This is a genomic window from Paenibacillus senegalimassiliensis, from assembly GCF_001486585.1.
In the GTDB taxonomy this organism is placed as follows: Bacteria; Bacillota; Bacilli; order Paenibacillales; family Paenibacillaceae; genus Fontibacillus; species Fontibacillus senegalimassiliensis.
The window spans coordinates 1,730,144-1,787,814 of record NZ_LN909046.1 but is presented as its reverse complement, the minus strand read 5'-3'; the positions used below and the strand labels follow the sequence as shown (position 1 = coordinate 1,787,814).

Here is a 57,671-nt window from a genome sequence, read left to right as displayed (position 1 = left end):
GACCCTTGCCCAGAACAAGAAATCCGTGAGCATCCATTGCTTGCGGATTTCTTTTGTTTGCCTATTCCTAATTGCAGAAAGGTGAATGTGGAAAAGGATATACCATGATATGTTGCAATGATGATGTAGAAAATGGCGGATCATAGTCTCATTTACAGATAAATATTATATTAATATACTATGTTTATTGGAAGCGCTTCATTTTTTTATTTTACCTTCTGGGGGCGATCGCATGATGAACGTATTGGTAGTTGATGATGAAAGCACGGAGCGAGAAGGAATCAAAAACTTGATTATTCAACACAAATTTCCTTGCCGCATTCTGGAAGCCGAGAACGGACACGCAGCCGAAAAAATACTGAAGCGCAGCAGTATCGATATCCTCATTACCGATGTGAAGATGCCCTTGATGAACGGGATTGAGTTATGCCAGGCCGCGCGGAAGGTGCAGGAGAATTTGAAGATTGTCATTTGCAGTGGTTACGGAGAATTTGAATATGCCAGAAGCGCGATTAAGCTTGGCGTAGTTAACTACTTGCTGAAGCCCTTGATTCATGAAGAATTTGTAGAGGTGATGGAGGAGATTACGGAAGAACAAGCCTTTGTGGAGCCAAACAGGACAACAGAGGAATCCAAGGTGATCCAGCAAGTGAAGGATTTTGTGAAGAATCACTTTCAGCGGGACATATCCTTATCGGATGCGGCCAATGAGGTATACCTTTCGCCAGGCTATTTAAGTATTTTGTTCAAGAAAGAGGCCGGGGTTAATTTCTCGAAGTATTTAACGGATTACCGCTTGCGGAAGGCCAACTATTTGCTCAGTAAGTCCAATATGAAGATCAACGATATTGCGGAATTTGTAGGCATTGATAATCCGTCCTACTTCTGCAAGCTGTTCAAGACGAAGTATGGTGTCAGCCCCGCTCAGTACAGAAAGGGCTAAATCATGATGATTCGGTTGATCAAAAGCAAATTTAATGACCTTAAGTTCCGCGATAAGTTGCTACTCTCTCATCTTATCATCGCCTTGATTCCCATCCTGCTGCTGGGGCTGTTATCTTTCTCGCAATCTTACAATATTCAGATGAACGAAATGAACAGTGAAGCCCAGTCCAGTCTGGAGCAGACGGTGAATATTCTCGATTACAAGATCAATCGTTACAACATGCTCAGTGAATTTATTGTGCTGAATCGGGAGTTCTCCCGGATATTTCTGAAAAATTACGAGGACAGTTACTTCAATATCTATCTGGACTTTCGCGATATCATGGACCCTCTGATCTCACAGACCAAGTTCATGGACGCCGATATTGAGGAGGTCGAATTCTATACCTCAGGGGATTTGCTGGGTATCCGGGACAATATTCACCCCTTAAGCGAACTCAAGAATAAGCCGTGGTTTGACGGGAACGACAGTAAGCGGTGGATTGTACATGACAAGCAGGTATATCTACTACAACAATTAATCGGCAACGGAAAGACAAGCAGCTATATGGTCATTTCCATTCGCTATGACAGTATCTTCTCAAGTCTCGAGGGTCTATCCGAGCATATTTCCGTTTCTATTGAAAATGAACAGCAGCAGATCATTTATCCGGCAGCCAAGCAGCAAATGGTGCATTCCGAGCGGACTACCGAACTGCGGAAGGCGTTGAACAACAATGATTGGACGTTGCACTTCTCGGTATCCCACGCCAATGCCTATAAGAATGCGCTGACGATTTTTCAGATTACTTTCTTTGTTATTGTGCTAAGCCTGCTCATTACGTTCAGTCTGATTTATATCTTCTCCAGCAGTTTTACCCGCCGAATTGTGCATCTCAAGAACAAGGTCGACAAGGTGGAGCAGAACAACCTGGGGATTATCATTCAGAGCCATTCCCGAGATGAGTTCGGGGAACTGACCAACGGAATCGGGAAGATGCTGCGGCGAATTAATCAGTTAATCAGCCAGGTGTACCAGGCGGAGATTGCCAAGAAGGAAAGTGAGTATAACCAGTTGATTGCCCAGATCAATCCGCATTTCCTATACAATACCTTATCGTTTATTAATTGGAGGGCCGTCAAGAAGCAGGATATTGAAACCGGTTATATGGTGAACGCTTTGGCCAAATTTTACCGAACAGCCCTGAACAAAGGGAAAAACCAGGTGACGATCCAGGATGAACTGGAGAACATCAAGGCTTACCTTGATTTGCAATTCATTTTGCATGACGGGAATTTTGAGGTGGATTATCAGGTGGACCCGGAGCTGCTCAACTACCGCATTATTCATTTTATCCTGCAACCGATTGTGGAGAATGCCATCAAGCATGGCTTTGCGGAGCCTGGTGAAGGCGAGCATCAGCTAGCGATCTCGGTTTATGCCGAGCGCGGAATACTGGAAATGAGGGTGGAGGATAACGGAATTGGCATGTCGCCTACACAGCAACAAATGCTATTAATTGCAGAGAGTAGTGGGTATGGCATCCGTAACGTCAATGACCGAATCAAGCTGTATTATGGCACCACGTATGGTTTGGAACTGATTAGTGAAGCCAAGGTGGGCACTACGGTGATCATCAGACTTCCTTACCAGCCCTTATAGATGAAGGAAGGACTTTATTCGAAAACTAATATAAATCGTGCTACGAATCCAAAAAACGTTGCATAGAGACCTCATTTGCAAGCGGTTACAATTAGGGCATAAACCAATAAAGGGGTTAGTGCGATGCAGAAAAGGTGGAAATGGGCTTTGATTATGGCAGTGTGCCTGAGCATGCTGACAGTCACGGGTTGCGGAGGAGGAAGTAGCAATGGGAGCGGTAATGCTGCCGATACCATGGCTCCCGGGGAGAATGGAATCAATTACGAGCCCTACGGAAAATATGAGAAGCCCGTAGAATTTACGATTGGCCGTCACACGAATCATATTAACAATCTGCCGGAAGGTGACACGATCGAGAACAACCTGGCAACCCGGTATGTAGAGAGCAAGGTCAATGTAAAAGCGAAGGTAGCCTGGGAGACCGACGATATGAAGCAGAAGCTATCTTTATCCATGACAACTGGAGATTTGCCGGATGTCATGCTGGTTGACCGCGAGTTGTTCAATCAGTTGGTTGATAATGATCTGATCGCTGACTTAACGGAAATTTATGAAAAGACGGCTTCTGAGGGAGTGAAGGAATTTTACGGCTCCTATGGAGACTTGTTGCTCGATCAGGTGAAGGTCGATGGTAAGATTATGGGCTTGCCGATGACCAACATAGGCAACCAGCATCAATTGTTGTGGGTGAGAAAGGACTGGGTCGATAAGGTGGGCGCAGAGCTTCCCAAAACATTAGATGATGTCTGGAATCTGGCACGAACCTTTATGGAGAAGGATGCCTCGGGGACGGGAAAGACGGGCGGCTTTGTGATGGACCAGAACGCTATGAACTTCTCGCCGGTATTTGCCGCCTATGATGCTTTCCCGACGCAATGGATTAAGAATGCAGAGGGCCAGGTTGTATATGGCTCGGTACAGCCGGAAATGAAGGAAGCTCTGCAGGATTTGAGCGACCGCTACAAGGAGGGCCTGATTGACAAGCAATTTGTCATTCGTTCCAATGAGGAGAAGGAAGCGCTGGTAATTAACGGCCAGGTGGGTATGCTGTTCAATCCTTGGTGGATCGGCTACACCAACTATAAGGATTCCATCAAGCAAACGCCGGAGGCAAAGTGGGTAGCTGTATCGGCCCCTGTGGATGACAACGGCAAGTTCAAGACCATCCGTCAAGACCCGGTGGGTGGCGGAATCGTGGTTGTGAAGAAAAGCTATCCTCATCCGGAAGCGATTATGAAGTCCGTTAATGTGACAACCGATTTCTTATATTCCTTGACAGAGGATGCAGTGCAATACAAGCTGGACCATCCTGACGAGCTCTTGACCGATAACAGCCGCTGGAATAATGACCCGACACAAATTCCTATGCAGGTTGACTATGATGATGTGCTGAAAAGGTATTACGAGGATATTATCAAGGCCGACGAAGCGGGTGACGAGTCTATCATTCAGGAGGACCGTATCGTATCGCTTCGGGCTTATCAGGAATTCAAGGAAAAAGGCAATGAGGTAGATGTGAATACGTATGGTGAATACCTCTCGCGTATTGAAGGACAACGGGAAGCCAATAACCCGAATCTGGAGGTCATCCTGGCAGGCTTCTATGGCACAACGGAAACGATGAAGCTGAAATGGACCAACTTGAAGAAGATGGAGGAAGAAACCATCCTGAAGATTATTATGGGCGAAGCGCCGATCAGCGAGTTCGACAAGTTCGTTGAGACCTGGCACCGCACGGGCGGAGACGAAATTTTGGCCGAGATTAATGCGTAATGACTTTGGGTGCAGGATGTGATAAAACATGGCTCAGACCGAAACTGAATTAAGCCGCAGACCGCATATACCGCTGCGCAACAGCCGTATCCGGCAGCGGATGAACGGACTTACCTACCATGCGATGCTGCTGCCTGGCATGATCATGCTGTTCATCTTCTCCATTGTACCGATGTTTGGCGCGGTCATGGCGTTCCAGCGATTCATTCCTGCCAAGGGGATCAGCAGATCCCCCTGGGTAGGGCTGGATAATTTCACTTATATGTTCCAGCTTCCCGATAGCCAGCAGATTTTCATCAATACCATGGTAATCGCGGTTGGGAAAATTGTACTGGGATTGATCGTCCCGATTGTTTTCGCGCTGCTGCTGCATGAGGTTCGGCTTAAGATGTTCAAGAGCACGGTTCAGACCATCGTTTATTTGCCTCACTTCATGTCCTGGGTTGTCTTGGGGACGATGCTGACCATGATCTTCTCCTACGATGGGATGGTGAACAATCTGCTGGAGCTGCTGGGGCTGGAAAGGATTATGTTCCTGGCGAGTAATACCTGGTTCCGCCCGTTGCTGATCCTGACCGATACCTGGAAGGAGTTTGGTTACGGGACGATCATTTATTTGGCCGCTTTAACGGCCATCAATCCGGCCTTATACGAGTCGGCGGCTCTGGATGGCGCGAATAGATGGAAGCAAATGCTGCATATCACCTTGCCGGGCATATTCCCGACCATTGTACTGCTGGGTACGCTTAGCTTGGGCAATGTGCTTAATGCGGGCTTTGATCAGGTGTTCAACATGTATAACCCGCTGGTATACGAGACAGGGGATATCATTGATACGTTTGTTTATCGAATGGGTCTGATCAATATGCAGTATTCCTTTGCTACAGCCATCGGCCTGATGAAATCGGTCATCAGCTTCGTGCTCATCATCATCTCCTACAAGCTGGCATCCAAATACGCCGGATACAGGATTTTTTAGGAGGACTATGACTATATGGTACAGTCGCAGACGTTAACATCCAGACTCGTTAATATCTTGATTACGGCCTTGCTTATTATTATCGCCTTCATGTCGCTGGCCCCTATGCTGAATACAATCAGCATCTCCATTAGCAGCAGCACGGCTGTAAATGCCGGAAGAGTCAACTTTCTGCCTATCGATATCAACTTCTCTTCCTATGAAAAGATTTTGAATGATACGAAATTTTGGAATTCCTTTGTAATCTCGGTGGAACGGGTTGTCTTAGGGGGCGCCATCAACATGCTGCTGACCATCCTGATGGCCTACCCGCTGTCCAGGAGCGTCGGTCAGTTTAAGTCAAGAAATATTTATATGTGGGTGATCATATTTACCATGCTGTTCAGCGGAGGGATCGTCCCCTGGTATATGGTCATCAGTGAGCTGAAGCTGATCAACACGATCTGGGCGCTAGTGCTGCCGGGCGCAGTCCCTGTATTTAACGTCATTCTGCTGATGAACTTCTTCAAGGGCATTCCCAAGGAACTGGAGGAGGCGGCCTTCATGGATGGAGCGGGTCCGCTGACCATATTGGTCCGAATCTTCCTGCCAGTATCCCTGCCCAGCTTGGCCACGATTACTTTGTTTGTCATCGTCGGGCACTGGAACAATTTCTTCGACGGCATTGTGCTCATTAACGACAATAACAAGATTCCGCTGCAGACCTATTTGCAGCAGCTCAGCCTTACCCGGGATCAGATGCAAAATCTGACGGTAGAGCAGTTGCAGCAATACAATAAAATTTCCAATACAACACTGAATTCGGCAAAAATTCTGGTATCCATGATTCCGATTATGTTGATCTATCCCTTCCTTCAGCGTTATTTAATCCATGGCATCGTGCTTGGTTCGGTGAAGGAGTAGCAGAGAATGAAGGCTGATGCAGGAGAATAGTTATGAATCATAATCTGAGCTCTTGGGAGGTTGGAAATGAAATTGAAGAATGGTAAAAAGCTAGTTGCCCAAATGTCCAGTTGTCTTCTAGCGTTCGTGCTTGTCTTCACGGTATGGTTCAGCGGAGGAGCGACTTCGGCCAGCGCGTACGAGAGTACAGACGCCGATGTGGCGATGAAGGCGTTCAATGAGCAGTTCTGGGACCCGCAAGCCAAATACTTCTGGGAGAATACGAATCACGGGGATGCCTATCAAGGCTTCTGGGTTGAGGCGGAGTTATGGGAGCTGGTGATGGATGCCTATCTCCACACCTCAGACCCGCAATTGAAGACACAGCTTCGGGCTCAGATTGATGATATCTTCGATGGTACGGTGGCGAAGTATGGACCGGATTGGACCAACAACCCCTTCAACGACGATATTATGTGGTGGGCCATGGGCAGTGCAAGAGCCTATGAAATCACCAATGATGCCAGGTATTTGGACAAAGCGAAATATTACTTCGACTTCGTGTACGACACGCAGTGGGACGATACGTTCGGCGGGGGAATCTGGTGGCTGAATAGCGAGCATGTGACCAAAAATGCTTGTATCAATTTCCCGGCCGCTCAAGCTGCCATATTCTTATATGAGATCACCGGAGATGCTCATTATCTGGATGCAGCGACCCAAATTTTCACCTGGGGGAAGACGGTCCTGACCGATGGCAACGGCAAGGTATTTGACCGGATTGAGCCGGTGGCCGGCCCGATTCCTCATGCAACGCACTACAATCAAGGGTCCTTTATCGGGGCGGCAGTAGGATTATATCAAGCGACTGGGGATTCGGTCTATCTGGAGGATGCCATAAAGGCAGCCAATTTTGCCAAAGAGCATCAGGTGGATGAGAATAATATCCTGAACTATGAAGGTCCGAACGGAGATTTGAAGGGTGGAAAAACTATTCTTCTCCGCAACTTCGCTTATCTATTAACTGCATTGAAGGGGAATGAAATTCCCGCAGCACAACGTCAGTTTGGCGAAGAACTGGGAGATTGGCTGGCCTTCAATACGGAAATGGCCTGGAGTCACCGCAATGCAGATCACCTTGTGGATGGGAACTGGGTTGGCCAGAAGGTATCCGGCATTTATGATTCCTGGACCGCTTCTAGTGCAGTGCAGGCCTTAACGGTATTCGAGCCTGCGGACGTACCCTTAAGCTATGCGGTCAAAGATGCGTATGAGAAGATTGAGGTAAGAAAATACAACATTGGTAAGGGCTTTGTGCTGGAGGGAAGTCCGGAAGGTTCCTTGCAGCTTGGGGGCATTCAGAATGGGCATTATGCGGCTTACAAAAATGTGGATTTCGGTAATGAGGGCGCTGTCGGAGTTATTGCCCGCGCCTCCAGCGCCACCGGGGGCGGCAAGATTGAGGTCCGCCTGGATGGCCTGGATGGTCCTGTAGTGGGTACGATTCAGGTGGAAGGTACGGGTGATTGGAGCCAATTCATGGATGCCGTGGCCTTGTTGAAGGATGAACAGGGCAATCCGGTTCAGATCACTGGCATGCACGATGTATATTTCTTGTTCCAGAAGACGCAGGACGACTACCTGTTCAACTTGAACTGGTTCCGGTTTACGAAGAGTGACCCAACGAGGACCAATGCTTTTGCCAAATTGCAGGCCGAGAACTTTGATGTTAGCCAAGGTCTGGGCGTTCATACCGGGGACGGGTATCTGGATCATATTACGAACGGAGCCTATGCCTTATATCGCGATCTGGACTTTGGCAGCGGTGCAGCGGGTGTTACGTTATATGCTTCCAGTGGACATGAGGGCGGAACAGTTGAGATTCGGCTGGATAGCCTGACAGGGCCCATGATCAGCGAGGTTCCTGTCCCGGCAATGGGAGATTGGAACAACTGGGTCAGTCTTATGGGAATTGTGGATGAGGGAACGGCAACCGGAGTGCATGATGTTTACTTGGTGTTCAAGGGCAAGAACGGGTCTGATTTCCCTTGTAATCTCGACTGGTTCAACTTCACCACGGTCAAGGGGAAGGCCCGAGATGCCTATGGCAAAATAGAAGCAGAGGATTATACTAATGCAGCTAGCCTAGGAACGGAAACGGGCGGAGGACAGACATATTTGGCCGGCTTGTTTGGTCCCAATGAACCGTATGCGATGTACAACTATATGGATTTTGGCCATATCAGCCCTCAGAAGCTATACATTCAAGCCGCAAGTGATACAGCCGGGGGAACAGTAGAAGTAAGAATGGATAGCATGCACGGCCCTGTTATTGCAAATGTGCCTGTTACCGGAACGGGAGGTTGGCAGAATTTCCAGGTCTTCTCGGCAAATGTTACGGCTCAGGTAACAGGTAAGCATGTGGTATTCTTCCTGTTCAAAGGCTCGGATTGGCTATTCAATGTGGATAAATATACGTTTGGCGATCCAGCCGTATTTACCACGCTAGCGGAGTGAGAGAGGACCGATGCGGATATGATTCCTGCATCGGTCCTATTTTTCTGTCATAATCAGGTACAATATGTGTACAATGGTATACATAAAATCGGTGTGCGGATTTATATATTAGCGGTGAAGAGGGATGGATATGAAGAAAGCCAACGCCAATCTCATGAAGGAGATTAATCTGAACATTGTCCGTCAGACGATGAAGGGAGTCGAGATCGCAACCAAGCCGCAATTGGCTTCTTGGACCAAGCTGAGTGTGGTCACGATTAACTCCCTGGTGAGGGAACTGTGCGAGCTGGGAGAGATTCTTGAGGATCAAACTGCGCCCTCTAGTGGTGGTCGGCCGGCGCTTACCTATCGATATAACTTTGACTTTAGCCATGCCCTGGTTATTTATATGAGGGAGAAGCAAGGTCAGGAGTTGATTTCCTTTGTGGTCGTGAATCTGGACAATCAAATCTTATTTAAAGAAGAATTATTAATGTCTGTATTTGACCGGGAGCAGTTCTATGAGTCGATCGGTGGAATTGTCGCAGATGATCCAGCGATAAAGGTAATTGGCATCGGTATTCCTGGACAGGTCGTAGGCGGGGAAATTACAGTAAGTGGACATTTGGAGCTAAGAGGTTTTCCGCTTATTCACGAGATTGAATCCCATTTCGGACTTCCGGTGATGGTGGAGAATGATATTAACGCTGCATTAAGGGGCTATTGTGCGAAGAATGGCCTTGATCTGGAGGATGAGGTATGTGTGGGGGGCATGTACTTTCCAGAGACCTACCCGCCAGGAATGGCTATCTATATGGATGGTAAAATCTTCAAAGGGAAAAACGGAATGGCCGGTGAAATTTCCTTTCTCCCTGCCTTGGGGCTGGACTGGCATGGTCAAATTGAGGAATTGAAGTTCATGGAGACGTTGTGTGGCATCATTCAAGCTGTTAGCGTCATTCTTGCACCGGATCGAATCGTGGTATATCAGGATAGGATGGCGGAGGAAGCTCAGTGGTATCCTTTGTGGGAGACGTATCAGCTTCAATATCCGGTGCCTTCCTATCCCGAGATTATTTTCCAAGAGACATTCCAGCAAGACTTCGAAGCAGGTATGCGCTGGTTAACCTTGAAGGAACTGGAGCCTGCGAGGCAAATACATCAATGATCATGACAACTTTACGACGGTTTGGATATAGCATATTGACACTTAAATAGGGTCTGTTATATTTAATAAATATACTTTATAAAGTTATTTTATTATCTTGTAATTGGGAGAAGACATATCTATGGCCACGTGGTTTTTAATTCTGATTTATCTTGCTTTTATTAGTCTGGGGCTTCCTGATTCACTGCTGGGTTCAGCCTGGCCTGTCATGTGGCCTGAGCTTGACGCCTCCTTGGGATCGGCTGGAATTGTCGCTATGGTCATTGCTGGAGGAACTATTGTATCCAGTCTGGCCAGTGGATATTTGGTGGAACGACTGGGTACAGGGAAGGTAACGATGCTTAGCTGCGCCCTGACCGCCGGAGCGCTACTGGGCTTCTCGATGTCTCCTTCCCTGGGGTGGCTTATTTTGCTAGCTGTTCCACTTGGGCTGGGTGGAGGCTCCGTAGATGCGGCGCTCAATCATTACGTAGCCGAGCATTACAAAGCTCATCATATGAACTGGCTGCATTGCTTTTGGGGAGTGGGAGCTACGGCGGGTCCGTTCATCATGTCGGCCTATCTGGCCGATAGCGGCTCTTGGCGAGGGGGATACTTTGCCGTATCTATGATTCAGTTCGTGCTGGTCGCCATTCTGCTTGTGACGCTTCCGTTGTGGAAGCGCGTGGCTGCAAGCCGCGAATCCGAGCAGCGGGAAGCGCAGGCTGTTGAGCCTTTGCCTGCGCCTCTTCCCGCCAAGGACGCTAACACAAATGTCCTACGCTTAAGAGGAGTTAAGCCTTCTTTGCTCGTCTTTTTCTTCTTCTGCGGTGCTGAATCGACAGTGGGACTGTGGGGGGCCAGCTATTTGGTGGGAGTTCAGCAAGTTACGGCGGAGACCGCTGCGGGCTGGATATCCCTGTACTATGGCGGAATCACTGTGGGGCGGTTCATTACCGGCTTCATCTCGCTCAAGGTTCAGAATCGTGTCCTGATTCGCGGAGGACAACTTGTGGCCCTGAGCGGTGGAATCATGTTGTTTCTGCCGCTGCTTGAAGTGTTCTCGCTTGTTGCCATCATTCTGATTGGCCTGGGTCTGGCTCCTATCTACCCAGCACTGCTTCATGAGACACCAACCCGGTTTGGCCGCGAGAATTCAGCCAAGCTCATGGGTTATCAAATGGCGGTAGCCTATACCGGTACAACCTTGCTACCACCGTTCTTCGGATTAATGGCGACTCAAATTCATATTGGCCTGTTCCCGTATGCTGTTATTTTGCTTCTGGCCCTGATGCTGCTTAGCGCAGAGCGAGTGAACATGATTCTACGACAACGGGTCAAACCCAGTGATTACTAGTTGAACATGGAGAGGAAGAATGAAATGAATCAAAAGGAAAGAATGCTGGCCGGATTGCCGTATAAAGCCTGGCTGGATGGATTAAGTGAAGCACGTATGGAGAACAAACTGAAGGTCTGGGAGTACAATTCCCTGCGGCCAGACGAGAACGGCAAAAAGGATGAATTAATCCGCAGCATCTTGGGTGAGGCGGGCGAACAGGTGCATATCGAAGCCCCCTTCCACTGTGATTATGGTAAGAATATTACGGTAGGTAACAACTTCTATGCCAATTTCAATTGTATTATCCTTGATGTGGGCAAGGTGGTTATCGGCAATAACGTCATGTTTGCTCCTAATGTAGCAATCTATACGGCGGGGCATCCGATTCATCCGGATTCCAGAAATTCCGGTTACGAATACGGAATCGGGATTACGATTGGCGACAATGTGTGGATTGGCGGCAATGTGGTCGTGAATCCCGGTGTGACGATTGGCAACAACGTCGTGATCGGCTCAGGCAGTGTAGTTACGAAGGATCTCCCTGACAATGTCATTGCTGTCGGAAATCCATGCCGCATTATACGCGAAGTTACGGAAGAGGACCGAAAGTACTATTTTCGAGATCGAGTATTTGATGTAGAGGACTATATTTGAACAGGGATAGGAGAGGAACGCGGTTATGCTGACAGAGAAACAAAAAATGCTGGCCGGAATGTTGTACAAGACTTCGGATGAAGAATTGGTCAAGCAGCGGGATATCGCCAGAAATGCCTCAACTCGTTATAACCATACAACGGAGGAGCAAAAGGAGGAGAGACGAGAGATTCTGGAGGGACTGCTAGGTTCGTTGGGGAAAGACATTGAACTTGCTCCCATTGTTCAATTCGATTATGGCTGCAACACTTATATAGGCGACAACTGCTACATTAATTTTAATTGTACCTTCCTGGATTGTGCAGAGATTCGAATTGGTAACAATGTCTTTCTCGGCCCAAATGTTTCATTGCTTACGCCGGTGCATCCGTTGCTGGCCAGCGAGCGGAATTTTCGGTTCGATGACCAGGGAGAGCGTTATCTCATTGAGTCCTGCAAGCCGATTACCATTGGCGATAATGTATGGTTTGGAGGCAATGTCACGGTCACTCCCGGTGTGACCATCGGTCATGATTCCGTTATTGGTGCTGGGAGTGTGGTCACCAAGGATATCCCGCCGGGCGTCGTGGCTGCGGGTGTTCCGTGCCGGGTAATTCGGGAAATTACGGAGGCTGACAGCGTGTTTGGATGACCTTCTCATGCCCTATCCTACCAACGACCTAATCCCTTCAGTGAATTTGAATTCGGGTTCGTTTCTGGTAAAATCTTTACATGTCGTTGGTTGCTGGGTACAGCCAAACGAACAGGGAAGAGTCCAAGGGGGAGGGACACCATGAGAAAACTAGGTGGTTTGATCTTTTTATTTCCTGTGATTTTGTTGAGTATTTTTTTATGGAGAGATTATACAAAAGAAATTGAGGACCTCAACGATAATCCACCGGAAATAGCAGAAATTTATTATTTTGATGAAGGACATAAGGCAGTTGCCGTCAGCTTCAAGGAATACAGGGAGAATATGCAACTGCAAATGTTCGACGCGGCAACCGGACAATTGCTGAAGGAAGGGGAAATCCTTTCTGATATTCATGGACAACTGGTAGCTTCATACCAGAAGGGTTCACTTGTCATCAATTCCCATGTTCAAAGCAGAGGCTTGCAAGTCAATGTGCTGGATTCTTCAGGAAATCTGCAGGAACTCGCTCAAAGCAGACTGGATATTCCCACCTTCCTGAGCTCGGATATGAAGTTGTGGCGAGGTCGCCTGATTGTTGCGGGGAATATGATGGGAACGGCGTTGTATGTGGCACAAATCGAGGATGGCAAGCTTGAGATGGTGAACCTGAATGCAGAGGGATTATTCCTGGCCAGACCAGAGCGTGTTGCTGAGGTGCGCGACAGCTTTAATCAGGGGATGGCTGTTCCTATGTACAAGGTGGATCTGGTGAATGACAGAACAGCATACATAAGCGGGATTCTGGACCAAAATCAGCAACCTGTGGTCATGATGCAGCCGGAAGAGGGGTCTTCCTTTGAGGCGGAGGAACAGGCGGCTGCACAATTTGCCAAGCATTTTAACCTGGACGCTACCAAGCTGGTTCGGGTAAATAGCAGCTTCCCGGAGCAAGCTCATTATTATAACGCCTCCACGGATGATTGGGGGAACGTTGTTCCTACGCCTCAGCCGGTGTATCAAGCCAGGGTAATTACGCTAAACAGCGAAGAAGTGTTAATTACCGGTTCGTCGACAGAGGATGAACAGGATGGTCAAGTAATCGGTTATCTGTTGCATGAGAAGAATGGACAATTCACAGATGTGTCTACGCTTGTAGCTCAGCTTAGCTATGAAGAACTGATGCAGAGCGAGACGGCATTCTACAAGGAGAATGGCAGCTCCAAGCTGTACTATTCGGCCCAAGGGAAGTCTGCCGGAATCATGGATGTGGCGAGTCAAGCCGTGCAGCACCTCACGGAGAATCAGATGCAACAGTGGAGATTTGCGGACCTGCGCACAGTCTCTCTGCAAAGCTTCTGGGCTTATCTGCTTGAGGGAGGAGCCCTGGTCATTAACTGGCTGGTCTGGGTACTCATTATTTCGTTTATGTTGATTTCGCTTATATTTGCTCCTAAAATTGCCAATAAGGTCAACAAATCCGCCGTAGCCAACGGTGAAATTAAGCAAGGTACGATTGTGGGGATGCGGGAAACCGGTCTCTACGTTAATGAACGTCCTCAGGTTGAATTCAGGGTCCACTTCGATGATGGGGGACAGATGAGAGAGGTCGCGATTAAGAAGGTCATTTCTTTCCTTGAAGGAATTCGGGAAGGTGACACGGTAATGATCTCCTACAATCGTAAACGCAACAAGGCGATCTTCCTGACCAGTGACCAAGCGGTGAATCAAGCCCAGCCCGAGAAGCAAGAGCGCATTGAACGCGCAGTGCTGGAGCGGATTGACCCTTATGGGGCTGCGGGAAGAGGTCAGGCGCTTCTGCTTCACTTCAAGGCCGGAACGGACCGTTACAGTGTTCCTGTCGTGCAGGCGGCCGGCTTCGAGTACCAAATTGGTGAACGAGCCAACCTGATGGTGGTGGGTGGTGTAACGCGAATTCTTGGTTATGGGCCATCCATGCGCTCGATTGATGAGAAGATGCTTACTCTGCAAGGTAAGATTGTGCAGATCAAGAAGGAGCCGATCACGATTCAAAATCGTAGGCTGATGGTCATCGATGTGGTCATTACCGAGGGAGCGGAGCAACTAAGAAAGAGCAATAGCTTGTTCGTGCCTGAGAATATGCCTATTCACGAGGGCGTTACTCTGCCGATGTCGATTCGAAAAGACGACCTCGACAAAGAGCGTCGTTTGTTGAAAGGGAAGCAAGGTAGTGCCAAAGTCGTATCGGTGTCCTATCTGGGAACGGTGGGCGAACGTCCGCTGGCTCGTATTACTGCCGAGCGGGCAGGAACACACTATATCATCGAGCAATCCATCGAGCCGCTGTATGGCGTGCAAGAGGGCGACGAGTTGTGGATTACGTACGATGAATCCACTCGCGAAGCCTTGATATTGAATTATACATCTTAAGCTCTAACACACATTAGCCTCCATCCTGCTGCGGGATGGAGGCTTTGTTGTATTTCTTAATAGAATTGGGTCAGAATCTGCTTCTTCTCTGCTGGACGGGTGATCTCCGGGCCGAAGCAGGCGAAGGATCTGCTGCTGTCGCTCCAAGGCTCCAGTGTGCTGGCGTCCGTTACGCCCTTGATCTGCCAAGACAGGGCCTTGTCGAATGACATGCCCGTGTTGAAGGCATGGATGTGATTAATCCAGATCGGTTCCTTGAGATGAATAAATTCATGCGGGATCTTCAAGGCATCACGCCAGCTATACCTGAATTGCTTGATCGCTAGAAATTCATCGACGCTGTGGATTGTGGCTCCGTAACTAGGCAGCCAGAAGAAGAACTTGCCCAGTCGATCCTGAACGGAATCATAGATGTAACCGTATTGCGGAACCAACGCCAAGGTATCCTTCTTGGGCTTTAATGCAAGAAGAGCTCTTATGAAATTTCTATGATAGAGGTCATCACTGGACAAATAAATGCGGTAAAACAAACGATGCCCTTGAAGATCCTGCGCCAGCGAGGTCTTATAACCGATGGGTGTTACGAAGCGAATATTGGCAGGAAGGACAGGGTAACGCTGCAATGCAGCCTGAATGATCGGCTCCGTCTGGGGATCGTACAGAATGTAACATTGAAAGGCCTGAACGGTCTGGAGTCGCAAGCTCTTTAAGGCATAGTTCATGAACAACGCCATGCGGCCGTCGATCCATCTCTTGGTCAGGCGGTCTGGCGTACCGCCCCAATTGTTAAAATGGATTTCTATAATGGGCTTGATGGCTGGATGATGGTTCTCCACCATAGGATAGCCTCCTAATTACGAATTGGCATCAGAATGCTGATATATCATCATATGAATGAACCTCCTTTGATGAAATAGACAGATTCATAGATTTTGCCAAGTCAGGACACTCCGATCTGTTTAAGATTCAGTTCAAGCAAAGCGCCCAACCGCTGAGCCATGAAGGAAGGAGGGTGAGGCTTATCATGCTTGAACCACCACTCTACAACGCCTACAATCGCCGCCCCGAGAAATTGAAAGTCCACTTCCTCACCTTCAGCTAATTGCTGGCTATTTGCAGCAGGCGTATCGTTATCTCGCTTCCCTAACTCTTGCAGGAAAAATTCAAGAAATCGATGGTGAAAAAACAGACTTCCTTTACTCTTGAGCATGGCGGAGAAGAATAAATAATGATTGTCAAAATACTCAAACCAGACTAAGCCGGAATCTTTATAATCGGCATCATCCTCCGTTGATTCACAAAGCTCTCGCATCTCGTCGATATGTTGTTCGATCAGCTTATCCAGCAGATCGAACTTATCCATATAGTGCAGGTAAATCGTTCTTCGGCTAACATCGGCTCTGTCTGAAATATCCTGTATCGTAATCTGGTCAAAATCCTTTTCCATCATCAGCTCGATAACAGCTACTTTTATGGCTTCCTGGGATTTGCGTACCCTCCGGTCTGTCCTTGACACTGGAGAATCACCAGCCTCTCTGCGAAATAATGCACAATAACAGAAGAGTTGTGTATTAATACTCGGAATTCGTCTTTTTAAGAATTGTACACCTTCTCTTCTTGATTAAAATTATACATAGTTGTTACTTAATATACTAGTGTGCATTTTCATATGTGCATTGAGGTCGAAGGAGAGCATTGTCATGAAGATTGCAATTATTGGAGCCACCGGAGGAACCGGCAAGAAAGCAGTGGAGCGTGCGCTGGAATTAGGGCATGAGGTCATTGCTGTGGCTCGTCGGCCGGAAGTGATTCCGTCCGCAGAGCGACTCACTGTGCGTAAGGGGGATGTATTCGACGCGGCGAGCATAGCGAAAGCTATTGTCGGCGCAGAGGTAGTTATCAGTTGCGTAGGTCCTCCCAGTAATGTCACGCCAGGCAGCTTCCGGAAGGGATTTACCAATGTAAAGGCAGGCATGAACGTGATGGCAGCCAATTTCTCGCCGGGGACCGTTATGTCGGAGGGGATTCCCAATATGATTGCAGCTTGTCAGCAGGCAGGGGTTAAGCGCATAGTCATGCAGAGCGGAATTAATCTCACCGACGGCAAAGAGCTTACGGTATTCAATCGATTCGCGGTACGTATCATGCGCCGCATCTTTTGGAGAGCGATCAAGGATAAAGCATTTGCCGAGGATGCGGTAAGACAAAGTAACCTGGAATGGATCATTGTACGGCCATCGGTGCTTAGTTATGCGGAGGCGAACGGGAAATATACAGCAGGACCCGCAGCTCGCATTGCCCCACTTCGGCCGTTGCCCTTTGAGAACTGTGCCGATTCCCTTGTGCGGGCGGCGGCGAGCGAGCCAACCTGGGTCGGCAAAATCGTGAATGTTGGACGATGACATTCAGGTAATAGTAAGGCCCATAGAGAATTATTTGAGGGCTCCCACCATTAGGTGGGGGCTTTTTGAATTGGGATTTATGAGTTGACAAAGCGAATAAAAAGGTTTATTTTGTTAGTAACTAATAGATAGTATCAATATAATACTAAGAAAGAAGCGGTGAGCTTATGACTTTACGCGATCGTGACGGCCTGACCGAAGAGCAGTTCTTGCAGCAGTATGATGCGGGTGACTATGAGCGGCCCTCCGTAGCTACGGATATGGTTATCTTCACGGTGCTGGATGACGAACGGGACAATTATCGCAAGCTTCCAGAGAAGACGCTTCGGGTACTGCTAATTCAGCGTGGGGGCCACCCGTTCCTTGGCAAATGGGCTTTGCCGGGAGGGTTCGTTCGACCGCATGAGACGACGGAGCAAGCGGCTGCCCGGGAGCTACGGGAGGAGAGCGGCGTCGATGATGTGTATCTGGAGCAGCTATATACCTTCAGCGAGCCGGGACGTGATCCGCGGACATGGGTCATGAGTTGTGCTTATATGGCGCTCATCGATGGTAGTCAGGTGGTGCTGGAAGCCGGGGATGATGCGGACCGCGCGGCATGGTTCACGCTCACCTATCAATTGCTGAAGGAGCAGAAGGAGCATCAGGAAGAGGCGGTCATCCGCTCCTGGCAATATGAATTGAAGCTGACCTCCGAGCACGAATCTCTGACAGCCGTGGTCGAGCGAAGAGTGACGTTCACGGCATCGGCAACCAAAATGGAAGTTGTTATTTTGTCCAACGAGGGTCTGGCCTTCGATCATGCCAAAATTATCAGCACTGCGGTGGAACGGCTACGGGGCAAGGTAGAGTATACGGGCATTGCTCTGCATTTGATGCCACAGCTATTCACATTGACGGCGTTGCAGCAGGTCTATGAGATTATTCTTGGCAAGGAATTGCTTAAGGCGGCCTTCCGCCGCAAGGTAGCTCATCTTGTAGAAGAGACAGACCATTATACCGAGCATGCTGGCCACCGACCATCACGTCTGTATCGCAGGAATTGGGAGGAAATGTTGAGATGATTTATAACCTGGAGCAATTACATAAGGCCTATCAGGCCGGGGAGAAATTCAAATTCCTGTTCTTCTGGGGACATACTCCACCAGCAGGTGGGGGAGTGAATCAAAGCTGCTTCAGCCAATGGTGGATGTGCTCCTTCGAAGTCGAGGGCATCGTCTACTCTTGTACAGAGCAATATATGATGGCTGAGAAGGCACGTTTGTTTGGCGATGGGGACATGCTGGAGGCGATTATGAAGTCGAGCCATCCGAAGGAAATGAAGGCGTTCGGTCGTGCTGTAGGGAATTTCGACCAACAGGTGTGGTCCGAGCAGTGTTATGACATTGTGAAGCGAGGGAACCTAGCTAAGTTCTCGCAGAATGCTGCACTTTGGGATTTTATGAAAACCACAAAAAATCGAATTTTAGTAGAAGCAAGCCCACGAGACCGCGTGTGGGGCATTGGTATGGGCAAATCCAATCCGGATGCCGAAAATCCGATGAAATGGCGGGGGAAGAACCTGCTGGGATTTGCCCTGACGGAGGTTCGTGACCGCTTGCTGGAGTCATAAGGGAGAGTGTAATTTTATGGAACGTAAAGAAATTGCTAAACATACGGTGCAAATCATGGAGCAAGGGTTCTATGAATATGCAGGGAAACAGGTTGATATTGAGGAAGCTCAGCGGAATTCGGAGCAGGGCAGCATTCTGGTAACTCCTGCTGAAGCGGAAGCCTTGCTTGAAACTTACCGAGAGGCGACTGTAGCAGGGGAGGGTTCCAAGCCACGGCAACGGGTAGCTAATATTGCTACCGTGCAGGCCATTCTGGAGCTTCATCAAGCCGGGGGGCAGCGGGTGGGTGTGCTTAATTTTGCAAGTGCGAAGAATCCCGGAGGAGGCTTCCTGAACGGAGCTATGGCACAGGAGGAGAGCCTAGCTGCTTCCAGCGGATTGTATGGCAGCCTGCTCCGCCACCCAACCTATTACAAGGCCAATCGGGCCAACAAATCGATGATGTACACCCATCATGCTATCTATTCCCCGGAGGTCGTATTCTTTCGCGATGAACACTTCGAATTGTTAGCCGAACCGGTAACCGCTTCGGTGATTACTTTGCCGGCGGTGAACTACGGACAGGTACTGCGGCAAGGGGAGGATCCCGAGGAAGCCGCCAAGGTGATGAAGGAGCGAATGCGTTTGGCCTTGTCCCTATTCGCCCGTGAAGGACATCGCGTGCTGGTACTCGGAGCCTATGGCTGTGGCGTGTTCCGCAATGACTCGCTTCGGGTTGCCGTGTGGTGGAAGGAACTGCTCGGGACTGAGGGATTCGGGAATTATTTTGATGAAATTGTCTATGCCGTACTGGACCGATCGAAGCAGGCTGCTTGTATCTCGGCGTTTGAAGAGGTATTTGCAGCAGGATAAAGTGAAACAAATCATTCAAGAAATATTCGGGCAGACGGACATTGAAATTGTCGTTTGCTCGTTGTAAGGAGGAAATACAAATGCAACAAAGTAAAAGCGACGTGAAGCTGGGAAGGTTTCTAAGCCTGGTGCTGCGTCATGACCCTAAAGCGGCAGGGATTAAGCTGGATGAGCAAGGCTACGTGGATGTGGCGCAGTTAATATCTGGAGTGAAACGGGCGGGTTGGCCCATTGACCGCGAGGTGCTGGAGCGGATTGTACGGGAAAATAATAAGCAGCGATACAGCTTCAATGAGGACGGGACGAAAATTCGAGCCAATCAGGGTCATTCCGTGGCCGTCGATGTAGGCTTGGAGCAGCAAGTACCCCCGGATCTGCTCTATCATGGAACGGCTGAGCGTTTTGTTGAGAGCATCCGAGCCGAGGGAATCCGCAAAGGGACTCGTCAGCATGTACACCTATCCGAAGAAATCGAGACCGCTCGCAAGGTGGGGAGTCGGCATGGCAAGCCGACCATTCTGACGGTGAATGCCGCAGCAATGCATGGGGACGGTCATCTCTTCTATCGTTCTGCTAACGGGGTCTGGTTATGTGATCATGTGCCGTGGAAGTACGTGTTATAGCGATTGTAGTAGTGCCGTTATAATAAAGATTGACCGAGATTATATCCTATGATATTATATATTTCGTTGCCGCATTTTGCGGTATGAAATATGCGGTCGTGGCGGAATTGGCAGACGCGCACGGTTCAGGTCCGTGTGGGCTAACCCCCGTGGAGGTTCGAGTCCTCTCGACCGCATTCCTATTTAATGAAAGAAAGCTCTTGAATGGTCCTTGTGACGGTTTAGGGGCTTTTTGCTTCGTGGGTGTAATGCACTGTTCATACTCCGCGGCAGTGATTCCATACCCTGTATAATGCTGTTCTGATTAACAAAGATGAGTTAGCACCATTAGGTATCACAATCAATGCAATTATGCCTGGTAATACAATGACTGAACAGATTTAAGCATCACCTGAGTACATTAAAGCTATGCTTCCGGCAATCCCCTTAAAACGGTTCGGAACTCCTGAGGAAATGGGGCATGCTGCTGCATTCCTTGCCTCAAAGGAAGCTGGGTTCATCACGGGACAAACGATTATCATCGATGGAGGACAGAGTTTACCTGAATCTTCTATTATATAATTCCCTCAAAGAATAAGCAGGCAACGCCTCTCAAATCCATTAGGATGGATTGAGAGGCGTTGCTCCATATTGTAGTAGTGCCCACAGGATGAAGCTTCACCTCTGCTCGGGCGATGGTGGTGCACTCCTACTAGATATAGGCATATGTGCGGCTAGCTTATAAGGATAGGTATTAAAAACGGAAGCTTAAAGCATAGTTGAAATTAAAAAAACATTTTAATTCCAAAATAAATAATAATAATCCCCATAAAGGGTGTGAGCACTTTGTTGAGTTTTTTATAATTGAATTTCCGTAGCACCAGAGGAGTTAAAACTGATCCTATAACTGCCCCAATCATTAAATAAATGCCTGCAGACCAGGCTATTTGACTAGTGAAAAGATGACTAATAAAACCAATTAGGGACATTACCCACAGAACATAGGTACTAGTTCCTGCGGCTTGGAGCGAAGAAAGCCCAAGGATCGTTAATCCTCCGACTGTCGTAGCCCCTCCACTGAGACCTCCAATTCCTACCATTAGTCCACTCAGCAATCCAAGAAGTATAGACTGCAATGGACGTTCTTCAGGATTTTTCGTATTCTGTTTCTTCCAAAAGTGCTTTTTGAGCACAACACACCCCATTACAATTAATATCAAGCCTACAATCCAATTATAAATAGTCAAAGAAATATACTTTGAAGTAAATGTCCCAATAAGAATGCCGGGTATAGCTGAAATAATTAACTTATTTCCTATAGAAAAACGAACATTACGTACCCGTATTTGCGTCAAAAAACCGGAGAACAACGCAGGGAGGGCGATAAATAAAGATGTCGGAGCAGCAATTGAAACCGGAAGGCCCAACTGGCTTGTCAACACACCTAAGTAAAGTGATGCGCCGCCACCACCAATCAACGTTACAAAAATTCCAATTAAAAACCCATATAGTAACGTAATCATATTAACACTTCTTCCCTTTTAATTATGTGAGTAGTTGTTTAGACTCATCATATTCTAAATGGAACTTGTTCCGTTTGTCAACGAGAGAAAAGGAGTGATATGATAGATAAAAATAATTGGGAGGCTAAAAGTTGAGAAAAGATGCTGAATTAAATCGGCAAAAGATTCTTAGCAGTGTAGAGTCTCTTATCCAGCAGCAAGATATGGACAAGATTGGAATGCGAGAAATAGCCTCGGCTGCCCAAATAGGAATGGGCACCTTATATCGTCATTATCCTAATAAGAGTGCTTTGTGTATGGATTTAGTCTATGGAAATTTGCAACATTTTATCGATACAGCTTCAGAATACTTGGGCTGTTACCAGGGAAATCCAGAAGTTGCTTTGCATTATATTTTGAGTGAGTATCTCGTATTTCGGGAAAATAATATGGGATTGCTGGAATCAGTAGAGAGCAATTGGAAACAAGGACAAGTATTTTACCAAAGTGAGCTATACTCCCAACTAGTAATGCTACTAACGAGAGTTCTTAAGCCACTGAAGCCAATGTTTTCGGATAAAGAATTAACTTTTACGGCCGAAATGTTAACTGCCATGCTTAAAAGCGACATTTATGCTTTCGAACGTCTTCATAAAGGTTTATCTCAAGAGGAGATTTTATCCAGTTTAATTAAACTCCTTCTTAACTAAATACGCTTCCATTGGAATAGTCATGGCACTATTCCAATGGAAGCGTCAATGTTGTAAATCCTCATTTAATCCCTGCTAGGCATATTTTCTGCAAACTGAAATATGCTGTACGCTTGAATCTAGGAAACCCATTTGGGCAACCTGTACACCAAATGGGCTGCGAAGGAGCCGCATTAAAATAAACTCGGCGATCTTTTTTGGATCAAGTGTTAATCCAATGCCGAGAAACGGTTCATAGGATCTGGCTTGTGTAATTTAAAAAGTCATGGGTAGGGCAACAGGAAACATGAGCATGCACGCCTCGCTAACTTGAAATATTTTCTGCTCCAGCATGAACGTCTTTTACTCCCTGAGCGACGAATAAAACAGAGGGCAAATAAAAAACTTTTATCCAATTTGTATCGGTTTGGGCATAACGATTGATGGTTAGTCTGGAAATACTCTGGTTTAAAACACCATCAGACAGAGCATACTCATTAATTAAGCGTGCCAACCGATTTAATTCTACTTTTTTGTAGTCCGAGAATTGATTAACCCCAATTCGCCAGGATAGTTGTCTGTCATCTTTAAATAGCTCCCGAGATTCCCCCCTTGGCAAAAGTGGGGAAGGAACAGCTTGGACAAATAAAACGGTGCTGTCATACCTACCTCAGGGCGTAATAAATCATCATAGGAGCATTGGTCAATTCCCTTATCAAGGGGCTTGTGTTGTTAATCAGATAATTCACCGTTTTACAATCTGCAATCACTTTGGCAGTGAAGTTATGTAATATTTGTTCAATCGAGAGGTCTCCTACAAAACGTATCGGCTCCTTTGCTAATATCTGAATATAGTATACAGAATGGACGGCACACCGGCCAAAAATGTGATAAAGTATAAGGGATTTTTAGTAACCCTCGAAGGGATCGTGGCCTATGTCGAAGCAGCATTCATTTACTATTGAAGATCAGTTCTACTTGAATGGTAAGCCGATGAAGATTATTTCCGGTGCCATTCACTATTTCCGTGTTGTCCCGGAGTATTGGCAGGACCGTCTGGAGAAGCTCCAGGCACTTGGTTGTAATACGGTAGAAACTTATATTCCATGGAATATGCACGAGCCACGGGAGGGCGAATATAACTTCTCGGGCATGTATGATGTCAGGAAGTTTATCCAGACCGCTCAGAAGCTGGGCCTGTATGTTATTCTCAGACCGTCCCCTTATATTTGTGCCGAGTGGGAATTTGGAGGTCTTCCTTTCTGGTTGCTGCGGGATGGCGATATGAAGCTTCGCTTCAACTACGCGCCTTATCTGGAGAAGATCGACCGCTATTACAAGCGTTTGTTCGAGGAATTTAACGATCTGCAAATCGATAAGGGCGGCCCTATTGTGATGATGCAGGTGGAAAATGAATACGGTAGCTACGCCAATGATAAGGAATATATTTATTCGTTGGTGGATTTGATGAGAAAACATGGGGCGACCGTTCCCTTAGTGACTTCCGATGGTCCATGGCTTGACATGCTGGATAACGGTTCCGTTCAAGATGTGGCACTGCCAACCATTAACTGCGGTTCAGATGTGAAAGAGCATTTTGTGAAGCTGAAGCAGTTCCATGGTGAGGACCGACCGCTGATGGTCATGGAATTCTGGATCGGGTGGTTTGATGCTTGGGGAGATAAGGAGCATCATACTCGGGAGGCCGAGAGTGCGGCTGCGGAACTTGATGATATTCTGAAAGAAGGCAGCGTTAACATCTACATGTTCCATGGGGGAACGAATTTCGGCTTTACGAGCGGTGCCAATTATTATGACAAGCTGTCGCCGGATACAACATCCTACGATTATGATGCGTTGCTGACGGAATGGGGAGATTTCACCCCGAAATATGAGGCCTTTAAGCAGGTCATTGCCCGTTATACCGAGATTCCAGACGTGCAATTCTCCACCACGATTAGCAAGAAGGCGTACGGAGAGTCGGCGGTTAAAGAAAAGGTATCTTTGTTCTCTATTGTAGACAAGCTGGCGAAGGTCGTGGAATCTCCGTACCCCTTGACAATGGAGTCCCTGGATCAATCTACTGGATATGTATTGTATCAAACAGATTTGGGGAAACAACGCCGCGTCGAGGATTTCCGCTTGATTCAATGTGATGACCGGGCTCAGGTATTTATCAACGATAAGCTGATGTTCACTAAATATGACCAGCATATGGAGGATAGAGAGATCTTTGATCTGCCTAATCCGCAAAATGAACTGATGGTTCTGGTCGAGAATATGGGCAGAATCAATTATTCTGTCAAGATGAATACGCAGCATAAAGGAATCAAGGGCGGGGTTATCGTCAACGGCGCTTTCCAAAGCGGGTGGCGGCATTACGCATTGCCTTTGGATAATCTGGAGCTGCTTGATTTCAGCAAAGAGTATGTGAGCGGAACCCCGGCCTTTTACCGCTTCGAGTTGGAAGTGGATGAAGCAGGCGATACGTTCCTGGACTTTACGGGCTGGGGCAAGGGTGTAGCCTGGATCAACGGCTTTAATCTGGGGCGGTATTGGGAGATCGGCCCGCAACAAAGGTTGTATATTCCCGGACCTTTGTTGAAGACAGGTATAAATGAAGTGATCCTGTTCGAAACGGAAGGCAAAGCCGGAGACACAATTCGTTTTGAGGACGAGCCAGCGCTTTAAGTGTGAGTTCAAAAAGTCGGGTTTACAGGACCAAAGCTTATGCTTCCGATGTGCGTTTTTTCAAACGCTTGAGCCCCGATGAAGCTAGGGACTGAGTAGCGGAGCTACACGTTTTCGGAGAAAACGACTTCGGAAGCATGGGTACGTGAGCAACTGAAATGTTTCTGAAGGAAACATACTACGGAAGCATATGCTAGGCCCGGCTGAATTCAAGATTCGATGTCGAATTGACTCCTCGAGCTGCTTCGTTCTGGGAAGACGACTTTTTGAACAACCTTTTTAATAACAAGCTTCTATGGTAGCCTGCCAGCTCCATAGAGGCTTGTTTTAGTTTACAATCGGGTTCATTTGTTTTGTTCGTCTCTTAACAGTTATGCCGCATAATTATCGTTGGCACCAAAGTAAACGCAGAATTGAAAGGTAGTGTAGATAGTGACTGATTTGGACAAAGGTGAATATTCGTTCTCCACTTGCTGGAATATCAAACGTTTTGAGCAGGACGGAGCAGGCATGATAGAGGACATACGTAAGCTTGGATTCCGCCGCGTAGAGCTGAACTACAATGTGACGCAGGAACATCTGAGAACCATTGAACCCATGATTGAGCGGGGCGAGATCGGGGTGTCGAGCGTACACAATACGTTTCCTTATGTGAGTGATCCCGATTATGGCACCGATTCCGTGCTGCTGGGATTCAAGGATGAAGATAAGAGGCAAAAAGCGATGGAGCTGTTACTCGGTTCCATGGAATATGCTCATCGTTATGGAGCTCAGGCTGTGGTGGTGCATCCGGGAGAAGTTCCATTTGATACAAATATAGATGCTGCTCTCAAACAGATTTACCATGAACAAGGCAAGGATTCACAGGCCTACCAACAGCTTTGGGAGGAAATGATCACACACCGTAGCAAGGAAGCTTTGGGTTATCAGAAGAAGATTCAGCAAAGCCTTGAGGAAGTATGTGAAGCGGCAGCACGCAAGGGATGGGACGTAAAGCTCGGCATTGAGACAAGGTCCCGCTGCAATCAGATGCCTACCCTAATGGAGGCTAAAGAAATTTGTGTCAATCTGGCGGGGGCGGGAGTTTATCTGTGGTATGACATCGGACATGCCACGATGATGGAACGCATGGGTCTGTACGATAACGCTACTGAGCTTAGTCAAGTGTTGCCTTACATTTACGGCGTGCACATTCATGAAACGGTAGAGCTTTCTGATCACTGGTGTCCTTACATTCACAGTGGGGACCCCGTCGATTTCAACCGTTTTCTACCGGCGATTGAGCAGGCCAAGGTTAAGGTATATGAGCTTAAGGCAGCATGCTCTCCAGAAGATATTCATGCCAGCCATAATCTGATTTTGTCCAAGCTTGCAAAGTGAAGCGTTGAAACGAGCAATAGGCAGCGGAGAGGAGACTGGACGATGAAGACAATGAGTAAATGGAGAAAAGTGTGGGTATGGATCTACTTGCCCGTTGTTTTCACAGCCATTTTAACTTTCCTGATTGTATCTGCCTGTAATTCGTACATTGTAGCTGCACAGCAGCAAAACCTGAAGCAGCGTGATGACATAAAGGCGTTCAGCCAATCTATTGAACGTCAGTTGAAAGAGCTTGATAAACAGCTTTCCTTACGCATAGTGAAGAACGGATACATGAACCGCTTCTTGCTAAGGACCGACGACACCAAGCTGTCGATGACCGACTATTATGCCAGTCAGGAGCTTAGAGCTTTGCTGGGTGATCATAAACTGCTTCAATCCGTTTATTTATATCGTGGTCAGGATCAACAAATCTTGTCTACAGGATACAAGAATGCAGCGTCGCAATTTCATGACCGTGAATATCTGCAATCCTTGCTTGCCGAGGGTGCCTATAATCAGTGGTCATCAGCAAGAGAACTGTCTGAATATCCACTGTCCGTACCTGCAGAGCAGGTGATTTCGTTGGCCAAGAATATGAGTAGCTTCAGCGGCAGTGACGGAGCCATTGTTGTCAGTGTGAAGCTTAAGGAATTGTTTAGTCGTGCGGCAGCGGGTAATTTTTCTGAAAAGTTCTCTGTCCTCGTTACGGATGCAAACGATCAGCCGCTGTATAGCAATCTTTCGCAAACCTATTTTGTAGATGATAAAAGTAAAGGCTTGTCCTTGCCCAATGAGACGATGCTGATCGGTCCAGGCTGGAAAATAGAAAGCCAGTTGTTGGATGATTCACTATCTCGCGCAGCCGAGCAAGCCGTAGTTATTCGCAATTTGACTGTTGTGGCAGGCATTCTTGCCATCTTGATTTGTTTTATTATTTATTTCCGCAAAGCATTCAGGCCTTTGAAGCAAATTTTGAGTCAAATTGAAGCTTCAGGGTTAGCTGCGCTTCATCCTTCCCATGGACAGGACGAGTACGCCATTATCGGTGAAACCATCACCAAATGGACCGATCATATGAAGGAATACAGTCAGCAGCAGACGAAGGCAAAGGAACAGCTCAAACAGCATTTTTTTCGGGAATTACTTTATGATGAAGAACAAACAATCCCTGCCTCCATCATGGAAGAAGAAAGCAAGCACTATGGCGTGGGGGAACAGGGAAATACCCTTGCTTTGATGATTATTGAAATCGATGGATACGAGCAATTGAACTTGTCAGGAAGAAAAGACGAAGTTAAACAGAATCTTCTGAATATGGTCAAGCAATGGGCGGAGGAACATCACTGTCAAGTGTGGACGGAATGGACGATGAGTAAGCGACTTACGGTAATGACAAGCTTACCAGGTGGAATGGCTGGGGATACACATTTCCTTACTGCTCAGTCCGTTTTTGAATGGACCCAAGCCAGGCTCGAGTGGTCGGTAACCATTGGCGTTGGTCAGAGCGTCATCTTACTCCGTCAGGTGCACAAGGCCTATAAGCAGGCATTGTTTGCTCTGCAGCATAAATTAACATCAGGCGGTGGAAGGGTGCTTACCAGCAAAGAAGTGGCTGGGCGAGAATTGGCTCTGGGCAAGGACTTCCTCCAACTAACTGAAGAAGCGGCCGAGAAGTTTAAATCGCTGTCGGAGGACTGGAAGCAAGTTCTCAATCAGTATTTCGATGAATTGGACAAGCAGAAATTATCAGATGAACATGTCAGAATGCTGCTGGCTCTGCTGGTTTCGCGTTTTGAAATTATGATGGAAAGCATGAAAATAGAGATACGTCAATTTTGGGCAGAACAGATCTATCCCAAGCTGTTAAGAGAGATCAAACATTCGGAATTGCTATATGAAATCAGGGAATCTTGCCTTAGCCTGCTTGGAGCGACATTTGATGAGGTGCTTCTTGAGAACGAAAATCGAAGCCAGCGCCGTCTGGCTCAGCAAATTCGCACTTACATTGAAACGAGTTACTCAGATCCGGATTTATCACTTGATCGGGTCAGCGAAGCTGTCGGTATTAATGGTAAATATGCCAGCCAGCTCTTTAAGGAAGAATTCAAAATCAACTACAGCGAGTTTGTGGCTGGCCTAAGATTACATAAGGCAAGCCGCCTATTACTCGAAACGAATGCTCCGGTGCAGGAAGTGGCCCGTGAAGTGGGGTATCTGCATGCGATTTCCTTTGGCCGGGTCTTTAAAAAAGCGACCGGATTATCGCCCGGAGAATACAGAAAAAACAAACGCGAGATGGCCGATATTGGCGAACTTGCTATCAATTAACGAGAGGCCCATCAGGTAACTGATGGTTCTTTTTTATTCAATAAACCGAATGGTAGAATGAATCCCTCGTATATACGAAAAACCCTTGCTGGATAAGGCTTTCGGGCCTATATAGATGATGCGGAATTTTGTGAATTGCCGGTGCTCATACCCAGAAGTTATAACGGATATAGGGATTGCCACACGGCAGCCTGAAACCAAAAAAAGTATGAGGAGTGGAAACGTGTTGTTAAAAAAAATGTGGGGTTTGGCAGGCTCGATTATTCTGACAGCGGGATTGCTTGCAGGCTGTGGTTCAGAGCAGCAGAACGTACCTGATACAGGTGCGAACGTTCCGCAAGAAAGAGTGACCTTAAAGGTTGGCATTTTTGACCGTGGAAATAGCCCGTCCGGCGTCACAGTGACAAATAACTATTGGACCAATTGGGTGAAGGACAGCTTTGGGGCAGTAGAGAGTTATATTGATGTGGAGTTTGTTCCTATTCCAAGATCGGGGGCTACCGAGAAGGTTAACGTGATGATGGCCAGTGAAGATGCCCCGGATATCGTATTTGCATCTACAGACAATCTGCTACCTTATAACTTTGCTAAGCAAGGTGGCTTGATGGATTTAACAGACATCATTGATGAGCACGGACCTAATTTAAAAAGCTACCTTGGCGATGTGCTGGAGATGGGGAAGGTAGACGGGAAAATTTACTCCATTCCTGGTAAACGCGTATATCAAGGGCGCTACACCTCTATTATCCGTCAGGACTGGCTGGATGAGTTGAACCTGCAGATGCCGGCAACTACAGAAGAAACCTATGAGGTCCTCAAAGCGATCAAGGCTGCCAAGCCGGATTCCATTCCACTTGGATTTGCACTTCGCCAAAGCTCTATTGAGCCGATTATGTGGTCTTTTGTAGAACCGCTGAATGAAGAACAAAGATACACCATGACCCAGCAACTAGGGGCAACGGACTTTCCGGTTCTGCTGCCTGGCTTCAAGGAAGGCTTGAAGTTCCTCAACCAAATGTATAATGAGGGCTTGATGAGCCCGGACTTTGCGCTTGATACCGATGGGAATCAGTTGAATGAAGATATTATGAACGGCAAAGTTGGCTTGTATAGCGAAGATACGGGTAAAACCTATAATTCAACTCCAGGCATAGCAGCCAAACTCATCGCCAGTGAGCCAGCAGCTAATCTTGTGCCGGTAGATCCGTATACAAACAGTGAAGGCAAGCATGCCAAACCAGGTTATTTGCCGAACAATTTCTATATTATGGTCCCCGCCAAAAGCGAGCGAGCGGTGGAAGCGATCAAGTATCTGAATTGGCTGGCTTCCGAGGAAGTTATGAACACCATTCTAAACGGAACGGAAGGCCAAGACTATAACTTGGTAGACGGCGTTCCACAACGCATTGACTCGCAGGAAGTTGCCGATCGCATGTACAATGCGGGGGATATTGAACTGATGACCAGTGCAGTGGACTATGGAAATGCTGAAATGAATAGAAAAGCAATGGTGTCGAGTGTGGCTGAGCAGTTCCGTGCAAGAGCCGAAAAGTCCTATGAAATCGGGGAGACCGATACGCTGAATCAAATACGTTTCCCTGACCCTATCGAAGCAGAGATCAAATATGGTGCAATTCTGGGCGATCTCTATAATGAAATGCTTGTAAAAGTAGTGATGGCAAGTCCGCAAGATTTTGATGCAACTTATACATCCATGATGGACCAATACATGAAGAGTGGCGGTCAGAAAATTCTGGATGAACGCATTCAGGCTTACGCAGCGTTGAAGTAGTAATAACACAGGGGTGGTGCAAGTAGAGGTGAAGAACGTAGGAAGGCACTTGCGGCTGAATTGGCAACTATACATGCTGTTGGCGTTACCTCTGTCCTTTTTTATCATATTTCGCTACGGTTCAATGTACGGTGTCATCATTGCCTTCAAAGAGTACAACATTTTCCAGGGTGTGATGAAGAGCCCTTGGAGCGGCCTGGATACCTTTAGACAAATTTTTGCGATGGACAACTTTTGGAATTCGCTGAAAAATACGTTTCTACTGAACTTTTTGGATTTGATCGTGTCTTTTCCGGCACCGATTCTGTTAGCCCTCAACCTGAACGAATTGCGGTTATCGTTATTTAAAAGGTTCGCACAGACGGTGTTGTATCTGCCTCATTTCATTTCCTGGGTGATTATAGGCGGAATTGTCTATCAGGTATTTGCCACGAATAATGGATTTCTCAATGAAATGCTTGGGGCCTTGGGTATTGGGCCGATCCCGTTCCTGACGAATCCGGGAACCTGGCTCATCACCTACTTGCTTGTGGGTGTATGGCAAAGCGCGGGTTGGGGGACCATCATCTATTTGGCTGCGATTACGTCCATTAATCCTGAACTGTATGAAGCAGCCGCGATGGACGGAGCGACAAGAATAAGGAGAATGTGGAACATTACACTTCCCGGAATTGCCCCGACCATTATATTGATGCTGATTATCAAAGTTGGCGATATCGTCCAAATTGGTTTTGATCGTCCGTATGTATTGGGGAATGCCAGTGTCGGGGACACCTCCAGGGTGCTCAGTACCTTTGTCTATCAACTGGGTATGACCAGTGGACAGTTCTCTATGGCGGCGGCCGTGGGATTGTTTCAATCGGTCGTCGGGTTAGTCTTCTTGTTCGGTGCCAATGCACTAGCCCGAAGATGGACAGGAAGAGGAATTTTCTAAGAAAGGGGAGAAGGAACATGAATTTGAATGATCAAAGTGTAGCCGCACAAGCAACGATACGCGTCTTCATGATCATAGCCATCTTCCTATGTCTGGCCCCGTTTGTGCATATTTTTGCTCTCTCGCTGAGTTCGAATTCGGCTATTCTCTCGGGGAAGGTCTCGTTACTACCCGTTGACTTCAATCTCAGTGCTTATAAACAGGTGCTTGGCGACGCATCGATGATTCGATCTTTGCTGTACAGCATTGTGCTGACCGTATCCTATACGCTGTTTGCCTTGTTGATGACCATAGCAGCGGCCTTCCCGTTGTCGAAGGACAAGCTGAAGGGACGCAAACAGATGATGGTACTCATTATTGTCACGATGTTTTTTAGTGGCGGGCCTATACCGGAGTATATGCTGGTTAAAGAGTTGGGGCTAACAAACACCATGTGGTCATTAATTTTGCCCATACTGATTAACCCGTTCTTCCTGATGATCATGATTACGTTCTTCCGGGCCATTCCAACTGCGCTGCTAGAGGCGTCAGAGATGGATGGGGCGGGACATTTACGGAGTTTATTGCAAATTGTCTTACCCATGTCTTTGCCAGTCCTTGCTACTATTGGTTTGTTCTACGCTGTTGGCCGCTGGAACGGGTTTATGGATTCGTTATATTACATTACGGACCCCAAACAGTTCCCCATTCAGTTGAAGCTGTATCAAATTGTCCAGAACAGTATGACTAACGACACTACGATCACGGAAGGTACGCAGTATATCAAGATTCTTCCAGAGAGCATCAAATCGGCTAGTATCATGCTGGCAACGGCACCAATTTTACTCGTATATCCGTGGCTTCAACGTTATTTTATCGCAGGTTCTCAGGTGGGTGCGGTCAAAGAATAAATGAATTATCATTAACATTTAGCCATAAAAGGAGACTGCAAAAATGGATGATTTCACAATGGATCTGGTCCAAAAATATGCGCCAATCTTGTATTTCGATGCTCGCGAACCTTTCTTCCCGGCGCGGGTTGGGGTTACGGTGCTGGATAAGCTGGGAGCTTCGCCTTCGTTCCGTAGGTCTTTTGACTTTCAAGCCAAGGATTTGAAGTATGTCATCGAATATGCGATTTACTGGGATTATGACATTCAGCATCTATATGAACTGGAGCACGTATGGATTTATGTGGGACAAGATGGAACTGTGGTAGATTGTGATGCGAGCTTTCACGGTGGTTATTTTAAGGGACTATTAAGGGATCGCAGTAATTTGGAGGATACGCATGTGAACATGTATTCGCAGCCCGGTAAGCATGCATTCCTGCCTGACCCGGAGATGTTCTATTTGATCCCGGATTTGATGGAATGTACTAAGGCAGAGGCTCACAAGAGAGGTCTGATTGTCACGGGTGCCTTTGACGGCATCTATGAAAGCAATGATGAGAAAGACCGTTTGGTCAACGCGGAACTTACAAGAAAGGCCTTTACCCCCTCTATGGAATTCCAGGAATATCGTCTGGACCCAAGCCTCTTCGTAACATGGGAGCAATTAAAAGTGGAAGTCCCGCAGCGGATTGAAGCGTGCATTGAACAATTGCGTGGTTTGGAGTAAATGATGAACACGAGCTTTCAGGGCAGCGTATAGCTGCCTTGAAAGCTTGTTTTAGGTTGGAGCGACAGCTAGAGATAGAATTAATTTATGAACTTAGATAGAAAAATTCGTTATCTTATTATACCTGCATAAGACTACAATGAAGCTAATGCTAAAACAACCAGAGGGATAAGAATGTTCAAATACGTAATGATATTAGGCTTTAGCTTTCAAATTATTTTAAATATGTCCAGGCCATCGATATCCTTGTATGCCTCTTCACTAGGGGCTACTCCATTGACCATTGGTATACTGACCTCATGTTATGCGATTCTGCCGCTCTTCCTCGCCATTCGTGCCGGGAAGATCGCAGATGCAATTGGAAATCGGCTCCCCGTGCTTTTAGGCATGTCTACACTAGGAATGGGTATGCTCCTGCCGTGGCTATTTCCTGAGTTATGGTCTTTATTTGCCTCTCAATTGTTAGCGGGCTTTGGTAGTGTATTCGTGGCGGTATCTTTGCAAAATGTACTTGGTAATCATGCTCCTGACGAGAAGAGGGATGCTTACTACAGTCAATTCAGCACCGTGAACTCTTTAGCGGCCGTAGCAGGTCCGGCGCTTGCCGGTTATTTTCTTCAGCATACGACTTACACAGTGGTGTTTGCCACCGCTACCATCGTAGCTGCCAGTACGTTCTTGTTCAGTTTGAAGTTGCCTGGGGCAAGCGGGCGAGAGCCTGCAGCAACCATCAAGCTGTCCGAATCCCTGGGTCTTCTCCAGTCAAAGCTGCTACGCAAAGCCTTGATCGGCAATGCCCTGGCTCTATACTCCAGGGACATCTTCACGGCTTATTTCCCCCTGTATGCTGTGGATCATGGAATATCCAATTCCGCCATAGGCTGGATTTTGTCCATACAAGGTATTGCCATGGTAGCTGTTCGCTTCTTCTTACCCCGGCTAATACATGTGTACAACCATCAAGTTGTACTTATAGGCTCAATCATTGCTGCTGGAATCGCATTTCTTGGGGTCGGCTTCTCTCAACATTACTTGTGGCTGGGCTTCTGGAGTATCATTATGGGGTTTGGATTAGGATGCGGACAGCCCATCTCTATGACCGTTGCCTATAACTCATCGCCCAGATCCCGTACGGGAGAGGTGCTGGGCCTCCGGCTTGCCGCCAATCGACTGTCTCAGCTTGCGGCCCCGTTATTCTTCGGGTTTGTTGGCGCTTCGTTGGGGCTTCTATCTGTGTTCTATGTCAGTGGCATCTTCTTATTAGGTGGTTCCTGGCTCATCCGGGAGGATAAGGAGCAGGTTGATGAACCAACAGCCTCGTCCGGCTAAGTCGATTGATAATGTTCCCGGATAAAGTCGACAAAGGCTTTGACGGTAGCAAGCTCCATGAATTCTTGTCTGTACAGCACCCAGGTTGTCCATAAGATGGGCTTGCCATTAACGTCCCTCAGAGGAATCTGTGTGAGTTCCTCTTCCTTCTCCATAACGATAGAGGGCATAATGGCGTAGCCTAATCCTCGTTGTACCATACGCTTGGCAATCTCCATCGTCTCCACATGCATAGTGACAAGAGGGGGCTTGGAATAGTTGCTCTTCCACCAGTTGTCAATCACCATAATCAGAGCAGGGTCGGTATTGTAAGTGATTCTTGGCTGTTCGACAAGAGAATCAAGTTTCACGGGATGACTGGATATGACGCCAATGGTCTCCTGATCAATAACCTGCTTTGCTCCGGACCAGGGATGATCCCCGCGGACAATACCAATTTGTACCTCTTGTTGGAAGACGGAGGTGATCAGATCCACATTAAGCCCGTCTTTAACTGTAAAGTCGACCAGTGGATAGAGTTCGAGAAATTGCTTGAGTAGATCGGGGAGCTTGTACAAGGCGATGGCTCTGGATACGCCAAGCCGAATCGTACCTTGAACCTTGCCCTCCATGCTTCTAAGCTCTTCCTTAATATTGGCGAGTTGAACTAGCATTTCCTTGGCATACTCGACCAAGCGTGTTCCTTGCTCCGTAAATTCCACGCCTCGCCGTCCACGATATAATAACGTAATTCCGAATTCCTTCTCAATTTGTTGCAGACGATAGGTTAGAGAAGGTTGGGAAATAAACATACGGTCTGCTGTCTTGGTAATATTTTTTTCTTGTGCGAGCAGTTGTAGCGTAATCCAGTCTTTTTCATCCATTACGAGTTCTCCTTCAGATATCGAAAATAATCATGGATAGGTAGAAATAGCATAGTATTATTCTATTTCATAGAAGAAATAAGATAAATCACAAAAATCGCTGAAGCGAGATTATATCCAGAGACAAAGTTGCATAGCCGGATCAAAGCCTTGAGTTACGGAGATCATCCCCGTAACTCAAGGCTTTATTTACACGTTACGTACACTTGTCGCTTATACTACCGCTTCAGGAACAGGACAGAACCCTGGATTAGCCTGCTCCAGGCGCTGCACGAAGAGTGGGTCCAGCTTGGTTAGCTCGCCGAAGTAGTTGCCCAGGCTGTGGTTGTCGGACAGAGATAAGCTGGCGAAATGCAGCGGGTAATCGGCAGGAACGTGGCTGTAGTAGTAGGATTTGTCCTGCTTCGGCAGCTTGAAGACGTTCGGCGGGGCATGGGTGACGGCATCGAAAGCGTTGGAGATGCGATAGCTGTTAGGCACTTGCTTGGTGAAGAGCTTCATAAAGTCAGGGTCGCCAACCCGCGGGGAGGCGTATGTGAACAGAATCGGCGTCCGGTTCGTATTCATGGCCATATCGAAGGCACATAGGGTGGCAAGCGCTGCTCCCAGACTATGACCGGTAATGTAGAGCTTCTTATGCTCTGGCAGGCGCTTGAGCAGGGAGTGGATATGTTTGCGGGCGGAATCGTATATATTAGTGAAGCCGCGATGCGTCAGGCAAGGGCTCTTGCTCCATTTGGGCTTCCGCTGAGTGGCGATGACATCAGCTACCCAGTTGGGGGCTGAGCTGCTGCCGCGAAAAGCAACGATAATCTCGTCATCCGTTTGTAAAATAAAGCCGAAGCGTTCCCATACGCCAACCAATGATTCCGCTTCAATGACATCAAATAGTGAGTATCCGTAAGGAAGCACAAATGATCCGTCCAGGTTGGAGAATTGCTTGTAGGTCTGCTGGCAGACGGCAGCCAGAAATAGAGCACGCTGTGCTTGAGCAGTATTGAGTTCCATGCTTCATCTCCCTTCCGCTTTTTTACAATATATTAAGCGGCGAGGGGAGAGGTGCCTAAGCCTGGTGAAACTGAACTTTAGCCGTAATAACTTATATGCATAGCCAAGAAAGGAATCTCTCCGTTATAATTGATAATGATATTCATTATTGATTATTAATTATAAATGCTTCTCTAGCTGCTATTAATATTTTCTATTCAGTTGAACCAAAAGAATAGGCATGACAAGCAAGAGAGAAAATGATTCTGGAAGAAGCGGAGCGTTCGCCTTTGAGAGTGGATTTCTACCTCATAAGAATTTATTAAATAAGAGAAATCCATGAGCAACAGCGATCGTAAGAACATTTTCTCGTCTGCTTCCTTGCATAAAATATAAGTTCAACTATATCAGTTAGGCAAATCAACAATATAGGAGGGAGAGAAGACCTTGGCTATACACTTAGAATCCTACTCACAAGATATCAGCAGGTTAACCTTTCGCCTTTACGATGCCGAGCTTCAACGAAGCGGGCCAGATGACGGGGAGGGCTTCACCCAGGAGATGGTGATCCATCCGACCTTCCTGCTCCTTGCCGAAGGATCATGTCAACTGGAACGGGGACAGGGCAGTTGCCAGCTCAAGTCTGGCATGCTGTATGTATGCAAGCCAGGGGAGACAATCTCCCTGAACTCCGATGGAGAATCGGCTTCTGTTGCCGTGCTTAGAATCGGCATATACCGTCCCTCCGTAACTGCCAAGGGCCATCTTGAGCCGGTTGGCGGACATGAGCTATTTCCGTTGCCGGAAGAAATTTGGCTGCCTCAAGCTACCAAGTCCCTTGAACGTTGCCGCTCTATCTGCAGTCTGTTGGGTTGCGAGGACCCGGTTAGTCGCTGTCGTGCACAAATCGAGATGATGGAGTTCATGCTTGAGGTAATTGAAGGCCAATGGAAGCCATGGAAGGGACATACCGATCCTGTTGAAGGTGCGAAGAAATATATTGAAGAGCATCTGGATGAGCCATTGACCACGGATGGGCTTGCCGCTATCGCTGGTATGGCTCCCAGACGCTTTGCCACACTTTTTCGTAAGCGCTACGGGACAAGCCCACATGATTATTTGACCCGGACCCGACTACATCAAGCGATTCGCATTATGCTGCGACCTTCCCAGAAGCTAAAGGATGTGGCTCATGCTGTTGGCTACGATGACGAATTTTACTTCAGCCGTCTATTCAAGCGTGTCTACGGATTGTCTCCGTCGCAGTATGTATTGGAGCGCAAAGATCGTAGCGCAGTATATGGCGGCCCGGCGGGAATTGGCTATTTACTTGCGCTAGACATCATTCCCCAGGCAGCCCCCCTGCATCCGAAGTGGTCCGGTTATTACCTGGAGCGATACGGGACAGATATCCCTTACCCGCTGGAAGGCTGGCGTTCCGGGCTTCCCGGCGATCCTAATCTGTTGCGCTTAAGAGAAGCCGAGCCAAGTTTGATTGTGTGTCCAGCCGATCTTACACCTGAGGAGCGGGAGCAATTGGAGTATCTGGCCCCGGCGTTCATTCTTCCAGAGGAAGCCAAGGATAGCTGGAGAGCCGGGTTATGCGGGCTGGCCGAGGTGCTTGGAGTAGAAGAGAGAGCGAAGCGGTGGATCAAAGAGTTCGAGGAACGCGCCGCTCATGCCAAAGCGCATATTGTTGAAGCAGCAGGAGGACAGGCCCCAGCGGCTGTATTTGCCAGAATGACAGCGGAAGGTTTGTTTAGTCTTGGCTCACCAGGCACCTTGGACTTTGTCTATGGTCAGCTAGGCTTCGAGCGATCGCCTCTGGCTCCAGAGGATGGAGACGAGGAAGCACGGGTCACCTTGCGGCAATTGGAAGCAGCGGAGGAAGAGCATCTCTTCATTCTGGTGCGCCAGGATACCCGAACGCTGATGGAGTGGAAGAAGCTGCGCCGTAGTCCAGAGTGGCAAGCGCTGCCCGCTGTCCGCTCCAACCGGGTTCATCTGTTGTCCTCAAGTCCCTGGAGAGAATATTCACCGATCGCGCTGGATCGCATACGGGACAATCTCATTCAATTATTTGATACTTATTGTGCGTCAATGAATGGTTTCTCTGGTTCCTGAAAAGTTGAATTCGCAAAATATCCATGCCTGAGAGGAAATTTGTCTATGGCCCCGGACGGTCGATCTTTCTATCATAGTAATTGAGAAACATTATCAATTAAAAGATTGGAAGGGGCTCGAAAGAGAAATGAAACGCAAAATAGCCAGCTTTATGTTAACGGTTCTACTCGTACTTACAGTAGGATGTGGTGCCAATAATGCACCAGCCGACACATCCGCAAATACAGGCGGGGATACGTCTTCTGCTGCACAAGCGGATACGGGCAATGCAGGAACGAATGCTGTCGAAGATTCCACAGCCACTAAGACGATAAAATATCTGGACAAGGAGTATGTAATTCCTGCCAACGCCGAGCGCATCGTCATTACGGGAGCCCTTGAAGCTATGGAGGATGCTGTCTTGCTTGATGTCCATCCTGTCGGCATGGTCTCCTTCTCCGGCGAGTTCCCGCCGCTATACGCCTCGATTGCGGACAAGGCGGAATCTATCGGAGAAAAGACGGAGCCTAACTTCGAGAAAATACTTTCACTCAAGCCCGATGTTATTCTCGGAACGTCGAAGTTTGATGAGGCGGTTGTGCAGAAGCTGGAGCAAATTGCTGTTACGATTCCATATTCCCATGTCTCAACGAACTGGGAAGCTAATCTGACACTGCTTGGCGAGTTGTCCGGCAAGGAGAGCGAAGCTGGCCAGATTATTGAGCAGTACAAGCAAGACCTGGAGACCGGTAAAGCGAAGGTAGAGGCTTCGATGAAGGATAAGAGCGTGGCCATTATCCGGATTCGTGGTGGAGAGCTCGCCATTTACGGACCGGACTTGTTCTTCAATCCGATTCTCTATACCGATCTGGGCATTACGCCTCCGGCCGAGATTGCTGCCGCCGAGAAGCAGGCGACGATCTCCGTGGAGAAGCTGGCCGAGATGAATCCGGACGTGCTCTATATTCAATTCTCTGAGGATGAAAATGCCAATGCCACGGACGCGCTGGACAAGTTGAAGGCGAATCCGATCTTCTCCAGCATTGAAGCGGTGAAGAATGACCAATTGCATGTCAATGTAGTCGACCCGCTAGCTCAAGGAGGAACCGCCTACAGCAAGGTTCAACTCCTCAAGGCATTCCTCGCTAACCTGGAGTAAGGTGAGATAGGTGGTTCATTGATGCGCATATCAAATAATCGATTGCCGGTGTTAATCCTCGGATTGGCACCGGCAATCGCTCTATTGCTCGTTGTAGTCTCCGTTCTGTACGGAGCCAAGTCTATTCAGCCCATCGATGTTTGGCATGCCATCGTTCAGTTCGATGAGGGAAATGTCGATCATCAGGTGATCCGCCACTCTCGGCTTCCCCGGGTATTTGGCGCACTGCTCATCGGAGCTTGTCTGGCCCTGTCCGGCGTGGTAATGCAGAGCATTACCCGCAATGACCTGGCTTCTCCTTCGTTGATGGGCGTACTGGACGGCTCGGTATTTGCCGTCACACTGGCCATGATCTTCCTCCCCTCAAGTGGAGGCGGCATGGGACTGATCGGCTTCTCGCTCATCGGCTCGGCCTTGGGGGCGGCTCTCGTATTCGGTCTGCTGCGAATGTTGCCGGGGAGAGGTGACCCGGTGACCCTGGCGATTCTGGGCACGCTGGTCGGGATGTTTCTGAACGGAACGGCGGATGCTTTGGCACTTTACTATCATATTCCTCAGAAAATCAGCTTCTGGTACAACGCACGTCTCTATCAGCTAGACCCGGAGCTTATCAAGTTGTCTCTGCCGTTCGTGCTTGTCGGTGGCCTGCTGGTATTTGGTCTGTCCCGCTCCATTACGCTGCTCTCCCTTGGCGAGGAGCAGGCCGAGGGATTGGGCGTACGCACCAGACTGGTGAAGATACTGGCCATGATTGGCGTTACGTTGCTGTCCGGCATTACGGTAGCCATTGCCGGGAAGATCGCATTCATCGGTCTTGTTATTCCGCATATCGCCCGCAGGCTGGCGGTCCGCAGCACCCGTCTGGTCTTGCCGCTGTCGGCGGTACTGGGCGGTTTGTTCCTGGCCTTCTGCGATATTCTGTCCCGGTTCCTGAATGCCCCATTTGAAACCCCGATTGGTGTGGTGACCGCTCTCTTCGGGGTACCGTTCTTCCTCTATCTAATCAAGAGAAAGGGGGGAAGGCTATGAGTCGGCGCGGGCTTCCTTATTTAGTTGCTTTATTGTTGGCTGCATTGCTGATTTACCTGGGAATGACGAATGGTGAACTCGATGTCAGCGTGCCTGAGGTGCTGAAGACCTTACTTGGAATAAGTCAAAATAGTGATTTTGAATTGGTCGTGTTCCAATTCCGCTTACCTCGTATCGTGCTGGGGGCGATGGTCGGATTCGCTCTTGGGCTGTCGGGGGCAGCCGTTCAGAGCTTGACCCGCAATCCGCTGGCTGATCCCGGCATTTTGGGTATCCATAGCGGGGCCAGTTTGTTCGTCGTGTTGTTCATGTTCTCCTTCCAGGGGATAATTTCGTTAACGGGAAATCTGGCGGTCATGGCCATGCCGTTGTTCGGGATCATCGGAGGGATGCTCTCGATGAGCTTGATTTACCTGCTGGCTCAGAATCGGGGGAGCTTTGATCCACGCAGGCTGATTTTAGTAGGGATTGCTGTGAATTTGGGATTTGGGGCGATGACGATGTACGTTTCGCTCAAGATGAACCCACAGGATTTTGAGAGAGCGGCGATGTGGCTTTCCGGTAATTTGAATACAGCCAATTGGCTGTATATTCAAACCATTTTGCCTTGGCTGCTGGTGTTGGCGCCCTTACTATGGGGGCAATCCCGGCGGCTGGACCTGCTTCGTCTGAATGATGACAGTCTGGTGGGCCTGGGGATGGGGCTGAAGCAGACGCGCAACATCCTGCTTGGGATGAGCGTGGGTCTGACTGCGGCGACGGTAGCGGTCGCGGGAACGATTGGATTTGTGGGGCTGATTGCGCCACATATTGCCTATCGCCTGGTGGGCATCCATAACCGTCTCGCTCTTCCGCTTGCTGGCCTACTGGGTATGGTACTGGTGCTTGCGGGTGATTTTATCGGTCGAACGTTCTTCCTGCCCGCCCAGCTTCCCGTAGGTGTGGTTATTTCCGTGATTGGCGCTCCCTACTTCGTCTATCTGTTGATTCAGGGAAGCAAGCCGGGAAGAGGTAGAGCATGAACTTCAATGAAAAGGAGGAGACACGCGTGAATGTGCAATCTTATATAGAAGAAAGAGAGTGGGAGGGCCGCAAGCTAACCATTTATCTTCCTCCGACCTATGCGATATCGGAGCGATCTTATCCTACGGTGTATGTGCATGACGGAGGCAAGCTGATGGGGGCCTGCTTCCGCTATATGGAGCGGCTCTTCTGTGAAGAGAAGGTCGAAGAGGTAATTGTCATAGGCGTTCATTCCGCTTGCCGCAACGACGAGTATACGCCTTGGCCGACGGATGCAGTGACGGAGGGGCGCCCGGTATTCGGGGGAGCAGGGCGGGCTTATGTGGATGAACTGGCCGATGCAATCAAGCCCTGGATCGATTCGGTCTATCGCACAAAGCCGGAGCCTGCTCATAGCGGGCTTATCGGCGGCTCGCTCGGAGGACTAATCTCTTTATTCGGTGCTTATTTCCGGCCAGATGCCTTTGGTCGGTTCGGTCTCTTATCCGCCTCTCTCTGGTATGAAGGGGCACTGGCGCAGCTTGCGCAGTGGCCTGTTCCGCCGAAGGAACAGACCTTTTATGTCTCCGTGGGGAATCGGGAGGGACAGAGCAAGGTGAACCGTCAGCGCGAGATGATTCCGAATACGCTGGCGTTATGCCGCGAGTGGCGTGCTCGCGGGATACATCCGCAGTCGCTGAAGCTGGAGATTGTGGATGGCGGTACGCATGACTTCATCTTTATGGCCAAGCAATTTCCTGAAGCCTTGGCTTGGTTATTTCCTCACACAGATCGGGATCGATATGCGCAGAGTGGTTTAGGAACGTCCTTCGCGAATGTGCTTCAGCTTCAGGAAGCCATACCTGGCTTGGTACCCACCGAAGGTGCTGCGCGAGTCCCTTATGCTGTGCCAGGCACCGAGCAGATAGATTTGGTGTCAGGCATTACCGGGCTATCCTATCGCATCTTCATCCATGTGCCGTTGAAGCCCGCTCCGCCTGAGGGTTATCCGATATTGTATGCCGTGGATGGCAACGCTTATTTTGGTTCCTTGGCCGAGGCGATGCGGCTGGTTACCCGACATCCCCTAGGATTGCCGCCTGGCGTAATTGTGGGGATCGGTTATCCCTCGGAGGGGCCATTTGTGGCCGAGCGGCGCTTCTACGATCTGACCACGCTCGCCAAGCGGGACGGGCTTCGCCCGGATGGTTCTGCTTGGCCGGTGAATGGGGGAGCGGAGCTGTTTCTTGATTTTATCGAGCAAGAGTTAATGCCTCTGATTGGTCAGCGCTTGCCCATTGATCGCTCGCGGCAGTCGTTGTTTGGCCACTCCCTTGGGGGATATTTCACGCTCCATACCCTGATGACGCGCCCCCACATGTTCCGCTCTTACATCGCAGGCAGCCCGTCACTTTGGTGGGATGACCGCCTGCTGTTCCGCCGACTCCCGGAATGGGAGCAGCGAAAGGATTCTCTGGAACAGGCGCCTGAGCTTATGATTATGGTGGGGACAAAGGACGATAAAATCTATGAATCGGCCCAGGAGTATTACCGGGCGCTGCTTCCTTACCGCGATCAAGCCTTCAGTAGGCTGGTATGGAGCGAATTTGCGGGGGAAGGGCATGTGTCCGTGCTGCATCCGCTGATAAGTCCCATGCTGCGGTTTCTCTTTGCAGAGGCTGGAAAAGAACTGCGCATATAGGTGCATAAAGATAGCGCTTTCGATATAATGAACCCAAGAGTTTGAGTTGGACTCACTTCGACTGTATAGCGTTGTCATTATGAGGCATGGGCAGGTGATACTTGTGGAATGGCTGTATTTAATCATTATTCTGGCTGTAGTATTGGCCCTGGTCTTCACGATCATGATTGGACGCTCTCAGGGCAATAAAGAAGAGAACTCCCGCTATACCCAGCAGACGGGCCGTAACTGGCTAAGTCTTAGCCTGATGTACATTGCTGGCATTTTGGCTGTAGTGCTGTTGCTGATCACTTTCCTGTAGAGGCCTCCCATTTAGCAGGAAATCCTCCAGTTAAATTTGGAAATACAGTTATTTATCATACGTTATAGGGAAATTCTCCCTATAATTTGGCTGAAATCTTTATATAAGAGCCTGAAGTCCGGATTTATAGGGAGCTTTTCCAGTTAAACCTTGAAAATCAGCCATTTTCCTCATATTAGCGGGAGGATTTCCAACTCGTCTCAACTCGTCTAGAATTAGCATTAAGGGACAGTATGCAGGGGACGGGGTGGCAATTGGATAAGTTCCCGAGTTTGCTATCGTAAGCGATGGTTTTGGGCAAATTTACATTTTTGTTGACTCGCTTGCTTATACGTGATATCATAAATTTCGTTGCCGCGTTTCTTGATGATGGTGACAACGAAATACGCGGTCGTGGCGGAATTGGCAGACGCGCACGGTTCAGGTCCGTGTGGGCTAACCCCCGTGGAGGTTCGAGTCCTCTCGACCGCATTCCTTAAGAATGAGCTAGCTCTTGAACTTGTCCTTGTGACCGTTCAGGAGCTTTTGTTTCATTAAATAGCTTTATTGTAGAATTTGTTTAATAGCTCATCCGTGGAATAAATAAAGGTGGGATTCTAGTAATGGAAGCGTTTAGGTGGTTTTCGGATGCTGAATTGAAAGAGGAATACCTTAAAAGTAAGGACCAAATCAACAAGCTCCATAGAGAGTTGAAGAGCATCTCAAATACAGAGGTCGAAAATCTCAGCAAGATAGAGGATAAGCTAGAGGATGAAACAGATTATCTGGCCGAAATTGCAGTTGAAATTGTAAACCGTCTCTATGCAGATGAGCTTGAAAAGGCCTAAATTTAGATACGATAGTATCGTTTCTTATAGTAAGCTCTTGAGTTTCCACTTGTGGAGATTCAAGAGCTTATTTGTATTTCTGCTACAAACGAACGAGAGTGGGTGGACAGAGGGGGAGTCAATAAATCAACTCAATATTCAGCTCTGCCAATCTGCGTATCCAAGGCTCCGAGGGCTTCTGATCCGTAACCAGATAATCCACTCGCTCCAGTTCACTCAGCACGGTAAAGGCCACTTTATCGAACTTGGTATGGTCGGCAAGGAGGATGACTTTGTCGCATTGCTGGAGCATATATTTTTTTAATTCGCATTCAGGCTCGTTGGACTCCGTAATGCCTTTGTCCAGATCGATGCCTTTGCAGCTGATGATCGCCTTATCCACATTGTACCGTTGCAGTGTATGGTGGGCCAGCGGGCCAACGAGGGACAATGAGCGTGGTCTCAAATGACCGCCTGTGGAGACAATGTTCATCTCTGATCCGGAGAAATCGTTCAAAATATGAACGGAATTGGTGATTACGGTCAGGTTATTCTTATTGGTCAACAGCTTCAGCAATTCAAATGAGGTGGAGCTGGGATCGACCATTAAGGTATCGCCTTCATTGACTAAATCCATTGCCTTGATCGCGATATCCTGCTTAATCTCGGTATTCATGATATTGCGAGCGGTAAACGGAAGGTCTTCATTCGTATGCCTGTTCAGCATTGCCCCTCCATAAGTCCGGCTGACAATGCCTTCCTTCTCCAGCTTCTCCAGATCGCGGCGAATCGTCTCCTCGGTGACATCAAACATGCGGCTGAGAACGGATACTAGCACTCTCTTCTCCTGATGGGCCAACTCTATAATTTTCTTTCGTCTTTCGGCAGCTAACATAACTATTCCTTTCTTACACGCGCTTTTAAATAAGTATGGAATAAACATTCTGTGTTTGCAACAAGAACAAAGATTTTTGTTGTTATATTAACTTGAAATAATCATAAAACAAATAAAATCAACAAAAATAATCTTTATTTCGTTGACAACAAAGAATGGCGCGAATAGGATAGAATTATAAAAATAAACCGGGAGAGTATTCTATGACCTATCATATGGCCATTGATATCGGCGCTTCCAGCGGAAGATTGGTGCTGGGAACGCTTCAGGACGGTAACATCAAATTGAGAGAAATCCATCGGTTTGCCAACGGGTTCCATGAGCGGGACGGCTCCTGCTTTTGGGATATCGACTACCTGTTTGGTGAGATCATCACCGGACTTGAGCAGGCAAAAGCGCAGGGAATTGAGCAATGCACGCTGGGAATTGACACCTGGGCTGTGGATTATGTGCTGCTGGATCACTCAGGCCACCGAATTCAGGAGGTCTACGCTTACCGCGACCGCCGGACAGAGCATGCGATGGAGCTTCTAGCCGAAGAGATTTCACCTGCAACGGTGTACGGTAAGACGGGTATTCAGCAGTTGAACTTTAATACGTTATATCAGTTGTTTGTGCATGATCGTGAAGAGCTGTCCCGTACAGATAGCCTCCTGATGGTGCCGGATTATTTATATTATTTGTTAACTGGGAAAAAAGGAAACGAAGCGACGAATGCTTCGACGATGCAGCTATTGAATCTGGATACGCGTAACTATGACACCGAGCTGTTGGAGTTGCTTGGCTTGCGCCAGGAGCAGTTCCCAGGATTGATCGAGCCGGGCGTTGAACTTGGCTCGATTCGACCAGAGCTGATGGAGCAGTACCATCTGCCGGAGTGTCGCGTCATTGTTGTGGCTACACATGATACCGCTTCCGCGGTGCTTGGCACCCCGGCGACCAAGGGGCGTCATGCCGCCTATCTCAGCAGCGGAACCTGGTCGCTGCTGGGGGTTGAGCTGGAGCAGCCGCTGAATCATGCCCAGGCTATGGCTGCGAATTATACCAACGAATGGGGCGCATATGGGACATTCCGTTTCCTGAAGAACATTATGGGACTTTGGCTGATTCAGGAGGTGCGGCGGCTGGAGGGGAACAGGTACAGCTTTGCTGAGTTAGCTGAATTGGCGGCGAGTGCTGAACCTTTTCGCAGCTTGATTCCTTGTAATCACGATAGATTCCTGCACCCGGAGCATATGATTGAGGAAATTCAAAGGGCGTGTGAGCAGTATGGCGAACCTGTCCCGGAGAGCATCGGGCAAGTGGCGCGCTGTATATTTGACAGTCTGGCGTTGTCCTATCGCAGCTATTTGGAGGAACTGGAGCAGTTGACCGGCCAATCGATTGATCTGCTGCAAATCGTTGGCGGGGGAGCGCACAATGAATTGTTGTGTCAGCTTACTGCGAATGTGCTGGAACGGGAAGTTTCGGCGGGACCCACCGAGTCGACCGCGCTGGGGAATTTGGCTGTACAGATGATCAGCAGCGACGTACTGCCGGATATTAAGGAAGCGCGAGAAGTGATTTTGAACTCATTTGATATTAAATACTACAAGCCTGAGCCCGTTCAGGATCTGGGGCGGATTGTTGAGCGCTGGAGCAAGTTGAACAAGACAGCCGAAGCCGGAACCATTAAATAGGAAGATGTGCAACAGAAGAAAGGGGAGGAATAGCATGGATCAAAGCATAATCAACAGCTATAACGAAGCCAAGAAGTTATACGAATCCCACGGTATTGATGTAGATCAGGTCTTGAAGCAATTATCGGAGGTCAAAATCTCTTTGCATTGCTGGCAGGGGGACGATGTGCGAGGCTTTCTGTTCTCTGACAAGGAGCTTAGCGGCGGAATTGCCGTTACAGGCAGCTATCCGGGCCGGGCAAGCACTCCGCAAGAGCTGCGTGAGGATCTGGAGAAGGCGTTATCTCTTATTCCAGGTAAGCATAAGGTTAATCTGCATGCCATCTACGCCGATACGGATGAGCAGGTTGATCTGGATGAGCTAGAGCCACGTCACTTCCAGAAATGGGTGGATTGGGCGAAGGAGCAGGGCTTGGGTCTTGATTTTAATCCTACTTATTTCTCTCACCCGAATGCGGCGGATGGATTCACCTTGAGTCATGCGAACGATGAGATTCGCGACTTCTGGATACGTCATGGCAAGGCATCCCGCAAGATTGCCGAGTATTTCGGCCGGGAGTTGGGTCAGACGTGCTTCACGAACTTCTGGATGCCGGACGGCTACAAGGATACACCGGTGGATCGCTTGGCACCAAGACAACGGCTGGCGGCTTCACTGGATGAGATTTTCAGCGAACCGATTGATGAACAATTTAATATAGATGGCGTGGAGAGCAAGCTGTTTGGCATCGGCTCCGAGAGTTATGTCGTAGGCTCACATGAGTTCTATATGGGATACGGAATTTCGCGGGGTAAGGCGATTACCCTGGATGCAGGGCATTTCCATCCTACTGAAGTCATCAGCAACAAGCTGTCGTCGATCCTGATGTTCAGCAAGCATCTGCTGCTGCATGTCAGCCGTCCCGTTCGTTGGGACAGCGATCACGTTGTGACCATGGACGATGAATTGCTGGAAATCGCACGTGAGCTGGTTCGCGGAGATTTGCTGCCGAAGACAAGCCTGGGCCTTGATTTCTTTGATGGCAGCATTAATCATCTGGCAGCCTGGGTGATTGGAACGCGGAACACTATCAAGGCATTACTGCGGGCGATGTTAGAGCCGATAGAAGAACTCCGCAAGATTGAACTGGCTGGCGACTACACCTCTCGCTTGGCTTTAGTAGAAGAATTTAAATCCTACCCTTTCGGAGCCGTGTGGGATTATTATTGTGCTTCGCAAGGCGTACCTGTGAGGGAGCAATGGCTCCATGAGGTGAAGCAACACGAACGGGAAGTATTGCTCAAGAGATAAACTAGCTATTATCCATTAATTAAGGAGAGAGAAGAAATCATGACAACATCTCTAAGTGAAACATCCGGTTATATCGGAAGCACAGAAGCCCCTTTTATTCAGGAAATGACTGAGATTACTCATCATCTGTGGACCTTGGGTTGGGATGAACTGAACGGTGGCAACATTAGCTATTTGCTGGATGAAGAGGAAGTCGCCAAGTATATGGATATCCGTAGTTCCTTACGATCTCTGGAACTGGCTTTCCCGGTCAAGGAACTGGCTGGCAAATACTTTATCGTGACCGGATCGGGCAAGTATTTCAGAAACGTAATCAAGGACCCGGGAGCCAACCTTGGCGTGGTTCGCGTATCTGCTAACGGAGAGCAAGTGGAGATTCTGTGGGGGCTGCGTAACGACGCAAGACCTACCAGTGAGTTAGCCTCTCATTTTATGAGCCATATTGAGCGTTTGAAGGTAGACCCCAAGCATCGCATCGTGATGCATACCCATGCTACCAATCTTATTGCCATGACCTTTACCCATGAGTTGGATGAACGGAAGTTCACCAAGACGCTGTGGCAGATGTGTACCGAATGTCTTGTGGTCTTCCCGGAAGGGGTAAGCATCCTGCCTTGGATGGTTCCGGGGAGTAATGAGATCGGGCGGGAAACGGCCAGAAAAATGAAGGATTACCGCATTGTCATCTGGCCGCATCACGGCATCTTTGGCACAGGCGCTACCATGGATGAAACCTTCGGCCTGATCGAGACCGTAGAGAAGGCCGCAACCGTCTACAACCTGATCGGGGGAAGAGCCATCAAGCAAGCGATTACCGATTTGGAGCTGGCAGACTTGGCAAAGGCGTTCGGTGTGGTGGCGCGGGATGGGGTATTGGGGTAGGGGCGTACCTCTGACAAGTGAATTTGGGAGACCGAAAAAAGAGAAGCGAACAAGCAGAATCTCGCCTTCAAGATGAACCCATTTGAAATTAAATGGACTGAAGGTGACTGCTACATTCGCTTCTCATATTTAATATATAGTCAGCATTTTACTCAATCTCTGTATATCATCATTTCTCTGGCAATCGCCTGAGCATAATGCATTTTTAAGCATTTTCAATTTCATAGCAGGGATAGTGGTAAACAAGACTGTCCGCATCAATAACGGTTAGCATGTCGGTATTACCATCATAAGGGCATACTCGAAGCTGCATTTGGAACCAACTTCTCCCGATTACTCATAACCTCAATAAGAAGGTTCGCTCCCAACCTGAACCCGTGAAGAAAAGCAGCTTCCACATGCATACTACTTGCGCTATCGCACAGGTCAAAATATTCCTCTAGCTCACGAAATACTTCCTCACCTAATCGTTCACGCCAATGCACCGTCTGCGCTGACACCTGTTGGCTTATAGAACGGTATTCTGGCTGAGACGGAACAATGATCTCGTCAGGGTTAATTTGTCCGCGATACAGAGCTTCTAAAATGGTTTTCATATTCATCCTCCCATTATTATCATCGCATCGCTTGAATGAGATTCCTGCACATGGTAGGATATTTATGCAGTCTGCTTATCCAAGCGGTTGCGGGATAGGAAGTAGCGGTGTTCTTCGTTGGACCCACGCTGCTTCCTTCTTTATTTTTGGAGCTCGTCATACACCTTTTCAATCCCTTTGCGAATAACATCGGAACGGGTCGTTTGGAGCTTTTCGGTGCAAGCATCCAGCTTGCTCAAAATCTCTTGATCGGCACGTACTCGAATTAATTCACTTTTGGGATTATCAGACGGTGGACGCCCCATCTTTTTGGACGACATCGCTTCACCCCGTTTTTCGTGTCCACAATAAGTATATTAATGTAGCAACAAAAAGTCAACGTAAATAACCTGCCGATGAACAGCTTTTTCTCGGCAGGTTATTTATTATAGAGGATTTAACTGCTGACTTGTGTTGTTGCAAGCACTGAATTTGGATGTCCAGATTCGTTTGTTGAGTGTGCCCCTGAGCCCCCTTATCACTTGTAGAAATTTGGTATATTATCTGGATTTTGAAATGGGAATAAGATATCATCAAGCTATAGGTATATGGAACTGTTCGGATACAGCAAATTTTAAATAGACTTATCATCATGATTTCGGTAAACAGTTGCCCATGATTTTATTCCTTTATGAATTTTCAGACAAGACAATTCTAGAAAGAGGGATGTAAATTGAGTGAAGCATTGGAACTAAATAATGATAAGACCTTACCCTACGGAACTAGCTGGGAAAACATTTTAAAATTACTAGAAGCAATTAAAAAGAAGCAAGGTGACGAAAAAGGAATTAAAGCAGTATTCACAGGTGCTAAAATTGATGCTACTAGAAAAACAATGGAAACACTGGGTCTTGTGACTGGCTTTGATTTCAAACAAATGGGCAAGGAACTAGCGTATGAAACTAATGAAGAAAAAAGGAAGGAAATATTCCTTAAAGTAATATTGAGTTACCAACCGTATGAATTGTTTTTATCTAGATTGAATGAAAAAGACTTTTCAGAAGAAACCGATATAGAAGAAGTCAAAAACTTTTGGGGAAAATATGATTTTGGTGTTTCACCAAACAATAGAAATGAAGCAGCAAATGTCTTTGGTAGTTTCATTCAATTATCTGGTCTAGGAGAGTTTATAACAGGTAGACGAGGGAAAGCTACAAGAATTAAGTGGGATTCTGAGGCTAAAAAACTAATTGATGATACTTTAAATTCTTCACCCCTTCCACAAAAGCAGCAAGTTGAAGAAAACCAGTCTGTTTATACACCAGAAGTAGAAATTGAAAAAACATTTCAAGTCTTAGAAAATCAAAATAGAGATTCCATTTTAAGTCATGATTTTCCTGAAATAAGTAAACAAAATGTCCATTCACTTAAGATAGTCCGTAATATAACAATAAATGTAGATATGACAGAATGGAATATAGATAAAATTAATGCATTTTTCAAGGCAGCTTATGGGGAGTTTGATATAGAAAATGACAGTGAAAATATTTAACTTACCCTCACATAATGTATCTATTAGTTTAGTAATGGATGTAGTAACACGATGTATTCATCGTGAGACAAATGTAAATGAGATTATGATTTATACTGGAAAAAGTAACTCTTATGTTAAAAGTGCCATTAATGCGGCTATTCTACTAGGAATGATAGAAACAGTAGCCGAAACTAACTATAAAGTTTCTAATGATTGCGCCAATGTATTAAATACTACACCCTCAGAGGATCTAAAAACTTCTCTTTTTAGAAGCAGATTAGAAAAATGGGAACCATTTATTATATATCTCAAATACTTGAGTAATGGGGATCCAAGTGATGTTGCTACAAGAAAATTATGTTCGCTTTTCTCATTTAATAAAACATCAAAACAAATTGAACAGTTATTAAAATCTTGGGCTAAAGCTGCTGGATTTCTAGACTCATCAGGAAATATTATGAATATTGATTTTACCTATGATGAAACTGATGTTATATATAAATTAAATGAAGAAACTATAAATGAAACAAATGTTAGTCTATTCATGATTAACGTTTTAGGGGAGAATATCTTTAGTTGGCTTTATCACGATGAAATAGCTGAATTCAAAAAAGCAATTCTCATTTTCAGGGCTCACCCAAGAGATGCAATTCAATGCACAGGTAGAGCATTTGAAGATGTGCTACGGAGAATTTCAATTGAATCTGGTGTAGATACCAGTAAACATAATGGTATTACCCAAGTTGCAAACCATCTGTATTCTCAGTTAGACTCTACGGACAAGCCTTGGATACACTCTAAACACAAAAATATAGCATTAGCAATCGGAGATATACGAAACATGGCTGGTCATGGAAAAGAAGCAAAGTCTATGGAGCGTTGGGAATTAAGTGCTACGGCGGCAATTGGTCACTTATTATTGACTCTTTCTACAATAAAAAGTATTTATGAATATATTAATAAGAATAGATATGATTTTTAATATCTTAGTTTTCTTAATACTGCTAACAGGGACATATTAAACCTAATATGTCCCTGTCCCATTAAACTGCTATCTCGTCACCTCGTAAAAAACAAACCACCGGGTTACTACAGCTTGTTCTATTTTTATTGAGTAATAATTTTGAACGTAACATTTTTCACGAAATGGGGATAGAAAAGGAGGACTAAAAAAGCTGATGTCGAACCTTCTACAACGGAAGAAAAACATTTTAATCGACTAGGGCATGTCTGAGAACTCAATCAACTAAGTTTTCAGACATGCCCTAACTGGGAGTATTATACAAAGAGTCGGGAAAATATGTTTGATGGAGGGTTCAGCTTATGGATGAAAAGAAAGTTGGAGCAAGCGATTATCTTGCATTAGGGTTGTATGCTTTTGCAGGATTCGGTCTTGAAGTTGTACTATCAATGCTTTTGCCTTTGATATTCGGTATTGGAAGTTCTGAATATACTCTCATTCATGAATGTATACACTGGGTGCTTACATGCATTTTGTGGGGGAGTATGGCACTATTTTTGATAAGGCTTTCAAAGAAAAAATACTCTTTTGATATTATGAAGTTAAATGAAATGCCAGACTCCAAGGGATGGTTACTTGCGGCTGTGGTTTCTATTATAGCAATTACAGTTACCACTTTTGTATGGGGTGGCTTTAAGCCAGTTCAAGAATACAATGGTATCGTTAAATCCATTTTTCAAAATATTTATTACTTGTTTGAAGCTGCCTTGATTCTGCTAACGATTGCTTTTGGACAAAAATTCGGTGAAACACTCCTAAAAAAAGGTAGTCTACCTTATGGAGGGATTTTTCTTGCGCTCACATGGGGACTCATACACATTTTGCTCCAAGGAACTCAAACAGGTGTTTATGCTTTCTTCATGTCCATTCTATATGGCACTGTATACATATTGTTAAAAAAGAATATTCGATATTCATATATTATGATCGCAATTATATTTATTTTGTAAGCATTACAGCTTAAGCACGAAAGGAATGAGCAAAATGAAGCATCCTTTTCATCTTAAAGCAGTATGGAATGGTGGACGTAACAGCGAAGGGCATATCGATGCAGGCGGGTTGAAAACGGTTATATCGATTCCGCAGGAGATGGGTGGTCCGGGAACCGGGACAAACCCTGACGAAATGCTACTGGGAGCGGCGGCGACCTGTTATCTGATTACTTTGGCAGCGATGCTGGAGCGTGCAGATATTACACCCCTGGAGCTGACACTGGAGTCTGAGGCAACGGTCGATGTAACGAATAATATTTTTACGTATGAACGAATCATTCATAAACCACGGATAGTGCTGAGAGATGAGGCAACCGAGGCTGAATTTGCAAAAGCAGAGCGGCTTGCGCATTTGGCCGAACAGTCCTGTATGATCTCAAGAGCCGTGGCAGGTAATGTATCCATAGAAACGCAGCCTAGTGTTGTAAAGGCAGAGGTTTAAGTGACCTTATTTTGATGCCCCCTCCGATATTCTCTAGGAGTCACACCAGTCAGCCTTTTAAACATTTTCCCGAAGTGGGAAAAGTTATCGAAGCCGGACAGCTCAGACACATGCGTAATGCTGTAGTCGGTTTCGCGGAGCAAGCGCTCGGCTTCTTTGACGCGGGTGAGGTTCACGTATTCGGCAAAGCCAAAGCCTGTGACTTGCTTGAACATGCGGCTGAGGTAGCTTTTGCTGATGTAAAAGCGAAGGGACAGTTCCTCCAGCTCAAGCGGTTCTGCGAAGTGAAGGTTGATATAGCGGACAATCTCTGAAATTTTACGTTGAACGGAAGAGGATTCCTGCCTTGGTAGAGACTCACGCTTCAAGAGGCTGCGCGCTGTATACAGCAATAATTCACCTGCTAGTTGAGTAATGCGTAGGCGATAGCCGGGCTGCTGCTCATTTAGTTCGGTAAGCAGGGTACCCAAGAGACCTTCGATCTGTTGTTGCTCCTGATAGTTCAGTCTGAGCAGGGGGAACTCCAGTAGAAACGGTGATAACAGCAAGTCCCTTTCTTCTGTAGTCAAATCATCGAAATAGGACGGTGAGAAGTAAAGGACAATGCGTTCATGATGGGGCGCCCCCGAGTCGGAGGTCTTGTGAACGGCATGGGAGTCAATAAATACAAGATCGCCTGACTGTACTTGGTAGACATCCTCTTTAATAAAATAGTTGCGTTGTCCGCTAAATAAATAATATAGCTCATACTCCCGGTGGTAATGGTCGGTTGCCATGGAATAATGACCCCTTCTTCGATCGAATTCGAGATAGAGGGGGTCATTTTTATGTCCAAATCGAAGGGTATCGGGAAATGAAGCAAGGTTCATGAGAACACTCCTTAAGGAAACAATGACTTCCTTTATCATATGACAAAAAAAGCGGGTTATCAAAGAAAACCAATTTAAAAAGCGGCGATAACCATTTTTTATTGTGTTAACTTACAAGTGAAGAACTAAACTTTTAAAGGAGCTGTAACATGGACAAGAAAAAATATGTTCTTGTTGGAACCGGAGGTCGGGCGGAATTTTTTTACTCTGCGATCGCCGCGCAATTTAGGGAGACCTCTGAGCTGGTTGCCTTTTGCGATATCAATCAGACACGAATGGATTATGCCAACCGGATGCTTGAAGAGAAGTATAGCTACCCTAAGGTGAGGACTTACCTTTCAGGACAGTTCGAGCAGATGATTGAGTCCGAAAAGCCCGATGCTGTCATCGTCACCAGCGTCGACCGAACGCATCATACCTATATCATCCGGGCGCTGGAGCTGGGCTGTGATGTCATTACGGAGAAGCCGATGACAGTAGACGAAGACAAATGCCAGGATATTCTGAATGCGGTTAAGCGAACGGGCCGCAATGTGCGAGTTGCCTTCAATTACCGATATGCGCCGCATCATACTAAAGCTCGTGAGCTGATTATGGATGGGGTCATTGGCAATGTGCATTCCATCCATTTCGAATGGCTGCTGAATACGATGCATGGGGCAGATTACTTCCGCCGCTGGCATCGGGACAAGCGGAATAGCGGGGGGCTACTCGTTCACAAATCGACGCACCATTTCGATCTGGTCAACTTCTGGATCGGCTCAGAGCCGGATGAAGTATTTGCCTATGGGGACTTGTTATTCTATGGCAGGGAGAATGCCGAGCAACGGGGAGTCACGAGCTTCTACGAGCGTGCAACGGGCCATCCGAATGCCACGGATGATCCGTTTGCCTTACATTTGGATGAGAATCCGCATTTGAAGGCGATGTACCTGGATGCCGAGCATGAGGACGGTTATCAGCGTGACCAAAGTGTATTCGGCGACGGGATCAGTATTGAAGATACTATGGGTGTCATGGTCCGCTATAAGAATAAAGCAATATTAACTTATTCCTTGAATGCCTATATGCCTTGGGAGGGCTACCGCATTGCCTTCAACGGCAGTAAGGGGAGAATGGAGATGACGATTGTGGAACAATCGTATGTCAACTCCGGAGGAGACAAGGCACTGGAAGGAGCGCTCAAGGATAAGCGTATCGTAGTCTATCCGATGTGGAAGCCACCTTATGAAGTAGAGGTTCAAGAGGGAGAGGGGGGCCATGGCGGGGGTGATCCCATTTTACTTCAGGATATGTTTGGTACTCCGGTCGTGGATCGCTTCAACCGAGCGGCTAATCATGTAGATGGAGCAAGATCGATTCTTACCGGCATCGCGGCCAATCGTTCAATTCGTACCGGGCAGGCGGTGAAGGTTGATGATCTGGTCAAGTTTTAAACCATCCCCCAATAAATAATAGAAGATAATACATTCACTACCGTCTGCGACATTCGTTTCAGACGGTTTTTTGTGTAAAAAAATGGTTGATAAAGCACGCTGAGCCAAATATATTTAAATTAACTTGAAATATTTTATATAAACTTAAATGAAAGGGAAATTGAACAGGTAAAGAGGGGGTTGAGCAATGAAACGAGTTCCGATGCTGCTTCAACTGGCGCTGATTCTGTTCTGCGTCATGGCCATTCCGTTGTCCATCTTGACGTGGTACAGCGGAGCGCAGATCCTGCGAAATTCCGAGCTAGAGATTGCAGAATCAGCACTCGCCGGGCTGAATGCGAACCGAAACTTGAATGAGAATGCGCTGAACAATCTGGCACAGGATGCCGTAAGGCTGTCTTCGACCCATATTTATGACGGTATCCGCAATTTCAAGACCTATGCCGAGCTTGGAGAGAGTTACGGCAATATGAGCAGCGCCCTTACGGTGCTGAACGAATTGGTGAATTTGAACCACAGAGTCGATGGCGTGTACTCCAGCTATTTTTATCTGGAGGGTGCCAACTACGTAATTTCCACGGATAAGGGAATTACGACGCTGGACAGATATGAGCCCATCGATTGGACCGAGCAGGCGCTGACCGGACGGATAGGGATCGGAGGGATCTGGCATCCTCGGGAATTAAGCTCGGGGACGAATGTCGTTTCCTATGTGCTGCCACTAAATCGCTTATCGACGACGACACGGGGAATGGTTGTCATCAATCTGCGCGAAAGTCAGGTGGAAAGTTACTTGCGATCGTCAGAGCCTGGGGAGCACGGGTTTATGCTCATGAAGCGAGATGGTCTGATTATTTCTCATGATGATAAAGGCCTGCTGCTTACCAATGGAAGAGAGTTGCCGTTTGTCGAGAACCTATTGGATCAGGGAATCAAGCAAGGGTATGCCTTTCATGAGCTGGAGGGCACGCGGTTGTTGTACACCTGGTCCTACTCGGAGCGGTACCGCTGGTGGAATGTAAGTATCCTGTCGATGGACGAGTTGATGACTCAGACGCGCCATATGCAGCGCAGCATTTTTCTGCTGACGGTGGCTATCTTCTTTGCCGGGACTTTGCTGTCTGTTTTCCTTGCCACATGGTTGTCCAAGCCAGTGCGCAAGCTGGTTCGCAGTGTGCGGGCGCGTAGTAACCTGGGGATATCGGGGCGCAATGAGCTTGCTTTCCTTGATGTGGCTTTTCGGCGAATGCAGGAGGAGGAGGAAGAACTTCATCTGCTGCTGCGCCAGCGTGAACGAGATACGCGGAGTCTGGCTATTCATAATCTGCTGAAAGGCGAGGTAACGGAGCAGGCTGTGAGCATGTTCCCTGAGCCCCATTGCCTGGTTGCCATCGTCTCGATTGATCGATACCGACATTACGTGCGCCAGGCCAATGCGGAGACCCGCAGCTATCATCGCTATCTGTTCAATACTCAATGCGAAGACTTGTTCCCGGCGACTACTCATGTCTACAGCGTTTATCAGGGCG

52 protein-coding genes and 2 tRNA genes (1 of these 54 cut by a window edge) are annotated in these 57,671 nt (G+C 47.5%); 44 read left to right on the top strand and 10 right to left on the bottom strand.

From position 1 onward, the window contains the following. Nucleotides 1–232 precede the first annotated feature (232 nt). The 11 genes from BN3279_RS22370 (at nt 233) to BN3279_RS22320 (ending at nt 14,879) form a co-directional block, all read left to right on the top strand. A complete protein-coding gene (locus tag BN3279_RS22370; RefSeq protein ID WP_059054107.1) occupies nt 233–943 on the top strand; it encodes a response regulator transcription factor in 711 nt (236 codons plus the stop codon). A 6-nt stretch (nt 944–949) separates the two neighbouring features. Then, nucleotides 950–2,587: a sensor histidine kinase gene (locus tag BN3279_RS22365; RefSeq protein WP_059054661.1), complete on the top strand. Its 1,638-nt coding sequence runs from the start codon at nt 950–952 to the stop codon at nt 2,585–2,587. A 123-nt stretch (nt 2,588–2,710) separates the two neighbouring features. Further along, a complete protein-coding gene (locus tag BN3279_RS22360; RefSeq protein ID WP_059054106.1) occupies nt 2,711–4,360 on the top strand; it encodes an extracellular solute-binding protein in 1,650 nt (549 codons plus the stop codon). Nucleotides 4,361–4,460: 100 nt separating this feature from the next. Continuing rightward, nucleotides 4,461–5,339 carry an ABC transporter permease gene (locus BN3279_RS22355; RefSeq protein WP_187377850.1) on the top strand — a complete coding sequence of 293 codons (879 nt, stop codon included), beginning with the start codon at nt 4,461–4,463 and terminating at the stop codon, nt 5,337–5,339. Between the two features lie 15 nt (nt 5,340–5,354). After that, nucleotides 5,355–6,242, top strand: a complete 888-nt coding sequence (locus BN3279_RS22350) for a carbohydrate ABC transporter permease (RefSeq protein ID WP_059054104.1) — start codon at nt 5,355–5,357, stop codon at nt 6,240–6,242. A 66-nt stretch (nt 6,243–6,308) separates the two neighbouring features. Further along, nucleotides 6,309–8,738, top strand: a complete 2,430-nt coding sequence (locus BN3279_RS22345) for a carbohydrate-binding protein (RefSeq protein WP_059054102.1) — start codon at nt 6,309–6,311, stop codon at nt 8,736–8,738. 130 nt (nt 8,739–8,868) lie between these two features. Next, nucleotides 8,869–9,885 carry an ROK family protein gene (locus BN3279_RS22340; RefSeq protein ID WP_059054101.1) on the top strand — a complete coding sequence of 339 codons (1,017 nt, stop codon included), beginning with the start codon at nt 8,869–8,871 and terminating at the stop codon, nt 9,883–9,885. Nucleotides 9,886–10,006: 121 nt separating this feature from the next. Continuing rightward, on the top strand, nt 10,007–11,221 hold the full coding sequence (locus BN3279_RS22335) for an MFS transporter (RefSeq protein WP_059054099.1): 1,215 nt from the start codon (nt 10,007–10,009) through the stop codon (nt 11,219–11,221). Nucleotides 11,222–11,245: 24 nt separating this feature from the next. Beyond that, the gene (locus BN3279_RS22330; protein WP_059054098.1) at nt 11,246–11,857 is read left to right on the top strand and encodes a sugar O-acetyltransferase; all 612 of its coding nucleotides are present in this window, start codon (nt 11,246–11,248) and stop codon (nt 11,855–11,857) included. A 25-nt stretch (nt 11,858–11,882) separates the two neighbouring features. Then, nucleotides 11,883–12,488 carry a sugar O-acetyltransferase gene (locus BN3279_RS22325; RefSeq protein WP_148466897.1) on the top strand — a complete coding sequence of 202 codons (606 nt, stop codon included), beginning with the start codon at nt 11,883–11,885 and terminating at the stop codon, nt 12,486–12,488. Between the two features lie 177 nt (nt 12,489–12,665). Further along, nucleotides 12,666–14,879 carry a hypothetical protein gene (locus tag BN3279_RS22320; RefSeq protein WP_232436933.1) on the top strand — a complete coding sequence of 738 codons (2,214 nt, stop codon included), beginning with the start codon at nt 12,666–12,668 and terminating at the stop codon, nt 14,877–14,879. Nucleotides 14,880–14,935: 56 nt separating this feature from the next. On the opposite strand, the gene BN3279_RS22315 is transcribed toward BN3279_RS22320, so the two are convergent. Both BN3279_RS22315 and BN3279_RS22310 read right to left on the bottom strand, forming a co-directional pair. Continuing rightward, nucleotides 14,936–15,718, bottom strand: coding sequence for a glycosyltransferase (locus BN3279_RS22315; protein WP_059054095.1), 783 nt, complete (start codon nt 15,716–15,718; stop codon nt 14,936–14,938). Nucleotides 15,719–15,819: 101 nt separating this feature from the next. Next, the gene (locus BN3279_RS22310) at nt 15,820–16,395 is read right to left on the bottom strand and encodes a TetR/AcrR family transcriptional regulator (RefSeq protein ID WP_059054093.1); all 576 of its coding nucleotides are present in this window, start codon (nt 16,393–16,395) and stop codon (nt 15,820–15,822) included. 184 nt (nt 16,396–16,579) lie between these two features. Between BN3279_RS22310 and BN3279_RS22305 the strand changes: the two genes are divergently transcribed. The 7 genes from BN3279_RS22305 (at nt 16,580) to BN3279_RS23535 (ending at nt 20,930) form a co-directional block, all read left to right on the top strand. Then, nucleotides 16,580–17,281, top strand: a complete 702-nt coding sequence (locus BN3279_RS22305; protein ID WP_059054091.1) for an NAD(P)-dependent oxidoreductase — start codon at nt 16,580–16,582, stop codon at nt 17,279–17,281. Between the two features lie 167 nt (nt 17,282–17,448). Next, nucleotides 17,449–18,345: an NUDIX hydrolase gene (locus BN3279_RS22300; RefSeq protein WP_059054089.1), complete on the top strand. Its 897-nt coding sequence runs from the start codon at nt 17,449–17,451 to the stop codon at nt 18,343–18,345. After that, nucleotides 18,342–18,893, top strand: coding sequence for an NADAR family protein (locus tag BN3279_RS22295; protein ID WP_059054085.1), 552 nt, complete (start codon nt 18,342–18,344; stop codon nt 18,891–18,893). Before BN3279_RS22300 ends, BN3279_RS22295 begins: the two co-directional genes overlap by 4 nt. 16 nt (nt 18,894–18,909) lie before the next feature. After that, the gene (locus BN3279_RS22290) at nt 18,910–19,746 is read left to right on the top strand and encodes a TIGR02452 family protein (protein ID WP_059054083.1); all 837 of its coding nucleotides are present in this window, start codon (nt 18,910–18,912) and stop codon (nt 19,744–19,746) included. Between the two features lie 80 nt (nt 19,747–19,826). Further along, on the top strand, nt 19,827–20,369 hold the full coding sequence (locus BN3279_RS22285; protein WP_059054082.1) for an RNA 2'-phosphotransferase: 543 nt from the start codon (nt 19,827–19,829) through the stop codon (nt 20,367–20,369). 92 nt (nt 20,370–20,461) lie between these two features. Beyond that, nucleotides 20,462–20,545 (top strand) — tRNA-Leu (locus tag BN3279_RS22280). Between the two features lie 223 nt (nt 20,546–20,768). After that, the gene (locus BN3279_RS23535) at nt 20,769–20,930 is read left to right on the top strand and encodes an SDR family oxidoreductase (RefSeq protein WP_392396888.1); all 162 of its coding nucleotides are present in this window, start codon (nt 20,769–20,771) and stop codon (nt 20,928–20,930) included. A 203-nt stretch (nt 20,931–21,133) separates the two neighbouring features. Here BN3279_RS23535 and BN3279_RS22275 read toward each other — a convergent pair whose 3' ends face one another. Continuing rightward, nucleotides 21,134–21,871, bottom strand: a complete 738-nt coding sequence (locus tag BN3279_RS22275; protein ID WP_082673171.1) for a sulfite exporter TauE/SafE family protein — start codon at nt 21,869–21,871, stop codon at nt 21,134–21,136. 131 nt (nt 21,872–22,002) lie between these two features. Here BN3279_RS22275 and BN3279_RS22270 point away from each other — a divergent pair, with 131 nt between their 5' ends. After that, nucleotides 22,003–22,560 carry a TetR/AcrR family transcriptional regulator gene (locus BN3279_RS22270; RefSeq protein WP_059054080.1) on the top strand — a complete coding sequence of 186 codons (558 nt, stop codon included), beginning with the start codon at nt 22,003–22,005 and terminating at the stop codon, nt 22,558–22,560. Nucleotides 22,561–22,864: 304 nt separating this feature from the next. Here the strand turns inward: BN3279_RS22270 and BN3279_RS24100 are convergent, their stop codons facing one another. Next, nucleotides 22,865–23,053, bottom strand: a complete 189-nt coding sequence (locus tag BN3279_RS24100) for a hypothetical protein (RefSeq protein ID WP_187377832.1) — start codon at nt 23,051–23,053, stop codon at nt 22,865–22,867. Nucleotides 23,054–23,475: 422 nt separating this feature from the next. Between BN3279_RS24100 and BN3279_RS22265 the strand changes: the two genes are divergently transcribed. The 8 genes from BN3279_RS22265 (at nt 23,476) to BN3279_RS22230 (ending at nt 34,574) form a co-directional block, all read left to right on the top strand. Then, entirely contained in the window at nt 23,476–25,230 is a 1,755-nt protein-coding gene (locus tag BN3279_RS22265) for a glycoside hydrolase family 35 protein (protein ID WP_059054078.1), read from the top strand. A 429-nt stretch (nt 25,231–25,659) separates the two neighbouring features. Continuing rightward, a complete protein-coding gene (locus BN3279_RS22260; protein WP_059054076.1) occupies nt 25,660–26,610 on the top strand; it encodes a sugar phosphate isomerase/epimerase family protein in 951 nt (316 codons plus the stop codon). A 42-nt stretch (nt 26,611–26,652) separates the two neighbouring features. Then, complete coding sequence (locus tag BN3279_RS22255; protein WP_059054075.1) at nt 26,653–28,920, top strand: helix-turn-helix domain-containing protein; 2,268 nt, start codon at nt 26,653–26,655, stop codon at nt 28,918–28,920. Between the two features lie 223 nt (nt 28,921–29,143). Next, nucleotides 29,144–30,712, top strand: a complete 1,569-nt coding sequence (locus BN3279_RS22250) for an extracellular solute-binding protein (protein WP_157686471.1) — start codon at nt 29,144–29,146, stop codon at nt 30,710–30,712. 73 nt (nt 30,713–30,785) lie between these two features. After that, nucleotides 30,786–31,646 carry an ABC transporter permease gene (locus BN3279_RS22245; protein ID WP_059054653.1) on the top strand — a complete coding sequence of 287 codons (861 nt, stop codon included), beginning with the start codon at nt 30,786–30,788 and terminating at the stop codon, nt 31,644–31,646. 17 nt (nt 31,647–31,663) lie between these two features. Then, nucleotides 31,664–32,536: a carbohydrate ABC transporter permease gene (locus BN3279_RS22240; RefSeq protein WP_059054073.1), complete on the top strand. Its 873-nt coding sequence runs from the start codon at nt 31,664–31,666 to the stop codon at nt 32,534–32,536. Nucleotides 32,537–32,579: 43 nt separating this feature from the next. Next, entirely contained in the window at nt 32,580–33,245 is a 666-nt protein-coding gene (locus BN3279_RS22235) for a hypothetical protein (protein ID WP_232436911.1), read from the top strand. 174 nt (nt 33,246–33,419) lie between these two features. Beyond that, nucleotides 33,420–34,574, top strand: a complete 1,155-nt coding sequence (locus tag BN3279_RS22230; protein ID WP_059054072.1) for an MFS transporter — start codon at nt 33,420–33,422, stop codon at nt 34,572–34,574. On the opposite strand, the gene BN3279_RS22225 is transcribed toward BN3279_RS22230, so the two are convergent. Further along, a complete protein-coding gene (locus BN3279_RS22225) occupies nt 34,571–35,437 on the bottom strand; it encodes a LysR family transcriptional regulator (protein WP_059054071.1) in 867 nt (288 codons plus the stop codon). The two genes, BN3279_RS22230 and BN3279_RS22225, sit on opposite strands and share 4 nt — an antisense overlap. Nucleotides 35,438–35,650: 213 nt before the next feature. Next, entirely contained in the window at nt 35,651–36,445 is a 795-nt protein-coding gene (locus BN3279_RS22220) for a lipase family protein (protein ID WP_059054070.1), read from the bottom strand. Nucleotides 36,446–36,871: 426 nt separating this feature from the next. On the opposite strand from BN3279_RS22220, the gene BN3279_RS22215 reads away from it, so the two are divergent. The 8 genes from BN3279_RS22215 to BN3279_RS22180 all read left to right on the top strand — a co-directional run bounded on the left by BN3279_RS22215 (nt 36,872) and on the right by BN3279_RS22180 (nt 44,547). Further along, nucleotides 36,872–38,548 (top strand): helix-turn-helix domain-containing protein, encoded by a 1,677-nt coding sequence (locus tag BN3279_RS22215; RefSeq protein ID WP_059054069.1) that lies wholly within the window; start codon nt 36,872–36,874, stop codon nt 38,546–38,548. A 127-nt stretch (nt 38,549–38,675) separates the two neighbouring features. Further along, nucleotides 38,676–39,686, top strand: coding sequence for an ABC transporter substrate-binding protein (locus BN3279_RS22210; RefSeq protein WP_059054068.1), 1,011 nt, complete (start codon nt 38,676–38,678; stop codon nt 39,684–39,686). Between the two features lie 21 nt (nt 39,687–39,707). Further along, a complete protein-coding gene (locus BN3279_RS22205; RefSeq protein WP_059054067.1) occupies nt 39,708–40,715 on the top strand; it encodes a FecCD family ABC transporter permease in 1,008 nt (335 codons plus the stop codon). After that, nucleotides 40,712–41,737 (top strand): FecCD family ABC transporter permease, encoded by a 1,026-nt coding sequence (locus BN3279_RS22200; RefSeq protein ID WP_059054065.1) that lies wholly within the window; start codon nt 40,712–40,714, stop codon nt 41,735–41,737. Before BN3279_RS22205 ends, BN3279_RS22200 begins: the two co-directional genes overlap by 4 nt. A gap of 26 nt (nt 41,738–41,763) precedes the next feature. After that, a complete protein-coding gene (locus BN3279_RS22195) occupies nt 41,764–43,419 on the top strand; it encodes an alpha/beta hydrolase (RefSeq protein WP_232436910.1) in 1,656 nt (551 codons plus the stop codon). 46 nt (nt 43,420–43,465) lie between these two features. Next, entirely contained in the window at nt 43,466–43,720 is a 255-nt protein-coding gene (locus BN3279_RS22190) for a hypothetical protein (protein ID WP_222860897.1), read from the top strand. Nucleotides 43,721–44,107: 387 nt separating this feature from the next. Continuing rightward, nucleotides 44,108–44,191: transfer RNA gene (locus BN3279_RS22185), tRNA-Leu, on the top strand. A gap of 131 nt (nt 44,192–44,322) precedes the next feature. Then, nucleotides 44,323–44,547 (top strand): hypothetical protein, encoded by a 225-nt coding sequence (locus tag BN3279_RS22180; protein WP_059054060.1) that lies wholly within the window; start codon nt 44,323–44,325, stop codon nt 44,545–44,547. A gap of 118 nt (nt 44,548–44,665) precedes the next feature. Here BN3279_RS22180 and BN3279_RS22175 read toward each other — a convergent pair whose 3' ends face one another. Next, complete coding sequence (locus BN3279_RS22175; RefSeq protein ID WP_059054059.1) at nt 44,666–45,421, bottom strand: DeoR/GlpR family DNA-binding transcription regulator; 756 nt, start codon at nt 45,419–45,421, stop codon at nt 44,666–44,668. 203 nt (nt 45,422–45,624) lie between these two features. Between BN3279_RS22175 and rhaB the strand changes: the two genes are divergently transcribed. From rhaB to rhaD, 3 genes are read left to right on the top strand one after another with little or no spacing between them, the layout of a single operon-like run. Continuing rightward, a complete protein-coding gene (gene rhaB, locus BN3279_RS22170) occupies nt 45,625–47,100 on the top strand; it encodes a rhamnulokinase (RefSeq protein WP_059054058.1) in 1,476 nt (491 codons plus the stop codon). Between the two features lie 34 nt (nt 47,101–47,134). After that, the gene (gene rhaA / locus BN3279_RS22165; RefSeq protein WP_059054054.1) at nt 47,135–48,391 is read left to right on the top strand and encodes an L-rhamnose isomerase; all 1,257 of its coding nucleotides are present in this window, start codon (nt 47,135–47,137) and stop codon (nt 48,389–48,391) included. Between the two features lie 39 nt (nt 48,392–48,430). Beyond that, entirely contained in the window at nt 48,431–49,273 is an 843-nt protein-coding gene (gene rhaD, locus BN3279_RS22160; RefSeq protein WP_059054053.1) for a rhamnulose-1-phosphate aldolase, read from the top strand. 287 nt (nt 49,274–49,560) lie between these two features. Here the strand turns inward: rhaD and BN3279_RS22155 are convergent, their stop codons facing one another. Next, complete coding sequence (locus tag BN3279_RS22155; RefSeq protein ID WP_059054052.1) at nt 49,561–49,869, bottom strand: DUF6809 family protein; 309 nt, start codon at nt 49,867–49,869, stop codon at nt 49,561–49,563. A 140-nt stretch (nt 49,870–50,009) separates the two neighbouring features. Continuing rightward, nucleotides 50,010–50,189: a hypothetical protein gene (locus tag BN3279_RS22150; RefSeq protein WP_059054051.1), complete on the bottom strand. Its 180-nt coding sequence runs from the start codon at nt 50,187–50,189 to the stop codon at nt 50,010–50,012. A 392-nt stretch (nt 50,190–50,581) separates the two neighbouring features. On the opposite strand from BN3279_RS22150, the gene BN3279_RS22145 reads away from it, so the two are divergent. From BN3279_RS22145 to BN3279_RS22130, 4 genes are all read left to right on the top strand, one after another. Beyond that, nucleotides 50,582–51,400, top strand: a complete 819-nt coding sequence (locus BN3279_RS22145; RefSeq protein WP_059054049.1) for a hypothetical protein — start codon at nt 50,582–50,584, stop codon at nt 51,398–51,400. Further along, a complete protein-coding gene (locus tag BN3279_RS22140; protein ID WP_187377831.1) occupies nt 51,387–52,364 on the top strand; it encodes a hypothetical protein in 978 nt (325 codons plus the stop codon). The genes BN3279_RS22145 and BN3279_RS22140 overlap by 14 nt, the downstream gene beginning before the upstream one ends. A 341-nt stretch (nt 52,365–52,705) precedes the next feature. Further along, on the top strand, nt 52,706–53,353 hold the full coding sequence (locus tag BN3279_RS22135; protein ID WP_059054047.1) for a hypothetical protein: 648 nt from the start codon (nt 52,706–52,708) through the stop codon (nt 53,351–53,353). Between the two features lie 34 nt (nt 53,354–53,387). Next, on the top strand, nt 53,388–53,837 hold the full coding sequence (locus BN3279_RS22130; protein WP_059054046.1) for an OsmC family protein: 450 nt from the start codon (nt 53,388–53,390) through the stop codon (nt 53,835–53,837). On the opposite strand, the gene BN3279_RS22125 is transcribed toward BN3279_RS22130, so the two are convergent. After that, entirely contained in the window at nt 53,834–54,613 is a 780-nt protein-coding gene (locus BN3279_RS22125) for a helix-turn-helix transcriptional regulator (protein WP_232436909.1), read from the bottom strand. The genes BN3279_RS22130 and BN3279_RS22125 overlap by 4 nt on opposite strands. 242 nt (nt 54,614–54,855) lie before the next feature. Here BN3279_RS22125 and BN3279_RS22120 point away from each other — a divergent pair, with 242 nt between their 5' ends. Together BN3279_RS22120 and BN3279_RS22115 are read left to right on the top strand one after the other, a co-directional pair. Further along, complete coding sequence (locus BN3279_RS22120; protein ID WP_059054042.1) at nt 54,856–56,142, top strand: Gfo/Idh/MocA family protein; 1,287 nt, start codon at nt 54,856–54,858, stop codon at nt 56,140–56,142. A 187-nt stretch (nt 56,143–56,329) separates the two neighbouring features. Then, nucleotides 56,330–57,671, top strand: partial view of an AraC family transcriptional regulator gene (locus BN3279_RS22115; RefSeq protein ID WP_059054040.1) — the 5' portion only. It continues 941 nt past the right edge of the window; 1,342 of the gene's 2,283 nt are visible here — the first part of the coding sequence; the start codon lies at nt 56,330–56,332; its stop codon lies beyond the right edge, outside the window.

Coding starts and splice junctions, on each gene's coding strand:
- BN3279_RS22370 (WP_059054107.1), top strand. CDS start 233: ATGATGAACGTATTGGTAGTTGATGATGAAAGCACGGAGCGAGAAGGA.
- BN3279_RS22365 (WP_059054661.1), top strand. CDS start 950: ATGATTCGGTTGATCAAAAGCAAATTTAATGACCTTAAGTTCCGCGAT.
- BN3279_RS22360 (WP_059054106.1), top strand. CDS start 2,711: ATGCAGAAAAGGTGGAAATGGGCTTTGATTATGGCAGTGTGCCTGAGC.
- BN3279_RS22355 (WP_187377850.1), top strand. CDS start 4,461: ATGAACGGACTTACCTACCATGCGATGCTGCTGCCTGGCATGATCATG.
- BN3279_RS22350 (WP_059054104.1), top strand. CDS start 5,355: ATGGTACAGTCGCAGACGTTAACATCCAGACTCGTTAATATCTTGATT.
- BN3279_RS22345 (WP_059054102.1), top strand. CDS start 6,309: ATGAAATTGAAGAATGGTAAAAAGCTAGTTGCCCAAATGTCCAGTTGT.
- BN3279_RS22340 (WP_059054101.1), top strand. CDS start 8,869: ATGAAGAAAGCCAACGCCAATCTCATGAAGGAGATTAATCTGAACATT.
- BN3279_RS22335 (WP_059054099.1), top strand. CDS start 10,007: ATGGCCACGTGGTTTTTAATTCTGATTTATCTTGCTTTTATTAGTCTG.
- BN3279_RS22330 (WP_059054098.1), top strand. CDS start 11,246: ATGAATCAAAAGGAAAGAATGCTGGCCGGATTGCCGTATAAAGCCTGG.
- BN3279_RS22325 (WP_148466897.1), top strand. CDS start 11,883: ATGCTGACAGAGAAACAAAAAATGCTGGCCGGAATGTTGTACAAGACT.
- BN3279_RS22315 (WP_059054095.1), bottom strand. CDS start 15,718: ATGGTGGAGAACCATCATCCAGCCATCAAGCCCATTATAGAAATCCAT.
- BN3279_RS22305 (WP_059054091.1), top strand. CDS start 16,580: ATGAAGATTGCAATTATTGGAGCCACCGGAGGAACCGGCAAGAAAGCA.
- BN3279_RS22300 (WP_059054089.1), top strand. CDS start 17,449: ATGACTTTACGCGATCGTGACGGCCTGACCGAAGAGCAGTTCTTGCAG.
- BN3279_RS22295 (WP_059054085.1), top strand. CDS start 18,342: ATGATTTATAACCTGGAGCAATTACATAAGGCCTATCAGGCCGGGGAG.
- BN3279_RS22290 (WP_059054083.1), top strand. CDS start 18,910: ATGGAACGTAAAGAAATTGCTAAACATACGGTGCAAATCATGGAGCAA.
- BN3279_RS22285 (WP_059054082.1), top strand. CDS start 19,827: ATGCAACAAAGTAAAAGCGACGTGAAGCTGGGAAGGTTTCTAAGCCTG.
- BN3279_RS22275 (WP_082673171.1), bottom strand. CDS start 21,871: ATGATTACGTTACTATATGGGTTTTTAATTGGAATTTTTGTAACGTTG.
- BN3279_RS22265 (WP_059054078.1), top strand. CDS start 23,476: ATGTCGAAGCAGCATTCATTTACTATTGAAGATCAGTTCTACTTGAAT.
- BN3279_RS22255 (WP_059054075.1), top strand. CDS start 26,653: ATGAAGACAATGAGTAAATGGAGAAAAGTGTGGGTATGGATCTACTTG.
- BN3279_RS22245 (WP_059054653.1), top strand. CDS start 30,786: ATGCTGTTGGCGTTACCTCTGTCCTTTTTTATCATATTTCGCTACGGT.
- BN3279_RS22240 (WP_059054073.1), top strand. CDS start 31,664: ATGAATTTGAATGATCAAAGTGTAGCCGCACAAGCAACGATACGCGTC.
- BN3279_RS22235 (WP_232436911.1), top strand. CDS start 32,580: ATGGATGATTTCACAATGGATCTGGTCCAAAAATATGCGCCAATCTTG.
- BN3279_RS22230 (WP_059054072.1), top strand. CDS start 33,420: ATGTTCAAATACGTAATGATATTAGGCTTTAGCTTTCAAATTATTTTA.
- BN3279_RS22225 (WP_059054071.1), bottom strand. CDS start 35,437: ATGGATGAAAAAGACTGGATTACGCTACAACTGCTCGCACAAGAAAAA.
- BN3279_RS22220 (WP_059054070.1), bottom strand. CDS start 36,445: ATGGAACTCAATACTGCTCAAGCACAGCGTGCTCTATTTCTGGCTGCC.
- BN3279_RS22210 (WP_059054068.1), top strand. CDS start 38,676: ATGAAACGCAAAATAGCCAGCTTTATGTTAACGGTTCTACTCGTACTT.
- BN3279_RS22205 (WP_059054067.1), top strand. CDS start 39,708: ATGCGCATATCAAATAATCGATTGCCGGTGTTAATCCTCGGATTGGCA.
- BN3279_RS22200 (WP_059054065.1), top strand. CDS start 40,712: ATGAGTCGGCGCGGGCTTCCTTATTTAGTTGCTTTATTGTTGGCTGCA.
- BN3279_RS22180 (WP_059054060.1), top strand. CDS start 44,323: ATGGAAGCGTTTAGGTGGTTTTCGGATGCTGAATTGAAAGAGGAATAC.
- BN3279_RS22175 (WP_059054059.1), bottom strand. CDS start 45,421: ATGTTAGCTGCCGAAAGACGAAAGAAAATTATAGAGTTGGCCCATCAG.
- rhaB (WP_059054058.1), top strand. CDS start 45,625: ATGACCTATCATATGGCCATTGATATCGGCGCTTCCAGCGGAAGATTG.
- rhaA (WP_059054054.1), top strand. CDS start 47,135: ATGGATCAAAGCATAATCAACAGCTATAACGAAGCCAAGAAGTTATAC.
- rhaD (WP_059054053.1), top strand. CDS start 48,431: ATGACAACATCTCTAAGTGAAACATCCGGTTATATCGGAAGCACAGAA.
- BN3279_RS22155 (WP_059054052.1), bottom strand. CDS start 49,869: ATGAAAACCATTTTAGAAGCTCTGTATCGCGGACAAATTAACCCTGAC.
- BN3279_RS22150 (WP_059054051.1), bottom strand. CDS start 50,189: ATGTCGTCCAAAAAGATGGGGCGTCCACCGTCTGATAATCCCAAAAGT.
- BN3279_RS22135 (WP_059054047.1), top strand. CDS start 52,706: ATGGATGAAAAGAAAGTTGGAGCAAGCGATTATCTTGCATTAGGGTTG.
- BN3279_RS22130 (WP_059054046.1), top strand. CDS start 53,388: ATGAAGCATCCTTTTCATCTTAAAGCAGTATGGAATGGTGGACGTAAC.
- BN3279_RS22125 (WP_232436909.1), bottom strand. CDS start 54,613: ATGGCAACCGACCATTACCACCGGGAGTATGAGCTATATTATTTATTT.
- BN3279_RS22120 (WP_059054042.1), top strand. CDS start 54,856: ATGGACAAGAAAAAATATGTTCTTGTTGGAACCGGAGGTCGGGCGGAA.